This is a genomic window from Leyella stercorea (assembly GCF_019052365.1).
Classification (GTDB): Bacteria; Bacteroidota; Bacteroidia; order Bacteroidales; family Bacteroidaceae; genus Prevotella.
On the sequence record NZ_JAHQUY010000001.1, the window covers coordinates 1 to 57,671 of the forward strand.

General features: G+C 52.4%; 41 protein-coding genes and 2 tRNA genes (1 of these 43 running past the window's edge). 17 read left to right on the top strand and 26 right to left on the bottom strand.

Annotated elements, in window-relative coordinates; genetic code table 11:
• Positions 1 to 187 precede the first annotated feature (187 nt).
• Positions 188 to 1,591, bottom strand: a complete 1,404-nt coding sequence (locus KTQ90_RS00005; RefSeq protein ID WP_217316718.1) for an undecaprenyl-phosphate glucose phosphotransferase — start codon at positions 1,589 to 1,591, stop codon at positions 188 to 190.
• Positions 1,592 to 1,878: 287 nt separating this feature from the next.
• Between KTQ90_RS00005 and KTQ90_RS00010 the strand changes: the two genes are divergently transcribed.
• Positions 1,879 to 3,969 carry a DNA topoisomerase 3 gene (locus KTQ90_RS00010; protein ID WP_217316719.1) on the top strand — a complete coding sequence of 697 codons (2,091 nt, stop codon included), beginning with the start codon at positions 1,879 to 1,881 and terminating at the stop codon, positions 3,967 to 3,969.
• A gap of 1 nt (position 3,970) precedes the next feature.
• On the opposite strand, the gene tsaE is transcribed toward KTQ90_RS00010, so the two are convergent.
• From tsaE to KTQ90_RS00040, 6 genes are all read right to left on the bottom strand, one after another.
• A complete protein-coding gene (gene tsaE / locus KTQ90_RS00015; protein ID WP_217316720.1) occupies positions 3,971 to 4,384 on the bottom strand; it encodes a tRNA (adenosine(37)-N6)-threonylcarbamoyltransferase complex ATPase subunit type 1 TsaE in 414 nt (137 codons plus the stop codon).
• A 41-nt stretch (positions 4,385 to 4,425) separates the two neighbouring features.
• The gene (porX, locus tag KTQ90_RS00020; RefSeq protein WP_217316721.1) at positions 4,426 to 5,976 is read right to left on the bottom strand and encodes a T9SS response regulator signal transducer PorX; all 1,551 of its coding nucleotides are present in this window, start codon (positions 5,974 to 5,976) and stop codon (positions 4,426 to 4,428) included.
• A 19-nt stretch (positions 5,977 to 5,995) separates the two neighbouring features.
• Positions 5,996 to 9,310 (bottom strand): type IX secretion system periplasmic lipoprotein PorW/SprE, encoded by a 3,315-nt coding sequence (gene porW / locus KTQ90_RS00025; RefSeq protein ID WP_217316722.1) that lies wholly within the window; start codon positions 9,308 to 9,310, stop codon positions 5,996 to 5,998.
• Positions 9,311 to 9,344: 34 nt separating this feature from the next.
• Positions 9,345 to 9,725, bottom strand: coding sequence for a hypothetical protein (locus tag KTQ90_RS00030; RefSeq protein WP_217316723.1), 381 nt, complete (start codon positions 9,723 to 9,725; stop codon positions 9,345 to 9,347).
• A gap of 209 nt (positions 9,726 to 9,934) precedes the next feature.
• Positions 9,935 to 10,516 carry a hypothetical protein gene (locus KTQ90_RS00035; RefSeq protein ID WP_217316724.1) on the bottom strand — a complete coding sequence of 194 codons (582 nt, stop codon included), beginning with the start codon at positions 10,514 to 10,516 and terminating at the stop codon, positions 9,935 to 9,937.
• 47 nt (positions 10,517 to 10,563) lie between these two features.
• Positions 10,564 to 11,811 carry a 3-phosphoshikimate 1-carboxyvinyltransferase gene (locus tag KTQ90_RS00040; RefSeq protein WP_217316725.1) on the bottom strand — a complete coding sequence of 416 codons (1,248 nt, stop codon included), beginning with the start codon at positions 11,809 to 11,811 and terminating at the stop codon, positions 10,564 to 10,566.
• A 1,441-nt stretch (positions 11,812 to 13,252) separates the two neighbouring features.
• Here KTQ90_RS00040 and KTQ90_RS00045 point away from each other — a divergent pair.
• Genes KTQ90_RS00045 through KTQ90_RS00060 form a run of 4 tightly spaced genes read left to right on the top strand, consistent with a single transcriptional unit; the run spans position 13,253 to position 19,534 of the window.
• Positions 13,253 to 14,467, top strand: coding sequence for a hypothetical protein (locus tag KTQ90_RS00045; RefSeq protein WP_217316726.1), 1,215 nt, complete (start codon positions 13,253 to 13,255; stop codon positions 14,465 to 14,467).
• A 5-nt stretch (positions 14,468 to 14,472) separates the two neighbouring features.
• Positions 14,473 to 15,018 carry a condensin complex protein MksE gene (locus KTQ90_RS00050; protein ID WP_217316727.1) on the top strand — a complete coding sequence of 182 codons (546 nt, stop codon included), beginning with the start codon at positions 14,473 to 14,475 and terminating at the stop codon, positions 15,016 to 15,018.
• Complete coding sequence (locus tag KTQ90_RS00055; protein WP_217316728.1) at positions 15,015 to 18,662, top strand: ATP-binding protein; 3,648 nt, start codon at positions 15,015 to 15,017, stop codon at positions 18,660 to 18,662. The genes KTQ90_RS00050 and KTQ90_RS00055 overlap by 4 nt, the downstream gene beginning before the upstream one ends.
• 11 nt (positions 18,663 to 18,673) lie before the next feature.
• Positions 18,674 to 19,534 carry a DUF7281 domain-containing protein gene (locus KTQ90_RS00060; protein WP_217316729.1) on the top strand — a complete coding sequence of 287 codons (861 nt, stop codon included), beginning with the start codon at positions 18,674 to 18,676 and terminating at the stop codon, positions 19,532 to 19,534.
• A gap of 398 nt (positions 19,535 to 19,932) precedes the next feature.
• Here the strand turns inward: KTQ90_RS00060 and KTQ90_RS00065 are convergent, their stop codons facing one another.
• From KTQ90_RS00065 to KTQ90_RS00130, 14 genes are all read right to left on the bottom strand, one after another.
• A complete protein-coding gene (locus tag KTQ90_RS00065) occupies positions 19,933 to 20,271 on the bottom strand; it encodes a DUF4834 family protein (protein ID WP_217316730.1) in 339 nt (112 codons plus the stop codon).
• Positions 20,272 to 20,320: 49 nt separating this feature from the next.
• The gene (pssA, locus tag KTQ90_RS00070; RefSeq protein ID WP_217316731.1) at positions 20,321 to 21,061 is read right to left on the bottom strand and encodes a CDP-diacylglycerol--serine O-phosphatidyltransferase; all 741 of its coding nucleotides are present in this window, start codon (positions 21,059 to 21,061) and stop codon (positions 20,321 to 20,323) included.
• Positions 21,062 to 21,069: 8 nt separating this feature from the next.
• The gene (locus KTQ90_RS00075) at positions 21,070 to 21,762 is read right to left on the bottom strand and encodes a phosphatidylserine decarboxylase family protein (RefSeq protein ID WP_022159217.1); all 693 of its coding nucleotides are present in this window, start codon (positions 21,760 to 21,762) and stop codon (positions 21,070 to 21,072) included.
• A 332-nt stretch (positions 21,763 to 22,094) separates the two neighbouring features.
• Positions 22,095 to 22,409, bottom strand: coding sequence for a thioredoxin (gene trxA / locus KTQ90_RS00080; protein ID WP_217316732.1), 315 nt, complete (start codon positions 22,407 to 22,409; stop codon positions 22,095 to 22,097).
• Between the two features lie 178 nt (positions 22,410 to 22,587).
• Positions 22,588 to 26,316, bottom strand: coding sequence for a DNA polymerase III subunit alpha (gene dnaE, locus KTQ90_RS00085; protein ID WP_217316733.1), 3,729 nt, complete (start codon positions 26,314 to 26,316; stop codon positions 22,588 to 22,590).
• Between the two features lie 75 nt (positions 26,317 to 26,391).
• A complete protein-coding gene (hutI, locus tag KTQ90_RS00090; RefSeq protein ID WP_217316734.1) occupies positions 26,392 to 27,624 on the bottom strand; it encodes an imidazolonepropionase in 1,233 nt (410 codons plus the stop codon).
• Positions 27,621 to 29,099, bottom strand: coding sequence for a histidine ammonia-lyase (gene hutH / locus KTQ90_RS00095; protein WP_217316735.1), 1,479 nt, complete (start codon positions 29,097 to 29,099; stop codon positions 27,621 to 27,623). Before hutH ends, hutI begins: the two co-directional genes overlap by 4 nt.
• Before the next feature lie 165 nt (positions 29,100 to 29,264).
• Complete coding sequence (locus KTQ90_RS00100; protein ID WP_217316736.1) at positions 29,265 to 31,268, bottom strand: urocanate hydratase; 2,004 nt, start codon at positions 31,266 to 31,268, stop codon at positions 29,265 to 29,267.
• A 177-nt stretch (positions 31,269 to 31,445) separates the two neighbouring features.
• Positions 31,446 to 33,152, bottom strand: a complete 1,707-nt coding sequence (gene ftcD, locus KTQ90_RS00105; protein WP_217316737.1) for a glutamate formimidoyltransferase — start codon at positions 33,150 to 33,152, stop codon at positions 31,446 to 31,448.
• A gap of 328 nt (positions 33,153 to 33,480) precedes the next feature.
• Positions 33,481 to 34,932 carry a TrkH family potassium uptake protein gene (locus KTQ90_RS00110; protein WP_217316738.1) on the bottom strand — a complete coding sequence of 484 codons (1,452 nt, stop codon included), beginning with the start codon at positions 34,930 to 34,932 and terminating at the stop codon, positions 33,481 to 33,483.
• On the bottom strand, positions 34,932 to 36,275 hold the full coding sequence (trkA, locus tag KTQ90_RS00115) for a Trk system potassium transporter TrkA (RefSeq protein ID WP_217316739.1): 1,344 nt from the start codon (positions 36,273 to 36,275) through the stop codon (positions 34,932 to 34,934). The genes KTQ90_RS00110 and trkA overlap by 1 nt, the downstream gene beginning before the upstream one ends.
• 189 nt (positions 36,276 to 36,464) lie before the next feature.
• Positions 36,465 to 38,372, bottom strand: coding sequence for a 1-deoxy-D-xylulose-5-phosphate synthase (gene dxs, locus KTQ90_RS00120; protein WP_217316740.1), 1,908 nt, complete (start codon positions 38,370 to 38,372; stop codon positions 36,465 to 36,467).
• 164 nt (positions 38,373 to 38,536) lie between these two features.
• Positions 38,537 to 38,607, bottom strand: a tRNA-Gln gene (locus tag KTQ90_RS00125).
• 69 nt (positions 38,608 to 38,676) lie between these two features.
• A tRNA-Gln gene (locus KTQ90_RS00130) sits at positions 38,677 to 38,747 on the bottom strand.
• A 267-nt stretch (positions 38,748 to 39,014) separates the two neighbouring features.
• Here KTQ90_RS00130 and rsfS point away from each other — a divergent pair.
• The 6 genes from rsfS (at position 39,015) to KTQ90_RS00160 (ending at position 45,742) form a co-directional block, all read left to right on the top strand.
• The gene (rsfS, locus tag KTQ90_RS00135; protein ID WP_022159228.1) at positions 39,015 to 39,374 is read left to right on the top strand and encodes a ribosome silencing factor; all 360 of its coding nucleotides are present in this window, start codon (positions 39,015 to 39,017) and stop codon (positions 39,372 to 39,374) included.
• Between the two features lie 13 nt (positions 39,375 to 39,387).
• Positions 39,388 to 41,511, top strand: coding sequence for an ATP-dependent zinc metalloprotease FtsH (ftsH, locus tag KTQ90_RS00140; RefSeq protein ID WP_217316741.1), 2,124 nt, complete (start codon positions 39,388 to 39,390; stop codon positions 41,509 to 41,511).
• Between the two features lie 11 nt (positions 41,512 to 41,522).
• Positions 41,523 to 42,392: a phosphatidate cytidylyltransferase gene (locus tag KTQ90_RS00145; RefSeq protein WP_217316742.1), complete on the top strand. Its 870-nt coding sequence runs from the start codon at positions 41,523 to 41,525 to the stop codon at positions 42,390 to 42,392.
• A 171-nt stretch (positions 42,393 to 42,563) separates the two neighbouring features.
• Positions 42,564 to 42,965, top strand: coding sequence for a PH domain-containing protein (locus tag KTQ90_RS00150; protein ID WP_217316743.1), 402 nt, complete (start codon positions 42,564 to 42,566; stop codon positions 42,963 to 42,965).
• A gap of 64 nt (positions 42,966 to 43,029) precedes the next feature.
• Positions 43,030 to 44,295 (top strand): D-alanyl-D-alanine carboxypeptidase/D-alanyl-D-alanine endopeptidase, encoded by a 1,266-nt coding sequence (gene dacB, locus KTQ90_RS00155; RefSeq protein WP_022159232.1) that lies wholly within the window; start codon positions 43,030 to 43,032, stop codon positions 44,293 to 44,295.
• 19 nt (positions 44,296 to 44,314) lie between these two features.
• A complete protein-coding gene (locus KTQ90_RS00160; RefSeq protein ID WP_217316744.1) occupies positions 44,315 to 45,742 on the top strand; it encodes an ATP-dependent DNA helicase in 1,428 nt (475 codons plus the stop codon).
• Positions 45,743 to 46,088: 346 nt separating this feature from the next.
• Here the strand turns inward: KTQ90_RS00160 and KTQ90_RS00165 are convergent, their stop codons facing one another.
• On the bottom strand, positions 46,089 to 46,436 hold the full coding sequence (locus KTQ90_RS00165; protein ID WP_217316745.1) for a hypothetical protein: 348 nt from the start codon (positions 46,434 to 46,436) through the stop codon (positions 46,089 to 46,091).
• Positions 46,437 to 46,588: 152 nt separating this feature from the next.
• On the opposite strand from KTQ90_RS00165, the gene KTQ90_RS00170 reads away from it, so the two are divergent.
• Positions 46,589 to 47,155 carry a peroxiredoxin family protein gene (locus tag KTQ90_RS00170; protein ID WP_217316746.1) on the top strand — a complete coding sequence of 189 codons (567 nt, stop codon included), beginning with the start codon at positions 46,589 to 46,591 and terminating at the stop codon, positions 47,153 to 47,155.
• Between the two features lies 1 nt (position 47,156).
• Entirely contained in the window at positions 47,157 to 47,822 is a 666-nt protein-coding gene (locus KTQ90_RS00175) for a SprT-like domain-containing protein (protein WP_217316747.1), read from the top strand.
• A gap of 238 nt (positions 47,823 to 48,060) precedes the next feature.
• Here KTQ90_RS00175 and KTQ90_RS00180 read toward each other — a convergent pair whose 3' ends face one another.
• The 4 genes from KTQ90_RS00180 to KTQ90_RS00195 all read right to left on the bottom strand — a co-directional run bounded on the left by KTQ90_RS00180 (position 48,061) and on the right by KTQ90_RS00195 (position 53,135).
• Entirely contained in the window at positions 48,061 to 49,518 is a 1,458-nt protein-coding gene (locus KTQ90_RS00180; protein ID WP_217316748.1) for an aminoacyl-histidine dipeptidase, read from the bottom strand.
• 285 nt (positions 49,519 to 49,803) lie between these two features.
• Positions 49,804 to 50,811 (bottom strand): lysylphosphatidylglycerol synthase transmembrane domain-containing protein, encoded by a 1,008-nt coding sequence (locus tag KTQ90_RS00185; RefSeq protein ID WP_217316749.1) that lies wholly within the window; start codon positions 50,809 to 50,811, stop codon positions 49,804 to 49,806.
• Between the two features lie 42 nt (positions 50,812 to 50,853).
• Positions 50,854 to 52,215, bottom strand: a complete 1,362-nt coding sequence (nhaD, locus tag KTQ90_RS00190) for a sodium:proton antiporter NhaD (protein WP_217316750.1) — start codon at positions 52,213 to 52,215, stop codon at positions 50,854 to 50,856.
• 41 nt (positions 52,216 to 52,256) lie between these two features.
• Positions 52,257 to 53,135 carry an AraC family transcriptional regulator gene (locus tag KTQ90_RS00195; RefSeq protein ID WP_217316751.1) on the bottom strand — a complete coding sequence of 293 codons (879 nt, stop codon included), beginning with the start codon at positions 53,133 to 53,135 and terminating at the stop codon, positions 52,257 to 52,259.
• Between the two features lie 268 nt (positions 53,136 to 53,403).
• Here KTQ90_RS00195 and KTQ90_RS00200 point away from each other — a divergent pair, with 268 nt between their 5' ends.
• The 4 genes in view from KTQ90_RS00200 to KTQ90_RS00215 are tightly spaced (at most 41 nt apart) and all read left to right on the top strand, a layout consistent with a single transcriptional unit that may run on beyond the window.
• Positions 53,404 to 54,225 carry an AAA family ATPase gene (locus KTQ90_RS00200; RefSeq protein WP_022159242.1) on the top strand — a complete coding sequence of 274 codons (822 nt, stop codon included), beginning with the start codon at positions 53,404 to 53,406 and terminating at the stop codon, positions 54,223 to 54,225.
• A gap of 2 nt (positions 54,226 to 54,227) precedes the next feature.
• Complete coding sequence (locus KTQ90_RS00205; RefSeq protein WP_254359249.1) at positions 54,228 to 55,361, top strand: DUF4435 domain-containing protein; 1,134 nt, start codon at positions 54,228 to 54,230, stop codon at positions 55,359 to 55,361.
• A gap of 1 nt (position 55,362) precedes the next feature.
• Positions 55,363 to 56,766: a C1 family peptidase gene (locus KTQ90_RS00210; protein WP_022159244.1), complete on the top strand. Its 1,404-nt coding sequence runs from the start codon at positions 55,363 to 55,365 to the stop codon at positions 56,764 to 56,766.
• 41 nt (positions 56,767 to 56,807) lie between these two features.
• Positions 56,808 to 57,671, top strand: partial view of a type I phosphomannose isomerase catalytic subunit gene (locus KTQ90_RS00215; protein WP_022159245.1) — the 5' portion only. 99 nt of this gene lie beyond the right edge of the window; the window shows 864 of its 963 coding nt (coding positions 1-864); its start codon is at positions 56,808 to 56,810; its stop codon lies off the right edge, out of view.

Genomic DNA, 57,671 nt, shown 5'->3' on the forward strand with positions numbered 1-57,671 from the left:
GTGCAACTTTTTACTCATATTTATCAACTTAAATTAATTCCGCCAACGGGTTAACTGCTATATCTTTGTTCTGGTTGCAAAGTTATATATAATTGTATTCACACATACTACTAACGTGTTACAATTTCGTTACGCTGCATAAAAAAAGGCGCACCCTCAATGGGTACGCCTTCTGTATGTCTATGTGTTAAAAAGCCTGCTTGTCGCCTACTATCACGTTTGCCACGGTCTTATACATTATATATATGTCGAGCCAGATGCTCCAGTGCTCCAGATACCAGATGTCGCCCTCTACGCGTCCTTCCATCTGCGAGAGTTGCTTCGTCTCGCCGCGGAATCCCGTCACCTGACTCCATCCCGTGATGCCGGGCTTTATGTAGTGGCGCACCATGTAGTTGTCTATCAGCTTCGAGTAGTCGTCGGTGTGCTTCACCATGTGCGGCCTCGGACCTACGATGCTCATCTGTCCTAACAGCACGTTGATGAACTGTGGCAGCTCGTCGATGTTCGTCTTGCGCATTATGTTGCCCCACTTCGTCTTTCGCGGGTCGTTCTTCGTAGCCTGCAGCGTGTCGGCGTCCTTGTTCACCTTCATGCTGCGGAACTTCAGACAGTAGAACTCGTTGCCGTTGAGTCCGGTGCGCTTCTGTCTGAAGAAGATCGGACCTGGCATGGTTATCTTCGTGATTGCCGTCACTATAACTAATATGATGGGGAAGAGCGTGCAGAGGAACGTCAGTGAGACGAGGATGTCGAACAGTCGCTTAACCAGTCGGTTCTCCATTTGGCTCAGCGGCTCGTTGTAGAGGCTGAGGTAGGGCACGTCACCCATCAGGTTCAGGTGCATGCGGTGGTGCAGGTAGTTGCTCACGTTCGGCATCGAGTAGAAGTGAATCATGTTATGCTCGCAGTAGCGTATCACTTCCAGAATCTCGTCGCTGAATCTTGACGACAGACAGCAGTATAGCTCGTGTATGTCATGATGTCCATCCAGCACTTTCGGCAAGTCTTGTGGCGTGCCCAGATAAAGACATTTGTCTTTGAACATCTCGTTGGGCTGATGGTCGAAGTAGCCCAGCACGTTGTAGCCTAAGGCGTCGTTCTCTGTCATCTCCCCGTACATCACTCGTGCGTTGTTGTTGCTGCCCACGAACACTATGTTGCGCTTGTTAGCCGGCTTGCGGCGCCATGCCACCAGCATCTTTCTTATGATGATGCGGTAGATAGATATGCACACGAACGAGGCAATCCAGTAGGTGCCCATTCGCAGCAGCGACAGATGCGGGAATTTGCCCAGCGAGAACAGCAGGAAGCAGCAGAGCGAGTAGACGAACACGTTGCGCATTACGCGCATTACTATTTGGTGGTTGTTTACTTTGCGGTGGTGCAGTATGACACCGTTGTTCATGGTGCAAGCGAAGTATATGATGCTGCCAGCCACCATTGTGTGGCGCATTATCTGTATGAAATATTCTAATGGTATGAAACTGCAGAACAACCAGTAAAGCAGGTTGAGGATGACGATGTCACCCAGCAGTACCGATACTTTCAAGAGATTGTTTTCATGCGGACGATGAATACTATTGCTCATGTTTATATTCTGTTTTTGGGGGTTATACTAATGTTGTTCTTTACTTATTTATTTACTTATTTCTCGAATACTCTCTATGTATTCTACGTTCAGTCGTAGTTCGCTTTTTTTGTGGTTTGTGCTTTCGCTTTAACACATAGTGCAAAGTTAAGCCAAATAATTCAGATAAAGGGTGTAAAACCGAAATAAAAAGTTAATTTCTCTAAAAGAAAAGCATAAAACACCTATCTCAATATTTTTAAGTACCTTTGCACTCCGAATTTAAATTTTTAAACTTAGAAGAACAAATGATAGTCTGCATAGCCGAGAAACCAAGCGTAGCCAAGGATATAGCCCGCATATTGGGTGCCACCACCTCTCACAACGGATACATGGAGGGTAATGGCTTTCAAGTGACGTGGACCTTCGGACATCTCTGCACGCTGAAAGAGCCCAACGACTACACCGAGAACTGGAAGCACTGGAGTCTCTCGGCGTTGCCGATGATTCCGCCGCGCTTCGGCATCAAGCTCATCGACGACGACGGCATCAAGCGCCAGTTCAGCGTCATTGAGCGTCTCATGCAGGCTGCCGACTGCATCGTCAACTGCGGTGACGCCGGCCAGGAGGGTGAGCTGATACAGCGTTGGGTGATGCAGAAGGCTCAGGCTAAGTGCCCCGTCAAGCGTCTTTGGATATCGTCGATGACCGACGAGGCTATCCGTGAGGGCTTCAACTCGCTGAAAGACCAGAGCGAGTATCAGCCGCTGTACGTTGCCGGACTGAGCCGTGCCATCGGCGACTGGCTCCTTGGCATGAACGCTACGCGTCTTTACACTCTCAAGTACGGACAGAACCGACAGGTGCTCAGCATCGGTCGTGTGCAGACGCCTACACTCGCACTTATCGTCAACCGCCAGAAGGAAATCGACTCGTTTGAGCCTGAACCATATTGGGTGCTCTCCACTATCTACCGCGACACGCTCTTCACAGCCACAAAGGGCAAGTTCACCACGAAGGAGGAAGGCGAGCAGGCATTCGCCACCATCGCCGACAAGCCGTTCGAGGTGACGAACGTCTCGAAGAAGAACGGCAACGAGGCGCCTCCGCGTCTCTTCGACCTCACATCGCTGCAGGTGGAGTGCAACCGCAAGTTCTCTTACAGCGCCGAGACGACGCTCAACCTCATACAGTCGCTCTACGAACGCAAGCTCACTACCTATCCGCGTGTCGACACGCAGTTTCTTAGCGACGACATCTACCCGAAGTGTGCCGGCATACTCACCGGTATGCGCGGTTACGAGCAGTACATACAGCCGCTTGCCGGCAAGAAGCTGCCCAAGTCGAAGCGTGTTTTCGACACGTCGAAGGTCACCGACCACCACGCCATCATTCCTACCGGTGTGCCTGCGTCGGCGCTCAGCGACATGGAGCGCAACGTCTACGACCTCATTGCGCGCCGCTTCATCGCCGTGTTCTATCCCGACTGCAAGTTCTCTACCACTACCGTGCTCGGAAAGGTGGAGGATGTGGAGTTTAAGGTGAGCGGAAAGGAGATTCTGGAGCCTGGATGGCGCACCATCTACGCTCAACAGCAAACCTCAACACCTCAACCCATCAACCCTCAACCGTCCTCTGACGACGACGACAAACGCGACGAGGAGCGCACTCTACCAACATTCGTAAAGGGCGAGAGCGGACCGCACACGCCTACGCTCACCGAGAAGTGGACTACGCCGCCTAAGTATTACACCGAGGCTACGCTGCTGCGTGCCATGGAGACCGCCGGCAAGTTTGTCGACGACGAGACGCTGCGTGCTGCGCTGAAGGAGAACGGCATCGGTCGTCCGTCTTCGCGTGCCGGCATCATAGAGACGCTCTTCAAGCGCCACTACATACGCCGCGAGCGCAAGAACCTCATCGCTACGGCTACGGGCATAGAGCTTATCGACATCATTCACGAAGAACTGCTAAAGAGTTGCGAGCTTACCGGCATTTGGGAGAAGAAACTGCGCGACATAGAACACAAGAAGTACGAGGCTGCCGACTTCATCAACGAGCTGAAGCAGCAGGTTACGGAGATTGTCTACGACGTGCTGCGCGACAACAGCAACCGCCGTGTCACCATCACTACCGACGAGGATCTGAAGAAGGCGAAAAAGAAAAAGACTGCTGCGCCGAAGAAAGCCGCAGCAAAGTCTGCTGCAACGTCGTCGACTGCATCAACAAAAAATGCTGCCGCCTCACCGCAGCCCGCAACAAGCGAGCCGTCGGCAGACGACAGCATTATCGGCACTACTTGCCCCGTTTGCGGCAAGGGTACTATCATTAAAGGTAAGACGGCTTACGGATGCAGCAACTGGAAGAACGGCTGCACCTATCGCGTCGCATTCAAGTAGTTTAGAACTTCACTACGCGAGCGCCGTCCTCGGTCTCTTCGATAGTAACCTTCGTTGCGTCCTCCGGCAACAGGTCCTCTATCAGCTCGGGCCACTCCAGAAAGCACAGCGAGCCGCTGTAGAAGTAGTCCTCGTAGCCCATGTCGTATACCTCTTCGAGCTTCTTTATGCGGTAGAAGTCGAAGTGGTATATCGCGTCGCCGGTTGTGGCGGAAGTATACTCGTTCACGATGGCGAACGTCGGAGATGTGATTACATCCTCCACGCCCAGACACTCGCAGACAGCCTTCACGAACGTAGTCTTGCCTGCACCCATCTTGCCGTAGAAAGCGAACACCTTGCCGTCGCCCATGTTCTCGACAAATGTCTTGGCAGCCTCGTTGATGTCTGCCAGAGAGTTGATTCTTATTTCCATAGTTTTTCTTTTTATGTAATCGGCTGTTGGCAGCCGGTTTTCTATTTTCTTCCTTTTAATGTTATCAGCGGTATGAGCATCTCTTCGAGCGAAATGCCGCCGTGCTGGAACGTGTCCTTGTAGTACGACACGTAGTAGTTGTAGTTGTTGGGGTAGGCGAAGAACGTGCTGCCGGTGGCGAACATGTACGACGTACTGATGTTCGGCGCTGGCAACTGCGCCTCGTGTGGGTTCTTTATCACGAACACTTCCTTCGACTGGCAGCTGAGGTTCTTGCCCAGCTTGTAGCGCAGATTAGTGTTGGTGTTGCGGTCGCCTACTATCTTCACCGGCTTCGACGCACGTATACTGCCGTGGTCGGTGGTGATGATAATCTTGCAGTCGATCTGCGAGAGTGCGTTGAGCAAGTCTGCCATAACCGAATGGCGGAACCACGAGAGCGTTATCGAACGGTATGCCGACTCGTTGTTGGCAAGCTCGCGCACCATCTTCGACTCGGTTCTTGCGTGCGACAGCATGTCGATGAAGTTCACGACAATCACGTTCAGGTCGTTCTTCGTCAGTTCGTTGAGGCGCGCCAGCAGCTTGTCGGCGCCCGTCGAGTCGTTTATCTTATGGTAAGAGAACGAGTCGTGGCGTCGGTAGCGCTCTATCTGCGTGCGTATGAGCGGCTCCTCGTTGAGGTTCTTGCCTTCGTCCTCGTCTTCGTCCACCCACAGTTCGGGGAACATTTTCTCAATCTGCTCGGGCATCAGACCCGAGAAGATAGCGTTGCGGGCGTACTGCGTAGCCGTCGGCAGAATGCTGGTGTACATATCCTCCTCAATGTCGAACATGTTGCCTATCTCCTTCGAGAGCACGCGCCACTGGTCGTAGCGGAAGTTGTCTATCACGATGAGGAACACCTTCTCGCCCTCGCTTATTGCGGGGAACACCTTGCGCTTTATTATGTCGGGGCTCATCAGCGGACGCTCCGTAACGCCAGGCGCCACCCACGACATGTAGTTTTTCTTTATGAACTTGGCGAAACCGTTGTTCGCCTCCTCCTTCTGCATCTGCAGCATCTCGGTCATGTTGCTGTCCGTAGAGCTCAGCTCCAGCTCCCAATGCACCAACCTTCGATACACATCCTTCCAGTCGTCTATCGTCTCGCAGTTCATTATCTGCATCGAGATGTCCTGGAAGTTCTGCTGATAGCCCGTCTGCGTCACTTCAGACACAATCTGCTTGCGGTGAATGTTCTTCTTCAGCGTCAGCAGAATCTGGTTCGGGTTCACGGGCTTTATCAGGTAGTCGGCAATCTTCGAGCCGATAGCTTGGTCCATGATGTTCTCCTCCTCGCTTTTCGTCACCATCACGATAGGCGTGGCAGGCGAGAGTTCCTTTATCTGCTGTAGCGTTTCGAGTCCGCTTATACCGGGCATCATCTCGTCGAGCAGCACCAGGTCGAACTTATGCTGCTTACATTCTTCGATGGCGTCGGTGCCGTTGCTAACGGTCACCACCTCGTATCCTTTGTTCTGCAGGAAGATGATATGGGCGCGCAAGAGTTCTATCTCGTCGTCAACCCATAGTAAATATCCGTTGCTCATAATGCTCTTTCTTTTTTAGTTAAAAACCATCGAGGTCGTAATACTCGTCGTCGTCGAAGTTGTCTTTCTGGGTCTTGCTGCCCTGCTTCTTCGATGTGCTCTGCTGAGGCTGCGGGTCCTCGCCGAAGTAGAACTCGTCCTCCAGCTGCTTCGGCTCTTCTTTAACCACGGGCTTCGGTTGCTCCTTCACCACGGGCTTCGGCTCTTCTTTAACCACAGGCTTTGGCTCTTCTTTAACCACTGGCTTCGGCTCCTCAATAACCGTTGTTGCAGGTTCCTCCTCAACAACAGTCGTTGTGGGTTCTTCCTTAATAACAGTCGTTGTGGGTTCTTCCTCAATTACGGTTTCGGTAGTCGACTCCGTAGACTTTTCGTCCTCTATGTTCACTACGCCGCTCTCCGTAGTCTGCTTCTCTGCCGGCTGCGGTTCTTCCTCGAAGACGGTGTTCGTAGAGTTCTGGTTGCTGTTCTGCTCCTCGTCGAAGTCGTCCTGCGGCTTCTTCGTTTCGCTTTCGTCAGGCTCGGTTACGGTCATCTCTGGTATCTCCAGCAGATCCTCCGAAGCTATCTTCAGCGGAGCGAAGTTCTTCTCGTAGAACTTGGCGTAGTCGGCGTAGCTGAACTGCTTGCCGAGCATAGGCAGATTGACGTCGCTGATAACGATCTGTCGGCTCTTGCCCACGAGTTTCATCAGCTGCTTCTGCTTCTGCAACTGGCGGGCGTACTGCAGCGCCTCGTCGTAGTTGCGGAATCCCTTCACGAGCATACGGTTCAGACCGTCTACCTGCTCAATCTCTATGTCGAAGTTGCGCACCATGTACGACGTGAAGTTGTAGCGTGCCAGTTCGAACAACATTCGGTTGGCGTCTATCGAGTCGGGCTTGTAAGCTATCATATATATGAACGCGGCGTTGCGGTCGTTAGAGAACTCGCGTACAGCTGTCGAGTCGTCCTCGTTGAGCACCTGCGAACGGCGTTCCCAAACGTTCTCGAGGTCGAACTTGCCGCCTTGCAGACGTCTGCCCTCGTTCACGCCCTTCACAATCATGCCTGCCATCTCTGCCACGGGGCTTTGCGGATACTTCTTCACCACCGTGTTCAGGTCTTCGATGCAGCCCTCATAGTCGCCGTCGTTCAGCTTGCCCAGTCCGCCGATGAAGAGGAATTTGTCGCGGTTGGCTCCCAACGGGAATCGATGTTCGGAGACGGCGACATTGGCGCTCACCTCTTTGTAGCGAGCCGCCTTGAACGCGTCGTAGGTAGAAGCGTATAGCGAGTCTTCGAGATGCACGCCGAGGCGCGCGTTCTCCACGAAGTAGGGGTCGGTGAGCAGCGTTGTCCACTCGCTCTCGGGGTACTCCTGCTTCAGTCGTGCCACGTACGAGTCGGCGGTCAGCTTCTCGCCCTTGCGCATATATAGCAGGTAGAGGTGATAGTAAGCCTCTGCCATCTTTTCAAAGTTCGGATAGCCGCCGATGAGTCGCATCAACTGCTTCTCGCTAAGCGGCAGGTTGTCGAGCTTGTCCTTGAAGATCACGCCCGAGTTGTATAGTCCGTCGGCGATGACGGCGTTGCTCTCAGCCATCTGCTCCTCCGTGAACGGAATTTGCGCCAGATAATACTCGCGCTTGTGCGGATCGTTCTGCGCACTATCTGCCACGAGCGCCAGCGAGTCGGCTACGGCTTCAGCCTGCGCTATCGAGTCCTGCTGCTCTTCGGTCAGTTCGGGCTCGTCGCTCTGGAACGCCACCACCGTCTTGTTCACACGCTGCCAGTTGTCTACGTTCTCGCGCTTGCCCCATTGCTTCTGGAACGCCGCCTTACCCTGGCTCACCGTCATCTGGTTGTAGAAGTACCACTGTGCATTGCGCTGGTTCTGCTGGTTCTGCATCGCCGTGTTGTTGCCGAACTGGTTGTTCTGCGCCATATCGTTGCCGCCGTTCTGCTGGTTTTGTGCGTTCTGCTCAGCCAGCAGTCGGCGTTCCTCCTTCTCCTTCTTCTTCAGCGCCTCGATGGTGCGGTCGATGGCTGCGTTGCGCTCGCTCTCGCTCATCTTGGCGAGCGACTGCAGCGAGTCCTGCAGGTGTATGGCGTCGGTGTACGGCACGAGGTCGTCCAGAATCTTCGAGCGCTCCGCAAGCTCCTCGTAGTCCTTGCGCTCCTTGTCGAGCATACCGATAGCCTGACCGTAGCAGCGCTGCGCATCGTTGTAGCGCTCCTTGTCCCAGTAGATGTCGCCCAACTTCAGCAGCAGCACGCCCTTCTCTATGCCCGAGCGTGTAGCCTTAGCCGCTCCGCGCTCGTAGGCGATGATAGCCTGCGTGGAGTCGTTCTGCGCCAGATAGATGTTGCCGATGGCGTAGTATACCTGGTCGAGATAGTCCTTATTCTTGTCCGAGCGTGCCATGCGCTTCAGTCTGCCAATCATCTTCTTCGACTGACCGGCAGACATCACCTCCGTCATGGCGATGCGCGCGTTGAACTCCAGTTCGTACGGCGGGTTGAGCTTCACCACGTGCTTGAACGCCTTCGTAGCCTCCACGTTGTTGCCCAGTGCCGCCTGCATCTGTCCCATGAGAAACCACTCGCGGGCGCGCTGCTTGCGGCGCATCTCGTGTTTGATGACGTTACGCAGGTGGGGAATAGCTTTCTCGTATTCGCCCGTGTGCACGTAGTAGTCGGCGTAGGTGTAGTCCCACTCCTTGCGCGCCGACCAGTGAATGGAGTCGCGCTGCATGTTGCGTATCACGTCCTCGGCGTCGTAGAGCCATCCCTCCTCTATGTAGCACTTGGCGAGCCATGCTCTCGACTTGGCGTAGATGGCGGGCTGCGTCTGGTAGAGACGTCCCATGTAGTTGAACGTAGCCGCCGCCTCGTCGAACGCGCCCTTGTAGAACTGCGAACGGCCCATGAGCATCCATGCCTTCCAGAGGAACGGGTTGTACTCGCGGCGCGAGAGCCACTCCAGGTCCTTCGCCGTCTTCTTGCGCTGCTTCGTCCACTGCGGTCGGCGCTTAATGCTGTGCAGCTTGATGGTCTTCTGACACTTCTCGATGGCGCGGTCGTAGTTCGACTTGCCTATCTCTCGGCTGCTCTTGTTGCTCACGGTGTAGAGCGGAATGATCTCGGTGAAGTTGTCTTTGTTGCCCTCCTCTTTCTCCAGAGAGGCGTCAATATACGCTAATGAGCCGTTATAATAGGTGTTATAACGAGCCTTGAACGAATGCCACCAGCGTGTGCGCGCGGTGTTTTTCTGCGTAGAACATCCTGTCGCAACCACCAATACAGCTGCGAGAAGGATGGGGATAATATGTCTTGTCTTAAATAGTTTCACGTATAAATAACTCTGTTTGTGGCGTTTTATTGCCTTAGCCCTCCATAAGCATGAATGTTTCGTCCTTTATCTGGTCGGGCAGGCTGATTCCGCGCAGGGTCAGACTGCGGCACCAGTCGGCTATCTCCTCGTGTCGCATGGTGTAGAGCACCTCGCTGAACTGCTCCACCTCCTCGTCGGTGTAGCTGTCTGACGGGCGTCCTTTGAACACGTCGAGCTCCTCGTCGTCGTAGTAGACGATGTCCTTCGTGGCAGCTTCCATCATGCAGTCCTGCTCGCACTTGTCGTTCGTGCCGTTGCATGTGGCGCAGGTCTCCACCACGGTTATCTTCTCTTCGCCGTCGTGCTTGCTCAGCTTGGCGATCAGCGCTGCGATTATGCCAAGCGCAATTATCGAAATCACTAATATTATCATATTCTTTTCAATGTTTTTTGTGTCCTCCCACGGATTGTTTGCTAAGTCTTTGTCTCCCACGGATTTCACAGATCTGCACAGATGTGAGGGTGCTTTCAAGGGGGTGCACTTGTCTCAAGTGCACCAACCGAGCAAAATCGATATTCTCCCACAGATTTCACTCTGCACAGATGTGAGGGTGCGCAGAATTTAACCACGGATTAAATCGATTAAACGGATGAGCCTTCCAGGGGGTGCACTTGTCTCAAGTGCACCAACCGAGCAATAAGTGCACCAACCGAGCAATAGGTGCCTTTTGTTTTGTTGGTGCAGTTCTTGCTCTGGCAAGCGGCAAAGCCGAGCGGAGACAGCTGCACCCCCTGGGTTGGCAGCGTGGGTATGGCAGGAATGCCATACCCTCCTACATCTGTGAACATCCGTGTCATCTGTGGAAGGCTCTTCTCTGCAAGAGGTTCTGTGTGTTCGGTGCATTCCGTGGGAGCTTCTTCACCGCTTGTTCGGTTGGTGCAGTTCTTGCTCTGGCAAGCGGCAAAGCCGAGCGGAGACAGCTGCACCCCCTGGGTTGGCAGCGTGGGTATGGCAGGAATGCCATACCCTCCTACATCTGTGAACATCCGTGTCATCTGTGGAAGGCTCTTCTCTGCAAGAGGTTCTGTGTGTTCGGTGCATTCCGTGGGAGCTTCTTCACCGCTTGTTCGGTTGGTGCAGTTCTTGCTCTGGCAAGCGGCAAAGCCGAGCGGAGACAGCTGCACCCCCTGGCGGAATCCACAGAAGTAGTGTGCAAATCTCACTACATCACCATCTCACCACCACAACATCCTTTCACCATCTCACCATCTCAACACCCTTTCACTTCGAACCCAGCCACCTGCATGTCCTCCCAATACTGTGGGTACGACTTCGTCACCACCTGCGGCTCGTTGATGCGCAGCCCCGGGAACATAATAGCAGCCGGCGCGAACGCCATCGCCATGCGGTGGTCGTCGTACGTGTCGATAGGCTCCAGTGTCGGCTCGCAGCGCGTGCCGTCCCAGATGAGCGTGTCGCCGTTCTCGTCGCGCAGCACGAAGCCCAGCTTGCGTAACTCGCGCTTCAGCGCCTCGATGCGGTCGGTCTCCTTGATGCGCAGCGTAGCCAAGCCCGTGAAGCGGAACGGTATGCCGCGCAGTGCGCACGTCACCACCACCGGCTGCGCCAGGTCGGGCACACTGCTGAAGTCGTAGTCGAGACGCGGCAGCATACACTGGTGACTCTTTATGCTCACCGTCGGGAAGCGCTCGCCCTCTACCGTGCTGTACTTCGTCTTCACGCCCAGCAGCGAGAAGATATATTTCACGATGGAGTCGCCCTGACGCGACGCGTCCATGAGGCCCTTGAAGCGCACCTCCGACTCGTCGTTCCCTCGCAGCGCCAGCATCTCGTACCAGTAAGCCGCCGCGCTCCAGTCGCTCTCTATCGTGTACTCGTGTCGCTCGTACGGCTTCGCGTTCACCGTGATGGTGTCCGCGTCGCTCCAGTCGGCGTCCGCCCCGTACTCGCGCATCATCCACAGCGTGAGGTCGATATACGGGCGCGAGATGGCACCGTCGGTGATGCGCAGCTGCAGTCCGTTCTTCAGCGTCGGCGCAATCATCAGCAGCGCCGAGATATACTGCGAACTGATGTTGCCCGCCACCTCTATGTATCCGCCCTCGAGCGTGCGCCCCTTGATGCGCAGCGGCGGATAGCCCTCCTCGCCCAAGTATTCGATGTCAGCGCCCAGATAGCGCAGCGCGTTCACCAGGATGCCAATCGGACGCTGCTTCATGCGGTCGGTGCCCGTGATGACATGCTCGCCCGGCTGCGTGGCGAGGAACGCCGTGAGGAATCGCATCGCCGTGCCCGCCCCCTTGATGTCAATCTCGTACGGGCGTCGCTGCATCGCGTCGATGATTACCTCCGTGTCGTCGCACACCGAGAGGTTCTGCGGCAGTATGTCGCCGCACGACAGCGCATGAATGATAAGCGCGCGGTTGCTGATGCTTTTTGACGCCGGCAGCGCGATAGTAGCGTTAATAGTCTGGGGTGCTGTTATTGTATATTGCATGATGCTGTTTGTTTTTCTTTCAATGTTCAGAGTTCGTTTCTCCCAATGTTCAGAGTTCGTTTCTCTATATGCAAAGTTACGAAAACTATTCCAAACTATCGCTCAAAGCATTGAAAACAAAAACTATATTGTGTTATTTTTTTACAACGCGGATTCATCTGATTCATCTGATTTACAGCGCACCCTAACAATATATTTTTTTACAACGGATTTATCTGATTAATCGGATTTTCTGAGCACCCATCCGTAGCGGAGGTATCCTGCCTCCGCAGCACGTAGCAACACATATTCAATCGTAATCTATTGAACACGAATCTCCCGAATCCGTTCAATCAGCTTAATCCGCGTTAAGTTCCTTCGCACACTAACATCTGTGCAGAGTGAAATCTGTGTGAGGAAAGAGATTCCCACAGAACGCACGGAACTCACAGAACCTCTTGCAGAGAAAAGCCTCCCACAGATGGCACAGATGTTCACAGATGTAGGGAGGCACACGAAATTCGTGTTATTCGCGTAATTCGTGTTCGTCCATCTCTCAGCAATCGTCTTCCGTGTATTCAGCGTGTTCTGTGGGCGACCTCTCACATCCAATATGTTTCTACCACGAATAGCACGAATAGCACGAATGTAGGAGGGCCGCGGCGGAGGCAGGATACCTCCGCTACTATAAAATCCGTTCAATCGGTTCAATCCGTTGTTGAAAATCCCAAGCAGCAGGAACCCGTTCAATCGGTTTAATCCGTTGTTCAATCCCTGCGCACCCTAACATCTGTGTCCATCCGTGCCATCTGTGGGAGAACATCCTCCTAAGAGTAATTCGTGGTCGCTCATCCCATCGAAATTCGCAGTAAAATTCTTTCCGCCAACCACGTAACTTGCTCACGCCATATTGACCACCCGACTTCCGCGCGAATCCCCATTCTAGAGATTACCGCTGCGCTTTCCGAGTCTTTTCGCCGCCTCGAACCAACCCCTTCCAAGCCGATTTTGTCCAAAATTTAGGTTTTTCCTCACTTTTCCCATGTTTTTCAGTAGTTTTTCGCTGTTTTTTGCCAACTTATCGTGGGCTTTTACCATGTAAAAGCATAGGTTTTACCCAGTAAAAGCATAGCTCTTACCATGTAAAGTCTCACGATAAGTTTGCGAAGCGTGAAAAACGCCCCTTTTAAAACCCCTCAAAAATCCGTCCGCCCCCTTTCTTTCTTCATTTTCCTCGCACTCCTGAGCGGTAAAATAGACTATTTTCGGGCTGTAGCAAATAGTATGCCACACACGCGAGTGAAATTAAACGAGCAGAGCACGCCGCATGCTGTAGCGGAGGTCTTGGAACAACCTCGGCACCAAGCCGAACATTAACAGAAGATTTGTGCGTTCGTTCGCAAAATTTTCGTAATTTTGTAATCAGACAAAAGAAAATAAAAAACGAGACAAATAAAACAAAATGGACACATCATCTCATTTTCATTCTCTCGAAGAGCTTATACGCGCTTTAGATAGAGAACGTAAGTTGCTGGATGGGTTGTTTCAAGACCGCAAACGACTTTCGTTCCGTTACGACTTGGCACGTGATCTTGCCGCAAAGAAGGATGAGAGTTTGGAGTTTCTACGGAGGTTTGGAGTTATCAGGGACAATGGCGACTTCATCGAGTTGGAGGATGTATATCTGAAATTCTTCGAAGATGTGCTCGAAGTGAACGAAGAAATAAACGTAGCAAGTGTGAAGGAGAGCATAGGCAGCCTGAATGCAGCTATCGACTATTATCAAAACGAGTCCGACCCAAAACGTAAATATGGATATCTGAATGATGTGAAACGCATTCTGAAAAACATTTCGCTAACCACCTTGCGAAACGTAATAGACTTGAAACGCAATATCGACAACACATACAAGAACGAGCCAAACTTCGCCATCAAGAAAATGAAGTTGGTGCATTTGGACAAGAAACGCAAGGATATTGCAGCTCTTATAAACGAATGCGAAAAGGTGATAAACGAGAAGCAGTACACTTTCTTTATAGAGGCTATGGATGTGCAACTTAAAGAAATTGTGATTGACGTAAAGCTGCAGCTAAAGGAAGTGTATCACAATCTTTTGGAACTCGACCGACAGATTATCCTCTATCTTAGTCTGATAAAGTATCAGAGCCAACTTTTTGAGAAGGTACAGAAGCTGAAATATCTGCGCGACCAAATGCTGCTCGACACTAACACGGACATAAAGGCAAAGATGGCTGCAAGAAATCCTGTATGGATGGAGCCCCGACCGAGATATACGCTGAAAGTTTCGCTATCCATGCTACGTACGTCTGACGTCGGATTAAAGATATTGCAGGACGTAGCCAAAGGCAAAGGTAACGACCGATTGCGTAAAGGCAATCTTGCCGACCCGTTTACGGAAGACGAATTGAAGGAACAGCAGCATGTGCTGCAAATGGTAGATGTACACGAGGTGAAGAACGCATTCATGGCATCTGGTGACAACCTGTTCCACTTCGTAATGAACTACTCGGGATACCGCAAACAGATGACAGAGGAGGAGAAACTTGTGTTGTTCTGTCAGATAGCTGCACAATATCTCGACAACCTATCTATTAGTGAAGAATACCGTTGCCACAATGGTATTGAATACCCATTGATCTATCCAAAAATTGCTTAACAAACATGCGCTATACAAAAGAAATATTTGAAATACTTAGCAGAGGTGGATTCATATCGCAAAACTCCATCTCTCCACAACGTACGCACCTTTATGATGCTATAGAGGACGATTTCCAACAATATCAGGAATACTTTGAGGGCATAGGCTTCTTGCTCGAAGGTGGAAATGGTTACTACTATTTCTCTCGTTCTGAGAGCAAAGTGGAACTGGCAGACAAGGTGCAACGTATGGCCGATTGGATTGACCGTATAGATTTCCTCAAGACGTTCAATACTGCCTTTGGGTCAGGATTCTCCTTCCGTAAATCGAATATTCTTGAAAAATTCTCGAGTGACATAGAGTTGAAAGAAAAGGCACGACATCTTTATACTGAATTAAAGACTAACGACGATAAAATAGATAAACTAATTGGCGACTTGGATCGACAAGGCTTTGTGGAACTTGAAAATGAGCTCGACAGCACATACAAGGTGACCGCAGCTTTTCATTATATAGAAGAACTTATAGATTGTCTCACCATAATAGACACCGAAACAGAACAAGCATGAGAGCATTACGCAAGATAGTATTTATTAACAGCGCACACATTCGCTATGCCGAAGTGCGTGTGGACGGAAATGTGCATTTTATTGGCACTCAAGGTGTGGGCAAGAGCACTTTGCTACGCGCAATCCTCTTCTTTTATAATGCCGACAAACTGCATCTTGGTATACCTAAGGAGATGAAATCGTTCGACGAGTTCTATCTGCCTCATGCCAACTCGTATATAGTGTACGAAGTGGAACATGAGCACGGACCTTTCTGTATATTGACATTCCGTTCGTCGGGACGTGCCTGCTACCGCTTCATTGACAGCGAATACAAGAAAGAATGGCTTGTAGACAATAATGGTGAGGTAACCGCTGAAAGTAAGGTGATTCGCGAGCGCTTAGGCAACTGCTATATGAGTAAAATTATTGACCGATATGAGCAATATCGCGACATACTCTATGGCAACAAGCAGGCTGTAGGTAAGGAGTTCGCACGATTCCAATTGATGGAGACAAACCGTTATCAGAATATTCCGCGAAGTATTCAAAACGTATTTCTTAACTCGCGACTGGATGCCAACTTTATAAAGGATATCATTATACGCTCTATGAGCGAAGAAGAGGCTAATATAGATCTTGGATATTTCCGTCGTCAGGTGGCTGACTTCGAGCAAGAGTATAAAGACATATCATGCTGGTATAAGCTAAACCCAAAAGGCGAATCGGCTGTACGCAAACAGGCTGATAATGTGCTGAATGCTTATCACGAACTGCTGTATATGAAACAGCAGATAAGCGAGTTGTGTGGCGAACTGAACTATGCAGTACGCACATCTCATGAGCGTCTGCCTTTGGTAGAAAACAAAATATTGGAACTCGAAGAGTCACAGAACAAGACCAAACAATTGCTTGCTGAAATACAGCAAGATTTCGACCGTGAGAAGTCGCGTCTAAACCAAGAACAAGGTGTTGTAAACAACAATATCAAACGACTGAAGGATAGCAAAAAGTTTTATGCCGACCAACATATAGAGGATGTTCTGAAAAGACATAGCCAAGAGCAAATGTTGAAGGTAAAGCTCGAAGGAGACAAGGCCAAATTAGCAGAGCTTACAGCACGCTTTAATGATGTCACGGCTAAATATAAAATCTTGCGTCAGAATGTTGAAAACCAGTTCAAGAACTATGAACTGTCGCAGAACGAAAAAATAAATAAACTTATTCAGGGTAAATTGCAAGCAGATGAACGTTTGTTGGTAGAACACAATAATCACCGGAAAGAGATTGATGCTGCTTTTACAGACAAGTTAACTCTTGCAAACAACAAAATCGCAGAACTCAAAGATGAGAAAGTCGAAGTTGAAAAAGAAATTCTCAAACTGAAATACTTGCAACCTTACAAGGCAGAACAGGATGCGTTGAGAAAAAAACAGAATGATCTGACTATACGCAAGAATGAACTCGGTGGTCTGATATCCACAGCAGAAGCTAATATCGGCAAGCTGCAGACTGAATACGAAAAGCAAGAGTCTGGCATTTTGGCTGAAAGCAAACGAAAGAAAGAGGCAAAGCAGCAGGAAATTAATTTGGTTTCAGAAAAGTTGGCTGATATAGAACGACTGTTGGCTCGTACCAAAGGTTCGTTATACGAATGGTTGGAGGAGAACAAAACGGACTGGGAACATAATATCGGCAAAGTTATAAATGAGGATAGTGTGCTTTATCGAACAGGATTGCATCCGCAAAAGGATGATGGAATTTCAATGTTCGGAGTTAAACTTGATCTTACAGACTTGCCACTTTCAGTGCGTAAGCCATCACAGTTGAAGGAAGAAAAAAATGTATTGGAAGGCACTCTTAAAACACTGAAGACTGAATACGCTTCGTTACATGAGTATGAGGAAAAGCAGATCGAGGAACTGAAACATGTATTCGTTCCAAAGATAAAAGAATTGCGTCAGCAGAAATCTTTATATGAAACAGAACTGCGTTCAATTCCACAGAAACAAAAAGGCATACAGGTGGAGATTGAAGAATATGCAGATAAGGCAAAACAAGAATTAGATGAAAAGAACAAACAACAGGAGATTTATCTGCAAGATATTGCTCACCGTCTGCTGAATGCAGAATCAGAACATGCCAAAATTACTGCAGAAAAGGAAAAGCAATTTGATTCTGAAGAAAATAGATACCAGAAAGCAAGTAGAGAGGCTCTGCAAAAGCACGAGCAGAAGGTGGCAGAAATACATGCAGATATCAAGCAGGAAAAACTGAAATCAGAAAATGAACTGGAACTGCTCAAGGTTCAAGAACTTAACGAACTGCATGGACGTGGTGCTGATACACGCTTGGTTGAGGAGTGTAAAAACTCTATACAAACAATAGAAAGCGAGCTGAAATATATAGAAGATAATAAGCGACTCGTGTTTGCTTACCAACGTGACAAAGAGGAACTGTTCGACCGTGAGGATGAATTCAACGCTCAAAAGAAACGTCTTGCAGATAAATTACAGCAACTAAGCGATAAGTACAATCAGCGCAAGCAGAAACATAACGACACGCTGCATTCTTTAGAAAAAGAACTTGCAGACCGACGTAAGGAAAAAAGTCATATTGATGAAAACTTGGAGAAAGCAAGAGATTTCATCAATAACGAGAGTTTGTGTCCTCCAATTTTGGTAGATACGCCTGAACGTGAGACTCTGCTTGCTCCAAGCCAAGCTGTTGATGAGTTGACAAGCATTATTGTATCACGTCAGAAAAACTTCGACAAATTCAAAGGATGCGTTAATATCTTCAAAGCTAACTTCTCTGTTAAGAATACATTCCATTTCCGTATGGAACTTTCTGTCGACGAAGATTACCTCGACTTTGCAAACAATCTTGACGACTTCATTGCCAATAGCAAGATTGAGGAATACCGCCGTCGAACCAGTGAGCGTTACTTAGACATATTGAATCGTGTATCAAAGGAAATGGGCGAATTGACAAAGCACGAATCTGATGTTGAAAAGATAATACGTGATATCAATAGCGACTTCAAGGAACGCAACTTTGCAGGAGTCATCAAGCTTATTGCCCTTCGGTCTGTACCTTCGGCTGACAAGATGGTGCAACTGATGAAGCGTATAAAGGATTTCAATGACGAAAATCAATTTGCAATGGGCGAACTCAATCTCTTCTCGTCGGCAAATCGTGAAGATACGAATCAAAAGGCTGTAGCACATCTGCTCGACTTTATGAAATCGCTCGTTGATAACCCACAACGACAATACCTCACGCTCTCCGATCTCTTCCAGTTGCAGTTCCGCATAGGTGAGAATGACAACGATACGGGATGGGTAGACAAACTGTCGCATGTAGGCAGCGAAGGAACAGATACGCTGGTTAAAGCTATGATAAACATCATGCTTATAAATGTATTCAAAGGAAAAGTGAGCCGTAAATTCGACGATTTCCGCATACATTGTATGATGGATGAGATTGGTAAACTACATCCGCAGAACGTGAAAGGCATACTTGACTTTGGTAATGCTCGAAATATTCTGCTAATTAATTCCTCGCCAACTACATACAATGTCTCTGACTATCGCTATACTTACTTGTTGAGCAAGGATGGCAAATCGCAAACGATTGTACGTCCGTTAATTTCGCAACAATAAATAAAATAGAAATGAAGATAACTTCTTCACTTGTAGACAAACTTATCCGCCTACGTTCAGGCGAATCTCTTCCATCCAGCGCCCTTCGTGGCGATTGGGTGGAAGACCTCCTTCGTGAAGGTGTGCTTATCAGTCGTTCTCATGGTAGCAGAAGCTGTATCAAGGCATCATCTCCGCAAACTCTTGAGCAAAGTTTAAAACATATTGATGAGCGATTCGGAGATTTAGATAGTATGAAAAGCGTTATTGCTAATGATGTCTCAAGGTCGGAACAAGCAGCCGCAACCGGGAATTCCAAACTTGTTATGGTACGGTCGTGTCCTGGTTTTCCCGTAAATTCATACGATTCGATACCATGTAGTCTCAATGGTCGTGATATCATGATTAATCCCGAGGAAGGAACATTCGTGTTTGTATCTGATTGGCAATCATTTGAAATACCTGAGGATGTGTTGATAATGAACATTGAGAACATGGAAAACTTCCGTATGATTCGTCAGCAACGTACCTTGTTCACTGCCATGTTCCCGAACAAGCGTTTGCTTTTTGTGTCACGCTATCCGCAGTCTTCTGATTTACGCACATGGTTGGAGCGTATACCAAACTTGTACGTACACTTTGGCGACTTCGATCTTGCTGGTATCCATATATTCCTTTCAGAATTTCACAAATATCTTGGCGAACGTGCTTCTTTTCTAATACCTCATGACATAGAAGAACGGTTACAACATGGGTCGATGGAAAGATATAATGCGCAATATAATAAATTTAAAAACGTATCTTCCGATGTGCCTTCGCTGCAATTATTAATTAACATGATTAATAAGTATCATCGCTGTTATGATCAAGAGGGTTATATTCAAAATAGGTAGCATAAACGAAACACTATTTGTTAACCAGGTTCATCTCTATCTCCAACCCCCTTGCCTCAATCTCCGCCGTCAGAAACAAAGTGGAGGACATAGTTCGGCAGAAACCTTGCTTTTGGGAGGAAAATTTATTAACTTTGCATACGTATCATTAATAATGAGTGCTTGCTTGAATAAGGTGGGTACTGTAAACAAACGATGTTATGGCATACTCCAAAATCCTGGCAGATACCCCTCTCCGGCTGGTAGATAAAAGCAAAGGCTGGAAGATAGAAAACGTATCTTCCAGCCCTCGCTGTATTTGAGTTTCAATAAGTTGCGGTGGAAAAAGACGGGAAAATGGTAGATGGGAGATAAAAACACAAAAGTGTATTATATAACCCTTTTTACCTTTTACTCTTTTACTTTTCCTTTTCCTCTTCAAACTCCACGTATTCGCCCTCGTTTTTGGCGAAAATCTTGCGGTTAGCCTGACGTGGTGAGCGCTCGTCGTAGAGTTCTTCTTCTACTACCACGCCGTCGTCGTATTCGGCGCTGCGGCGCTTCGTGCTACCCGATGTGGTGCTTTGCTGCTGGCGTCGGCTGTTGTTGCGGTTGGCGTTGGCGTTGGTGCCGTTGCGGAACTGCTTCGTCATGCGCTTCACGCGCAGATAGAGAAAACTGATGATGCCGATAAGGAAGACGGCAATCATCAGCACCATGATGAATATGCTTTTCAGAAATAGTCCGATGAATGACATAGGAATGGGTTTTAGGTACTACAATCCGTTTTCACTCTCTTGATGCTTTCTACTTCTCGATGTCGACCGTTGCGTGTGTGCGGCTCACGATGTCAGCCACTACGGAGGTGAGGAAGTAGAGGGTGATGACAATCCACATGCCGCCGATTACGCCGAAGAGGGCGATGACTACACAGGAGAGGGCGATGAACGAATAGCGAAGCTCGTTGCCGCGCCATCCCCACTGCTTGAATTTCAAGGCGAACATGGGCAGCTCGCTGACCAAAAGGAGGCTTGTGAGCACTACGAGCAGCAGTATTGCGGGTATCATCCATGCCGACGACTCGATGAGTGTGGGCTGTGAGACGAGCAGCGAACTCCAGAAGAGGGCGTTGGCAGGGGTGGGCATGCCGATGAACGAGGTGGTCTGGCGTGTGTCGAGGTTGAACTTCGCGAGGCGAAGGGCTGAGAAGGCTGCGATAAGGAATGCGCAGTAGGGGATGTACGGCTCTACGCTGGCAAGCACCGTGGGGTATTCCATCACGCTCAACTGGGCGAAGACTATTGCTGAGGGCGCTACGCCGAACGTCACGTCGTCGGCAAGCGAGTCGAGCTCTTTGCCGATGGGCGACGAGACGCCGAACAAGCGGGCGCTCATGCCATCGAAGAAGTCGAACACGGCGCCGATGATAATCCATATCAGCGCATAGCGTGCGTCGCCTCCGAGTGCCATTACGGTTGCGATGCAACCCGAAACGAGGTTGCCGCATGTAAGGGTGTTGGGTATGTTGCGTGTTATAAAGTTAGCCATTCTTTATCTTATTTGAGTTTGGCGATAATAGTTCCGTTGCCGGTGGTCAGCTGTCCCATCTTGACGCAGATTTCTGTGCCGAGCGGCAGGTAGACGTCGACGCGTGAACCGAACTTGATAAAGCCCAGGTGCTCGTCGATGTAGCAGTCTTCGCCTGCCTTGGCGTAGGTGACGATGCGGCGGGCCACTGCGCCTGCTATCTGGCGGCAGAGGATGTCGGTGCCTTCGGGGGTGGTGATGACTACGTCGGCGTGCTCGTTTTCCTCGCTCGCCTTGGGGAGCCATGCCTTGTGGTAGTTGCCGTTGTGGTGGGCTACGGTCTTCACCTTGCCGTCAACGGGGAACCAGTTGGCGTGTACGTTGAAGAGGCTCATGAAGATGCTCACCATGATGCGGCGCTCGTGGAAGTAGACGTCCTCGTCGACTTCCTCGATCACTACTATGCGTCCGTCTGCCGGCGCTACTACGAGTCCCGTTGTGTCTTCTTCGGGGAAGAAGCGGATAGGGCAGCGGAAGAAGTTGATGACGATGCAGTAAACGGTGCCCATGACTGCGGTGAAGCACCAGAACGGCACCTTGCTGTCTATGAAGCGCCAGAGCAGCAATGCGATTGCCGCAATAACGATGAAGCCATAAACGAGTGTGTCGGTTCCTTCGCGGTGAAGGCGTATTTTCTTCAGTTTCTTTATCTTCTTAATCATTGTTTGGTTGGGGTATGTGTAAATTAGTTGTTGATAATCGGTTGTCGTAAAGACGGATGCACCGCATGAGCCATTGCACGGGTACATATATTCTGTGCAAAGTTACCGCTTTTTTATGGAAGTGACAAACTTTTTGTTGGTTTTGATGTCGTTTTGTAGCAATTTATAGGCTGGGAGTGGAGAATTGGAACATTAATAATGGCAAAAGAAAAACGCCGAAACAACCTGTCGGCTGCTTCGGCGTTGTATAAAGGGGGTGCAGTTGTCTCAGGGGGTGCAGTTGGATTCATTCTGCTTGGTTGGTGCACTTGAGACAAGTGCACCCCCTGATATTATACGAGTTCGTCGAACTTCTTGCGAAGGTCGCCCTCTGTGATGGCACCTACGTGCTTGCCTACGAGTTCGCCGCCCTTGAAGAAGAGCAGTGTCGGGATGTTGCGTACGCGGTACTCAGCTGCTACGTCGTCGTTCTCCTCTACGTCGCACTTGCCTACAACGATCTTGCCGTCGTACTCCTCTGCGAGCTTAGAAACGATAGGAGCGATCATGCGGCAAGGACCGCACCATGTAGCCCAAAGGTCTACTACCAATGGCAGATCGCCAGTTCTGTACTGTTCGATGTTCTCTGTTGTGATTGTTACTTCCATAGTTGTATTCGTTTTTTTGTTAGTGATTATTCTTTATTTAATGACAATGCGATGCAAAGATAATGCAAATCGAAGACAATACAAAATAAGGTCACTTATTTTTATTGTTGAGATGCAGCTTATCTTATTTACAGATAATGATTATATATCAAAGTCTGTGCCAATCTGTTGATAATTGTTAGTTGATGCCATAGCGCACGCCCAATTCTGCCATTTCGTCGAGCGAGGTGAGCAGTTTCTTGTTCACGTCGACCGTTATGTTGCGGCTGTAGAGCTGTATGTTGGTGTTGTTCTTGGCGTCGTGGATGTTGATGTAGAGCGGCACCTTGCCGTCGGAGCTCTTGAGCGTTGTCTCCAGGTCTGTGAGCTGTGCGTCGTTGAACATCGTGGCTTCCATGTATACCGTGAACTTCTCTATCGACTTCTCCTTCACGTCGCTGAGGAATTCAATCTTCTTTATCACCATGTCGTAGGCATCGGGGTTGTTGCGGAAGCGCTGCACGCACTGCGCTGTGATGTAGACGTGATACTCCTCCTGCAGCATGCTCTGCCATTTTGTCCATTCCTCGCCGAAGAGTGCCAGCTCGCCCTGGCCTTCGAAGTCTTCGATGGTGACGATGCCGAACGGTTTGTTGGTCTTGGTCCAGCGCTGAGAGACGGAGGTGACGATGCCGCCGAAGGTGAGTTCCTCGATTGAGGCGAACGCCTTCTTGTCCATCTCGCGACCAATCTGCGTGCAATTGAGGTTGCACATGTGCTTGAGCACGACGGCGTAGTCGTCGAGCGGATGTGCGGAGAGGTAGATGCCCACCAACTCGCGTTCGCGCTTCAGCAGTTCCATGGTGCTCCACTGCTCGCACTCGGGCACCGGCGGCGTCTGTATCTCCACGCCGCCCATGTCGCCGAACAGCGAGTTCTGCATCGACGACTGTTCCGACTGGTATACCTGACCGTAGCGCAGCAGTGTCTCGACAAAGGTGTCGCCCTTGGCGTTCTGGGCGAAGTATTGTTCGCGGCGGATGCCGAACGAGTCGAAGCCGCCGCTCAGAGCGAGCGATTCCATCGCCTTGCGGTTGACGGCGGAGAGGTTGACACGCTGCACGAAGTCGAAGATGTCCTTGTACTGTCCGTTCTTATGTCGTTCGGCGATGATGTTGGTGGCAGCAGCCTCGCCCATGCCCTTGATGGCGGAGAGTCCGAAGCGCACTTCGCCCTTCTTGTTGGCAGAGAACTTCTGCTCCGACTCGTTGACGTCAGGACCGAGGCAGGGTATGCCCATAGCCTGACATTCGGACATGAGCTTCGTAATCTTTGTGATGTCGTTGAGGCATCGGCTCATATTGCCAGCCATGAACTCGGCAGGGTAGTGCGCCTTGAGGTATGCCGTCTGATAAGCCACCCACGAGTAGCATGTGGCGTGCGACTTGTTGAAGGCGTAGGAAGCGAACTTCTCCCAGTCGCCCCAGATCTTCTCGAGCACTTTCGGGTCGTGTCCGTTCTTCTTGCCGCCCTCGATGAACTTCGGCTTCATGGCGTCTACGATGGCTTTCTTCTTCTTACCCATCGCCTTACGCAGAGCGTCCGACTCGCCACGAGTGAAGTCGGCAAGCTGGCGCGAGAGGAGCATCACCTGCTCCTGGTAGACCGTGATGCCGTAGGTGTCTTTCAGATACTTCTCCATGCAGGGGATGTCGTATGTGATAGGCTCCTTGCCGTTCTTGCGGGCGATGAATGACGGGATGTAGTCCATAGGCCCCGGTCGGTAGAGGGCGTTCATGGCGATGAGATCCTCGAACACCGTAGGACGCAACTCGCGCAGATACTTCTGCATACCAGCCGACTCGAACTGGAACGTGCCGATGGTGCGTCCCTCCTGATAGAGCTTATATGTGAGTTCGTCGTCGATAGGTATTGTGTCGAGGTTGAGCGTGAAGCCGTCGTGGGTGAGGCGTATGTTCTCGACGGTCTCCTTCATGATAGACAGGGTAGAGAGTCCGAGGAAGTCCATCTTGATGAGTCCGGTCTCCTCGATGACGTGTCCGTCGTACTGCGTGGCGAGCAACTTATGTCCAGGGTCGCTCTTGTCTTCAGCCGTAGACACAGGCACCCAGTCGCTGATGGCGTCGCGGCAGATGATGGTGCCGCAGGCGTGGATGCCCGTTCCGCGAACGGTGCCCTCGAGCATCTTTGCGTACTTTATGGTGTTTGCCATCTGCGGATTGGCGCTGGCTTCGGCTTCGCGAAGCTCGGGCACGCACTTGATGGCGTTGGTGAGGTTCATCTTCATTCCGTCGGGCAACTTGTCGGGGATAGCCTTGCAGAGACGGTTGGATATGTCGAGCGGCAGCTTCTCCACACGAGCCACGTCCTTGATAGAGTTCTTCGTAGCCATCGTGCCGTAGGTGATGATGTGCGCCACCTTATCGTGTCCGTACTTGTCCTCCACCCACTCGAGCACCTTGCCGCGTCCGTCGTCGTCGAAGTCGGTATCGATATCGGGGAGAGAGATACGGTCGGGGTTGAGGAAACGTTCGAACAGCAAGTCGTACTTGATAGGGTCGATCTTGGTGATGCCCAAGCAGTAGGCGACAACAGAACCGGCTGCCGAGCCACGGCCCGGACCTACCATGACGCCCAGCTCGTCCTGAGCCGAGTTGATGAAGTCCTGCACGATGAGGAAGTAGCCCGGGAAACCCATCGTCTTCATGATGTGCAGCTCGAACTTCACTCGCTCGTACACCTCGTCGGAGAGCGGTTCGCCGTAGAGACGTTTCGCTCCGTCGTAGGCGAGCTTCGCAAGATAGTCGGCTTCGAACTTGATGCGGTAGAGCTTGTCGATGCCGCCGAGCTTCTTTATCTTCTTCTCGGCTTCCTCGTGAGACATTATCTCTTTGCCGTTCTCGTCGGTGGTGAACTCGCGGAAGAGTTCTTCGGGCGAGATGCGCTTGCGGGTATCCTCCTCCGTTCCGAATTCAGCCGGGATGGGGAAGAACGGCATGATAGGCGAGTGGTCGATGGAGTAGGTCTCCACCTTATCCAATATCTCGAGCGTGTTGGAAAGCGCTTCGGGCACGTCGGAGAATATCTCGTTCATCTCCTCGCGCGTCTTGAACCACTCCTGCTTAGAGTAGAGCATACGCGTAGGGTCGTTAAGTTCCTTTCCGGTAGAGAGGCAGAGCAGGTGGTCGTGAGCCTCGGCGTTCTCCTGGTCGACGAAGTGGCAGTCGTTGGTGCAGACTACTTTTATGCCGTACTCCTTTGCGAGTTTCAGAATCTCCTTGTTGGCACGCTGCTGCAGCGGAAATGTCTCGCGGTTGGCGCGCTGGTTGGGATCTTTCACCTCGTGGCGCTGAAGCTCCAGATAGTAGTCGTCTCCGAACACACGCTTATGCCATTCGATGGCCTCGCGAGCACCGGGTATGTCGCCCTTCAGTATCTTCGCCGGCACCTCGCCAGCGATACATGCCGAGCAGACGATGAGGTCCTCGTGATACTTCTCGAGGTCGGCTCTATCGGTACGCGGTTTAGAGTAGAAACCGTCTACCCAGGCACGCGACACGAGCTTGATGAGATTCTTGTATCCGTGGTAGTTCTTCGCAAGCACGATGAGGTGATAGCCGCCCGCGTCGCCCTTCTCCTTGACACGGTCGGCTTTGGTGCGGCGCGCAACGTACATCTCGCAACCGAATATTGGCTTGAAAGGCTCCTTGCCCTGGTCTTTCAGCTTGCCGTTTATCTTGTTGCAGTAGTTGAACAGCTCTTTCACGCCGAACATATTGCCATGGTCGGTGATAGCCATGCCGCGCATGCCGTTAGCCACGGCTTTGTCGACAAGCTTTTCCACAGGCGACTGTCCGTCGAGAATGGAGTAGTAGGTGTGTACGTGCAGGTGTATGAAGTCTTCCATCGTGCTGTTGCGGTTTTTTATTATTGAATGCTTTATAGTATAATGACTACAAAGTTACGCAAAAAAACTCACAATTCAAAATTCCTTTCCTCCGAGCACCACCTTTTTCACAATCGGCGTGGTGTAGGCATATGGAATGAAGTCGACTGACGGCAGTGGGGTGGTGATGAAGAAGTTGGCAACCTTGCCCTTCGCGATGCTTCCGTAGTTGTGGCTTTCGCCCATAGCGTAGGCGCCGTTGAGTGTTGCGGCGTTGAGTGCTTCGTTGGGTTGCAGGCGCATCTTGATGCAAGCAAGCGAGACCACAAACTTCATGTCGCCCGACGGCGTTGAACCAGGATTGTAGTCGCTCGCTACGGCTATGCCCAAGCCAGCGTCAATCATCTTGCGGCCCTTGCCGTAAGGCATGTTGAGGAAGAACGACGTGCCAGGCAGGACAGTTGGCGTCGTCTCGCTGCCAAGCAGAATGTTGATTTCCTCTTCGGTCATACTCTCAAGATGGTCTACCGACAATGCACAATGCTTTACGCCAATCTCCACACCGCCCGACGAAGCCAGCTCGTCGGCGTGAATCTTCGGTCGCATGCCCCATCGGGCAGCCGCTTCGAGCATACGTCCCGTCTCTTCAGGCGTGAAGAAGCCGCGATCGCAGAACACGTCGATGAAGTCGGCGAGATGCTGGCGACCCACTTCGGGTATCATCTCGTCGATGATGAGCTTCACGTAGTCGCTTTGCGTCATGCCGCGAGCCACGGCGTGCGCTCCGAGGAACGTAGACACAATCTTTGCAGGCGACGCCTCCTTCATCCGTTGTATGACGCGCAGCATCTTCAGTTCGTCCTCGAGGTTCAGTCCGTAGCCGCTCTTTATCTCTATGCAGCCCGTTCCCTTGCGTATCACCTCGTCGAGTCGCTGCATAGCCTGACGGAACAACTCGTCCTCAGAAGTGTTGTGCAGCAAGTCGGCGGAGTTGAGTATGCCTCCTCCGCGACGCGCTATCTCCTCGTAGCTCAGTCCGTTTATCTTGTCGACGAACTCGCGCTCTCTGCTTCCTGCGAAGACGATGTGCGTATGCGAGTCGCACCATGACGGCAGAACCATTCCGCCTTCAGCGTCGATGGTCTTGTCGATATTGTCTGTCGGCATACCGTCGGCAACACTACCGAACGCAGCGAAGCGACCGTCTTCTACGAGCAGCCACGCGTCGTCGATAGTGTTGAACGCAGACATCTCCTTGCCCTGCAAGCGCAGCTTTGGCGCATGCTCGATGCCAGCGAGAGTTTTTATATTCTTAACTAATAATCTCATTTGCGTAAGAATTCGATTGAGTTAGCAATGTGCGGATACATTACTTCGTCGCGCACGATGAACGGCACCACCTTGCGGTATTCCTTGAAAATAGCTTCTACAGCCGGCGACGACTTCAGCGGACGGCGGAACTCGAGAGCCTGAGCCGCGTTGAAGAGTTCGATGGCAAGCACGCGCTCCGTATTGAGCACCACCTTATATAGCTTGATGGCTGCATTGGCACCCATGCTCACATGATCTTCCTGACCCTGGCTCGACGGGATGCTGTCTACAGACGACGGCGTAGCGAGCGACTTGTTGAGGCTCACCACCGATGCGGCTGTGTACTGCGGAATCATGAAACCGCTGTTCAGACCCGGACTTGCTACGAGGAAGCTCGGCAGACCGCGTGTGCCGCTGATGAGCTTGTAGATGCGACGCTCGGAGATGTTCGAGAGTTCGCACATGGCTATCGAGAGGAAGTCCATCGGCATGGCAATCGGTTCGCCGTGGAAGTTGCCGGCAGAGATGATGAGGTCTTCGTCAGGACAAACGGTAGGGTTGTCGGTTGCTGAGTTCACCTCGACGTCAATCACGGAGTCGACGTATGCAATGGTATCCTTCACCGTACCGTGAACCTGCGGAATGCATCTGAACGAATACGGGTCCTGCACGTACGATTTCGGCTTCTCCACAATCTCACTGCCCTTGAGCAGCTCTCTCATGCGAGCCGCAGTGACGATCTGTCCCTTGTGCGGACGTACCTGATGCACAGCGTCGGTGAAAGGCGCCGTGAGTCCGTAGTAGGCGTCGAGCGACATAGCCGCAATCTTGTCTGCCCAATCGCTCAGACGATGCGACTGCAGCAGCGCCCATACAGCGAACGCACCCATGTTCTGCGTGCCGTTGAGCAGCGCCAGACCCTCTTTCGATGCGAGCTGGATAGGCTGCCAGTTGAACTTCTGCAGCATCTCTTCGCCGCTAATCACCTTGCCGTCTACCTCCACTTCGCCGAGACCGACGAGCGGGAGCGTAAGGTGAGCCAGCGGAACGAGGTCGCCCGATGCGCCGAGCGAGCCCTGCATGTATACCACAGGATATATGTCGTTGTTGAAGAAGTCGATGAGTCGGTTTACGGTTACGAGCTGGCAACCCGAGAAGCCGTAGCTGAGCGACTGTATCTTCAAGAGCAGCATAATCTTCACGATGTCGTTAGGCACACGGTCGCCCGTGCCGCAAGCATGCGACATCATAAGGTTTATCTGCAGCTGCGCTAAGTCGTCGGCGCCGATGCTCACGTTGCAGAGCGAGCCGAAGCCTGTTGTAACGCCGTAGATAGGAGCGGTGGTCTCCGCAATCTTTCGGTCGAGATATTCTCTACACTTCACGATGCGCTTCTGCGCGTCGTCACTCAGTTCTATCTTGTAGCCGCCATAAACCACCTCGCCAATACGCTCGATTGAGAGATGCTCGGCTGAAATCTGATGTTTTTTCATTGTCGTTGTTTCTTATTTGGTTGTTGAGGAAGGGGTGCCAATTCAGGGGGTGCACTTGTCTCCGCTCGGCTTTGCCGCTTGCCAGAGCAAGAAGTGCACCAATCTATCTGTTAGCACTATTCTTCTTGGTTGGTGCACTTGAGACAAGTGCACCCCCTGATATTACTATATTAGATTGATGATGTCGTCGTCGACGATGCTCGGCATCGTGACCTGCAGTCCGTGCGAACGCTGCATCTCGCGCTCTATGCTGTGGATAGAGCCTTCGTTGCGTGCCCATGCACGGCGTGCGATGCCGTTGTTCACGTCCCAGAACAACATCTCGCTGATGTGTCGGTCGCTGTCTGCGCTACCGTCTATCACCATGCCGAAGCCGCCGTTTATCACTTCGCCCCAGCCTACGCCGCCACCGTTGTGCAGCGACACCCATGTAGCGCCGCGGAACGAGTCGCCGATGACGTTCTGCACAGCCATGTCGGCGCAGAACTGCGAACCGTCGTAGATGTTGCTTGTCTCGCGGAACGGTGAGTCGGTGCCCGACACGTCGTGATGGTCGCGTCCGAGCACGATGGGTCGGGTTATCTCGCCCTTGCGTATAGCCTCGTTGAACGCTAATGCAATCTTCGCACGACCTTCAGCGTCGGCGTAGAGGATGCGAGCCTGCGAACCCACCACAAGCTGGTTTCTGCCTGCCTCCACAATCCAGTGGATGTTGTCAGCCATCTGTCCCTTTATCTCGTCGGGCGAGTTCTTCATTATCTCCTCAAGCACACGTGCCGCAATCTCGTCGGTCTTGGCAAGGTCGGCAGGGTCGCCCGATGTGCATACCCAGCGGAACGGACCGAATCCGTAGTCGAAGAACATCGGTCCCATGATGTCCTGCACGTACGACGGATAGCGGAATTTGCCGTCCTCTGTGCAGATGTCGGCACCTGCGCGCTTCGACTGCAGGAGGAATGCGTTGCCGTAGTCGAAGAAGTACATGCCGTTGGCGGCGAGGCGGTTGATGGCAGCCACCTGGCGGCACAGCGACGCCTGCACATGCTTGCGGAACTCGTCGGGGTTCTCAGCCATCATCGTCTTCGACTCCTCGAGCGTGAGGTCGGCAGGATAGTAGCCGCCTGCCCACGGGTTGTGGAGCGAGGTCTGGTCGCTGCCTATGTCCACGTGTACGCCTTCGTCGGCAAGACGCTCCCAGAGGTCTACCACGTTGCCCACGTAAGCCATCGACACCGTGCGTTTCTCTTCCACGCTGCGCTTTATGGCAGGTATGAGTTCGTCGAGATTGTCGTGCAGTTCGTCCACCCATCCCTGGTCGTAGCGCTTCTTCGCCGCCAGTGGGTTAATCTCTGCCACCACGCTCACCACGCCGGCGATGTTGCCAGCCTTAGGCTGAGCGCCCGACATGCCGCCCAGGCCCGACGACACGAAAAGCATGCCGCGAATGTCCTGCGGTCCGCCCTTCTCGCTGCGCTGCTTGCGCGCCGCGTTGAGCACGGTGATGGTTGTGCCGTGCACGATGCCCTGCGGACCGATGTACATGTACGATCCGGCAGTCATCTGTCCGTACTGGCTCACGCCGAGAGCGTTCAGGCGCTCCCAGTCGTCGGGCTTCGAGTAGTTGGGTATCACCATTCCGTTCGTCACCACTACGCGCGGAGCGTTCGGATGCGACGGGAAGAGTCCGAGCGGATGACCCGAGTACATCACGAGCGTCTGCTCGTCGGTCATCTCGCTGAGATATTTCATCGTGAGTCGGTACTGCGCCCAGTTCTGGAAGATGGCGCCGTTGCCTCCGTAGACGATAAGCTCATGCGGATGTTGAGCCACTTCGGGGTTAAGGTTGTTCTGAATCATGAGCATGATGGCGGCAGCCTGCTCGGAGCGGTGCGGATACTCGTCGATGGGGCGTGCGTACATATCGTATGTAGGGCGATAGCGGTACATATAGATGCGTCCGTACGTGTCGAGTTCGGCGATGAACTCCGGCGCCAGTTGTGCGTGCAACTGTTTCGGGAAGTAGCGCAGTGCGTTGCGTAGCGCCAGCTTCCTCTCTTCGTGGTTGAGTATCTCCTTGCGCTTCGGCGCATGATTTATATTCGGGTCGTAGGGCATCGGTTCGGGAAGGAAGTCGGGTATGCCCAAGCGTATCTCTTCTGCAAATGTCATAGGATAATGTTTTAGAAGCCCCTCCCCATCCCTCCCCATCGGGGAGGGGGTGAGTTGGGCTATGATTAATTGTTTCGCTGCCAGCTCTCCCTCCCCGTCAGGGAGGGGGCTGAGTTGGGTTATGGTTAATAGTTTCGCTGCCAGCTCTCCCTCCCCGATGGGGAGGGCGGGGAGGGGCTATAGTTTCTCTTCAACGAGTTTTGTAATCTCAGCCTCTTCGCTGTTTGCCTTGGCTATAAGCTCGTTAGCCTCGGCGATGAGCGCTTCAGCCTTTTTGCGGTCTTTCAGCGAGCCGGCGTTAATCTTCACGTTCATTCCAGCACCGAGCACAGCTGCGCGCGCTGCCAATGCGCCCACGCCAGCATCCGACACGCTGTTCGGGTTGCCCTTTTCTACCATCTTGCGGCAAACGTCGAACACCTCGAACGAAGCCTTCATCGTCTCCAGCGGCACCTCCGTAGCGAAGAGCGTAGCGGTCTGTATAGCCTCCGAGCGTGCAGCCTTCTCCTCAGGCGTGTTCTTCGGCATTCCGAAGGCAGCCATGATGCGGTTGAACGCCTCTGTATCCTCGTCTACGAGGTGGAGCAGACGCTCCTGCAGAGCTATGCCTTCCTCGGCAACGGCAGCGAACTCGTCCCATTGATCGTCCCATCCCGGCTTGTGGCTCGACAGGTTAGCCACCATCGTAGCTAACGATGCGCCCAGTGCGCCCATGTATGCCGAAACCGATCCGCCTCCAGGAGCCGGACTCTCGCGCGATGTCTCCTCGGCAAAGCCCTTCACGGTGAGGTCTACGAGCAGGTTCTGCTTCTCTGCGCCTGCTGCCATTACGTATTCTATAATCTTCTCCTCGGGCTTGAACTCCTTGAGGTCGGAGAGTCCGAGCGACTTGATGGCGATGTTGAGAATGTCCTTCTTCGGTATGCCAGCCGAGCGCTGCTGCTTAGCGAGGAAGTAGCGACCGGCTTCGAGCAGGGTGCGCTCCGGCACGAGCCCCACAATCTCTGTGCCCGTAACGCGCACGCCGCGGTTCTGAGCGCAGCGGCACACCTCGTCGAACGCCTTGTGCAGCGGCGTTACATTGATATTGGTGATGTTCATCGACACCTGAGCGATGCCGTATTCGTCGATATACCATCCGATAGCCTTCGTACACTTCAGCGTGCCGGGCTTCATGATAGGCGTGCCGTCGGCGTAGCAGAGCTTCTTGCCGGTGATGGGGTTGCCTTCGCGCATGGGGCGACCCTTCTCGCGCACGTCGAACGCGATGGCGTTGGCGCGGCGTGTAGAAGTAGTGTTGAGATTGAAGTTGACGGCGATGAGAAAGTCGCGTGCTCCTACGACGGTGCAGCCAGTGCGAGCCACCTGCTCGTCGAACGGACGTCTGCCGAAGTCGGGCGCCTCAGCGTCGTCGTCGATACGCTCGGCGATGCCCTCGTATTCGCCCTTGCGGCACACGGCGAGGTTCTTGCGCTCCGGCTTGAACGCCGCTGCCTCGTAGCAATAGCACGGAATGTTGAGTTCGTCGGCGATGCGCTTGGCGAGCTGGCGCGAAATCTCTGCGCACTCCTCAAGCGTGATGCCGCTCACCGGAACAATCGGCAGTACGTCGGTGGCGCCGATACGCGGATGCGCACCGTGATGCTGACGCATATCTATAAGTTGAGCGGCTTTGCCCACTGCTCTGAAAGCAGCCTCCACGACGTCGTCGGGTTCGCCAACGAAGGTTACGACTGTGCGGTTGGTTGCTTCGCCCGGGTCTACGTCGAGCAACTTAACACCCTTAACGCTCTCCACTGCGTCAGTGATCTGACGAATAACGTTCAAGTCGCGGCCTTCGCTGAAGTTAGGCACACACTCTACAATCTGCTTTGTTTTTGCCATAGTGTAAGATATTATGTTAGTAGTAAATTTGTTTTAATGCAAAAGTATCAAAGATACGGTTGCAAATATAGCAAAAATGGCAGTTTGGAGCAAGTAAAAAGGCACGAAAAAACTAAACAAACCCTAATAAAAGCACAAAAGAAGGGGCTTGCAGATATAGCATGAGTCATCGTTCTCCGTACGGTGTCAGATCGGATTGCGTCCGCCGTCCGATTGGATTGCGTTCGCCGTCCGATTGGATTGCGTTCGGAGAACGATGACTCATTATAGGAATATAGGTTTCAGATTGACAGATATTACGGCTTGATTCTTCTTCAGAACTTCTTTTTTAGTTCTCCTTCCAGAACTGCGGCGTGAATATCACAAGAACCGTGAATATCTCAAGACGTCCGATGAGCATCAGTATGGAGCATATCCACTTCGCCGTGTCGGGCAGAATGCTCCACGACATGGTCGGTCCGATCTCAAGACCGAGCGTCGGTCCGACGTTGCCGAGCGTACTCAGCGTGATGGTGATGGCGTTGGTGTTGTCGATGCCCATCGCAATCATCGAGAACGAGCATATGAGACACAGGATGAGGTAGCTCGTGAGGAAAGCCAGCAGCGTTACGCGCTTGCTTTGCGGCACGTTCACACCGTCTATCTTTACCGGCAGAACGGCGTTGGGGTGGAGCATCTGGCGGAACTCGTTCTTTATCACCTTCAGAAGCATGACGCCGCGGATGCACTTGAAGCCACCGCCCGTAGAGCCCGAGCATGGACCGAGGAACATACACACGGCGAGCACCACCCACGTCACGTGCGCCCACTTGGCAGGGTCGTCTGCCAACAGACCCGTACTGGTGATGAACGACACCACATGGAACAGACTGCTGCGCACGGCTGGCTCCAGAGCGTAGTCGTTCTTCCACATCAGTTCGAAGGCTATGAACGCAGCGCAGCCTAAAACCATGGAGAGATATAGACGGCACTCGGCACTCTTGAGCAGCGTGGACAGCTTGCGCTTAGAGACGGATATATATAATAAGGTGAAATTGACGCCCGATACGAAGCAGAAGAACGTGAGGATGTACTGCACGGCGGGCGTGAACACCGAGTAGTCGCTGTCTACCGCGAAGCCACCCGTTGCCGCCGTCGCCATACTGTAGTTGATGCTGCGGAACGGCGTCATGCCGGCAAGCATCAGCGAACCGATGCAGAGCAGCGTGATGCAGAGGTAAACCACCCATATCCACTTGGCGTTGGTGCTGAGGCGCGGGTGCAGCTTGGTCTTGATAGGGCCCGTGGCTTCGGCGGCGAACACCTTCACGCTTCCGCCTACAAACGAGGGCAGAAGGGCGATGGTGAAGAACACTATACCCAAACCGCCTATCCACTGCATGAACGAACGCCAGAACAATATGCCGTGGGGCAGCGTGGAGACGTCGTCGATGATGGTGGCTCCGGTGGTGGTGAAGCCCGACATGGTTTCAAAGAATGCGTCTGTGAACGACTGTAGGTAGCCGCCAATGAGGAAGGGTAGGGTGCCGAAGAGTGAGAACACTACCCAGGTGAGCGTCACTACGAGATAGGCGTCGCGACGCGATAGTGAGTTTTCGCACTTGCGTCCAAGCAGACGCATCGTGAGGCCGACGCTTGCAGAGATAATGACTGAGCAAGCGAACGGGAAAATATCTTCCTCCTCGTAGCCTATGGCGACGCCAAGGCACACGAGGAACATCGTTGTCTCGATGAAGAGCAGCGAACCGATGATTTTATATAAAAGTTTCAGGTTTATCATTACAGAAAGAACTTCTCTATTTTCTTCATGTTGACGTTGTGGCAGAATACCATTACCGAGTCGCCGGGCTGAATCATGGTGTTACCCGACACGAGCAGACCTACGCCGTCACGCACCAGTCCGCCGATGGTCATGCCTACCGGCAGACCGAGGTCCTTCACGGGCTTCTGCGTCACCTTCGAACCTTCCGACGGTATGAACTCGGCAACGTCGGCGTTGGCAGTCATCAGGAAGCGCACGTTGTGAACGTTGGCGTCGAGCATCATCTGATAGATGTGGCTCGCCGCAATCGACTTCTTGTTGATGATTGTGCCGATATCCAGACTCTCAGCCATGCTCACGTAGTCGATGTTCTCTACCATAGCCACCGTCTTGCGCACACCCATGCGCTTCGCCGTAAGGCAGGCGAGGATATTAGTCTCGGCGTTGCCCGTGAGAGCCACGAACGCCTGCGTGTTCTTGATGCCTTCCTCGATGAGCAGTGTGAGGTCGCGTCCGTCGCCGTTGATGATGAGCGCCTTCTCGTCCTCGAGAAGGGCGTTGAGGCGCTCGCAGCGCTGCTCGTCGGTTTCTATAATCTTCACGTCCATGTACGAAGGCATGGTCTTCACGGTACGCACAGCTGTCGCTCCGCCGCCCATAATCATCACGTTCTTCACGTCTACGTAGTGCTCCTTGCCCACAATCTTGCGGATGTAGGGTATGTACTGCTTGGTAGTCATGAAGTAGGCGAGGTCGTACATCTGCAAGCAGTCGTTACCGCCAGGGATGATGGTCTCGCCGGCGCGCTTGATAGCCACGATGTGGTACGGATCATCTGGTCCGCAGATCTCGCGCATCGGTCGGTCGAGGATGGTACATGTCTCGCGCAGCTTCACGCCGAGCATAACCAATGCTCCGCCGTGCACGTCCCAGCGCTGGCGCACCCACGACATCTTCAGTCCGTTGTTGATGTCGGTGGCTGCAAGCATCTCCGGGTAGATGAGTTTGCTGACGCCGAGCTGCGAGAAAAACTCCTGCAGGTCGGGCGCGATATACTCCGCGTTGTCTATCTTTGCCACGGTCTTCTTGGTGCCCAGCGCCTTCGCCAACACGCACGAGTTCATGTTCTTGCTCTCGTCGGGTGTCACGGCAATGAACAAGTCGGCTTTCTCCGCACCGGCGTTCTTCAGCGCCTCGATGCTCGTTGACGATGCCTCCATCGTGAGGATGTCTACATCGGAACCGATATGTGAGAAGCGCTCCTCGTCGGTGTCCATAACCACGATGTCCTCGTGTTCGCGCGAGAGCAGTCGTGCGAGGTGGCAGCCGATGGCGTATGCGCCAGATATAATGATTTTCATGTTCTTTTGTTTTGATGGTGTGATGTTGGTGAGGTGTTGAGGTGTTGAGATGGTGGGGTGTTGAGATTTGCGTAGGAGTTTTGATTTTTGAATTTTGATTTTTGAATTGTCGGTTTCGCTGATTTTGAATTCATAACTCTCAACTCATAAATTCAAAATGCGCGCAGCGCATAATTCAAAATTCAAAACTCAAAACTCAAAATTCTTTATTCGTGCTTTAATCGCTTCTACGTCAATGCCCGCAATGTGCTGAAGCTGAGCCACGGTGCCGTGCTCGATGAAACGGTCGGGTATGCCCATGCGCACCACCTTCACCTGCTTGTCGTTGTCGCTCATCCACTCGAGCACAGCCGAACCGAAGCCGCCCGTGCGCTGCGCATCCTCGATGGTGATGATGCGCTTGAACTTCGCTGCGATGTCCTGCAGGAGCGCCTCGTCGAGCGGTTTGCAGAAGCGCATGTCGTAGTGGGCTACGCTGAGTGTGCAGCCCTCAGCGGCAAGCTCGTTGATAGCTTTCTCCACATCGTTGCCGATAGGTCCGTAGCTGAGCACCGCTACATCGCTGCCTTCGCGTATGCAGCGGCCCTTGCCGACGGGTATCTCTTCAAGCGCACAATGCCAGTCGTCGCGACGCACACCTCTGCCGCGCGGGTAGCGTATCACTACCGTGCCCTTGTCGGGCAGTTGAGCTGTGTACATCATGCGGCGCAGCTCGCACTCGTCCATAGGCGAGCAGAGCGTGAGGTTGGGCACGGGGCGCAATGCGGCGATGTCGAGCACGCCGTGGTGCGTAGCGCCGTCCTCGCCAACCAGTCCGGCGCGGTCTAAGCACAGTACGAGCGGCAGATTGAGTATCGCCGCGTCGTGCACTATGTTGTCGTATGCGCGCTGCGAGAAGGCGCTATATATATTGCAGAACGGCATCAGTCCGTCTTTAGCCATTCCGGCTGAGAACGTAACGGCATGTCCTTCGGCGATGCCCACGTCGAAGACGCGGTCGGGCATCTCGTGCATCATCAGGTCGAGAGAGCAACCCGTAGGCATAGCCGGCGTTACGCCCACTATCTTCGGGTTCTGCTTCGCAAGTTCGATGATAGTGCGTCCGAACACGTCCTGGTAGCGCAGCGGCTGCGACGAAGTGTCGCCGGTGAGTCGTTCGCCCGTATCGGGGTCGAACTTGCCAGGTGCGTGCCATATCGTAGCCGCTTCCTCGGCAGGTTTGTATCCCTTGCCCTTCACCGTGTGCAGGTGCAGGAGCTTCGGACCGCGCATGTCCTTCAGCTGGTTGAGTATGCGCACTAGTTCCACCACGTTGTTGCCGTCGAACGGACCGAAGTAGCGTATGTTCATGCCCTCGAAGATGTTCTGCTGGTGGGCAAGCGCCGACTTGATGGCGTTGTTGAGGCGTATGAGTCCCTTGCGACGGTCGTCGTTGAGATAGCCCTTCGAGTGGAGCCACTTCGAAGCGCGGTCGCGCAAGCGGTTGTATGTGGCGTTGGTGTCGAGGTTGAGCAGGTATTTCTCCATGCCGCCCACAGCGTGGTCGATGCTCATGTCGTTGTCGTTGAGGATGATGAGCAGGTCGTTGGGCGACGACGATACGTTGTTGAGACCCTCAAATGCCAGTCCGCCAGACATCGCGCCGTCGCCTATTACGGCTACGACGTGTCGGTCTGTGTCGTTGTTCTTATGCGCAGCCACAGCCATGCCCAACGCCACGGAGATGGAGTTGGAGGCGTGTCCGCACGTGAATGTGTCGTACTCGCTTTCTTTCGGGGACGGGAACGGGCGTATGCCGCCCAGTTTGCGGTTAGTGTAGAACTGGTCCTTGCGTCCGGTGAGTATCTTGTGGCCGTACGCCTGATGTCCTACGTCCCACACGATGCGGTCGTAGGGCGTGTTCAGCACGTAGTGCAACGCCACCGTCAGCTCCACCACGCCAAGCGACGACGCAAGGTGTCCGGGGTTGACGGACAATTCCTTCACAATGTCCTGACGCAGTTCGGCGCAGAGCTCCGGCAGTTGCTCAATGGGCAACTTGCGGAGGTCGTCGGGATACTGTATCTTGTCTAATAATTCCAAGTTGTCGGTGCTCATATATTGTTGAAATATACTGATGTCTTTTTGAAATCTTCTGAATCCTTTTTTGCGATAGAAGGCAGCAGACCTCCTATTCCATGCAAAGTTACGTAAAAAAAGTAATATAGGGTATTTATTGTATACAAAAAAAGCATCCATCTTTGAAAGATGAATGCTTTGAGTTGGGATACCCGGACTCGAACCAGGAAAGGCAGGACCAGAATCTGCAGTGTTACCATTACACCATATCCCAATGTTTGCAAAATCGGAACTCTATCGCAATAAAAAACATCCCTCTTAATAAGAAGAATGTCGCTCAAAGTTGGGATACCCGGACTCGAACCAGGAAAGGCAGGACCAGAATCTGCAGTGTTACCATTACACCATATCCCAATATGTTATTGCAACTTGTTCCCTTATTGCGAGTGCAAAGTTACGAATAATTTTTAGAACGGCAATATTTTTCGCTGATTTTTTTTAATAAAATCTAATAAAAAGCCATTTTCCGTGGTTTTAAGTCGTTTTTCGGATAAATCGCTGTATCTTTGTACGGCTTAAAAAGCAGGTATATAAATGTAGTCACATTAAATAATATATACATTATATAATATACACCGAAAATATACATCAGAATATATCATTAAACAAGGACAATAGTAAATGGAAATTAAAGACAAGTTGGTTGAAGCCATCGTAAAAGGTATTCAAGAGAAGAAAGGACAGGACATCACAATCGCCGACCTCCGTGGTATCGACGGCAATATAGCAAGCTACTTCGTAATCTGTCAGGGCAACTCGCCCTCGCAGGTGGAGGCTATCGCCGACTCTGTATGTGAGACGGCACGCATTGAGGCTGGCGAAAAGCCGGTACATACAGTCGGTCTGCCGCAGGCTTACTGGGTGGCAATGGACTACGTGGAGGTTATCGTGCACATCTTCATACCGGAAGCACGCGACTTCTACAACCTTGAGAACCTCTGGGAGGACGCTAAGGTTACGAACATTCCGAATCTCGATTAATAGTTAGGTTAATATGAACACAAACAATAATCCATCTGGCGATAACAATCAGCCGAAGATGCCTAAGTTCAACATGAACTGGATCTACACGATTATCATCGTGATGCTGGCTTTGCTGTTCTTTACAGATGGCGGCAAGGGCTTCTTCGACGGCGGTGCTGCTGGTCAGGAAGCTACGTACACCAAGTTTCAGGTGTATGTCGACAAGGGCTATGCACGCAGTGTGGTTGTGAACAAGGACAACGGAACGCTGCGTATGTACGTGCGTCCGGACAAAATCCGCGACGTGTTCGGCAAGTCAGCGCAGCAGGTTGGTCAGAAACCGTATGTAGAAGTTACATACGGCTCGGTTGACGGCGTAGACAACTATCTCTCTTCTGCAATGAAGAGTGGCAAGATACTCGATTTCAGCTACGAGAAGGACTCCAACTCCGGACTCATGACGCTGTTCTACACCTTCGGTCCGATTATCTTCTTCGTATTCTTGTGGCTCTTCATGATGCGCCGCATGGGCGGCGGCGGAGCTGGCGGCGGAGTTTTCAACGTCGGCAAGTCGAAGGCGCAGATGTATGAGAAGGGCAACGACCTCGGCATCACGTTCAAGGACGTAGCGGGTCAGGTTGGCGCAAAGCAGGAGGTGCAGGAGATTGTCGACTTCCTCAAGCAACCGCAGAAGTATACCGAACTTGGTGGTAAGATTCCTAAGGGAGCACTCCTTGTAGGCCCTCCGGGCACCGGTAAGACATTGCTCGCAAAGGCTGTGGCAGGCGAAGCAGGCGTTCCGTTCTTCTCTATGAGCGGTTCCGACTTCGTGGAGATGTTCGTCGGCGTGGGTGCAAGTCGTGTCCGCGACCTCTTCCGTCAGGCAAAGGAGAAGGCTCCGTGCATTATCTTCATCGACGAGATCGACGCCGTAGGTCGTGCACGTAGCAAGAATCCGGCAATGGGCGGCAACGATGAGCGCGAGAATACGCTTAACGCTTTGCTTACAGAGATGGACGGTTTCGGCACAAACAGCGGTGTTATCATCCTCGCTGCCACCAACCGTGCTGATATGCTCGACAAGGCATTGCTTCGTGCCGGACGTTTCGACCGTCAGATTACGGTCGATCTGCCCGACCTTACAGAGCGTAAGGAGATATTCCAGGTGCATCTGAGAAAGGTGAAGATAGACGAGACGGTGGACATCGACTTCCTCTCGCGTCAGACGCCGGGCTTCTCGGGTGCAGATATCGCCAATGTGTGCAACGAGGCGGCGCTTATCGCCGCACGCCATAATAGCAACAAGGTAGGCAAGCAGGACTTCCTCGACGCAGTAGACCGCATCATCGGCGGTCTGGAGAAGAAGACAAAGGTAATGACTGAGTCAGAGAAGCGCACAATAGCGCTGCATGAGGCTGGTCACGCTACCGTTTCTTGGTTCTGCGAGCACGCCAATCCGCTCGTTAAGGTGAGCATCGTGCCGCGTGGCAGAGCGCTCGGAGCAGCTTGGTATCTGCCCGAAGAACGTCAGATCACAACAAAGGAGCAGATGCTCGACGAGATGTGCGCACTGCTTGGCGGTCGTGCAGCCGAAGAACTCTTCACCGGACACATTTCTACCGGCGCTATGAACGACCTCGAACGCGCTACAAAGTCGGCTTTCGGCATGGTTGCCTACGCCGGCATGAGCGATCGTCTGCCGAATATCTGCTACTACAACAACCAGGAGTATCAGTTCCAGCGTCCTTACTCGGAGACAACGGCTAAGATCATCGACGACGAGGTGCTGAAGATGGTGAACGACGAGTATGCACGTGCCAAGGCTTTGCTTAAGGAGCACGCTGCGGGTCACAACGAACTCGCCGAACTCCTCATGACTCGTGAGGTAATCTTTGCAGAGGACGTGGAGCGCATCTTCGGAAAGCGTCCGTGGGTGAGTCGTTCTGAGGAAATCATCGACGACAACACACCGAAACTTGAAGATATGCCGGAGGCTGTGCGCCAGGCGCAGAAAGAACACGAGGAATCATTGGCGAAGCAGGCTGCACTTCCTACAGACAAGTCTGAAAATACTGATGCTGAATCTGTAGAAAAGCCGGTTGATGCAGCGGAAAATGCAGCTGACGACGCGGCTGAACAGACAGAAAACAAATAAACGTAAGCATTATGAGCGATAAAATGAAAAACTTCATTGTACGTGCCATCACCGGTGTGCTCTTCGTAGCAGCCATTGTCACGTGTTTCTTGCGTCCGGAGGCGATGATACTTCTGTTCGCATTGGTCACCGGACTCACCATCTGGGAGTTTACGGGCATTGTGAACGACATAGAAGGCGTCACAACGAACCGTCTCATCACCACCGTTGCCGGCGTGTACTTGTTCTTCAGTATCGCTGGCTATTGCTCGGGCATCGTTCCGTCGGCAGTGTTCATCCCTTACTTGCTTACTATCGTCTATCTGTTCATCGCCGAACTCTACACAAAGGCGCCGAATCCGATAAACAACTGGGCGTATACAATGCTTGCTCAGATGTATATCGCATTGCCGTTGTCTACAATCAACGTACTCGCATTCCGTGCGGGTGCAGACGGCGTGGTTTACAACTATCTGTTGCCGCTTAGCGTGTTTGTTTTCCTTTGGACAAACGACACTGGCGCTTACCTCAGCGGTTCGCTCTTCGGCAAGCACAAACTCTTCCCGCGTGTTAGTCCGGGCAAGAGTTGGGAAGGAAGCATCGGAGGCGGCATCCTTGTACTCGCTGTTGCAGCAGGCGTTGGTCTCTACGAGACATCTTCTCTGCACAACGGCGCTGCGGAACTGGCCCTCAGCATACCGCAGTGGATGGGCTTGGGCCTCGTGGTTGTGTTCTTCGGCACATGGGGCGACCTTGTTGAGTCGCTCTTCAAGCGCACCATCGGCATCAAGGATTCTGGCAACATCCTGCCCGGTCACGGCGGAATGCTCGACCGTTTCGACTCTTCGCTGATGGCGTTCCCCGCAGCGGTAGTCTATCTTTACACACTCACGATTTTCTAATTCAGCATTTGCGAGTAATAAAACCAACATTTGCGAGTAGTCTGAAATTAGAATATACGATTTAATAGAAATGTAAATTAAATCGCCCGATCATCATTCGTCGCAATGATGGTCGGGCTGTTTTGTTGTGTATCGCTTGTCTGTATCACAAAAAAATAGTAGATTTGCATTATGAACCGAACATTCCATCATAACGTCAGCCTGCAGGGCATAGCCACGATAGTATTGTTGGCAGTTGTAGCTCTGTGGTGTTTCCTTGTGCGCAGCGGCATAACCCCTGCGTTAGGCTTCGTGTGTCTGTTGCTTGGCGCGGCAGGTGTCGACCGCTTGGTACACACCACATACACATTCACCGCAGACGGCAACCTCGTGATAGTACGTGGCAGACTTGGCAAGAGCACAACTATTGCCGTCAACGAGATAATAGCGGCACGTGCGGTGCGAGGCACATTGTTCACGGCGCGCCACATCGTGATAGAATACGGTTGCGGAAAGATAACTTATGCACAGCCGCAGCAGACAAAAGAATTCATCGAAGAAATACGTCGCAGACAAAAAATAACAAGCATTTAAGGCTATATAAACAGACATTTAAGGCTATATAAACAGACAGTTAAGGCTATATGTATAAACAAGCATGAAAGACTATATATATAAATATGTATTGACCCTCGTGGCGTTCCTCTTCGCATCAGGAGCAACGGCACAGACAGATATTGAGTTTGACGAAGACGACAGTTCGGCGGTAGCCGACACGCTGATGCCCGACACGTTCAAGGTGACGGAGCAGGCTTTGCCGTGGAATATTGCTGTGGCAAAACACTTGGACAATTTGCTTCAGCACGATATGTTCGAGACAAGTACAGTCGGAATGATGGTTTACGACCTCGATGCCGACTCGGTGCTCTACAGTCACAACGCGCGTCTGCTTCTGCGCCCGGCGTCTACGATGAAACTCGTCACGGCGATAGCAGCTATCGACCGCTTGGGCGGCAGCTATCAGTTCAAGACCGAGCTGTGCTATACCGGTGAAGTGAGCGACCGCACGCTTACGGGCGACATCTACTGTGTGGGCGGCTTCGACCCGCGCTTCAACTCCGACGACATGCGTGCCTTTGTCGAAGCAATCCACAAGATGGGCGTCGACACCATTCGCGGCAATATCTATGCCGACAAGTCGATGAAAGACGCCGACCAGTTCGGCGCCGGATGGTGCTGGGACGACGACAGCCCCGTGCTCTCGCCGCTGCTCATCAGTAGGAAAGACGCGTTCGTAGAGCGCTTTGTGAGCAACCTGCTTGCCGACAACATCGTTTTTGAAGGCAAGGCAGGCGAGGCGCAGCGCCCCGGCGACGCTTTTTGCATCTGTCGCCGCTTCCACACCATCGACCAGATACTGATGCGCATGATGAAGAAGAGCGACAACCTCTACGCCGAGTCGATGTTCTACCAGTTGGCAGCGTCTACCGGCACAAAGCATGCGTCGGCAAAGCAAGCTCGCGGCATAATAAACAAGCTGATATCGAAGGTGGGGCTTAACCCGAAACGCTACGAGATAGCCGACGGCAGCGGACTCTCGCTCTACAACTATCTCTCGGCTGAACTCGAAGTGCAACTTCTGCGCTATGCGTTCCGCAACAACAATATCTACATGCACCTGCGCCCGTCTCTGCCCATCGCCGGCGAAGACGGAACGCTGCGCAAGCGCATGAAGGGTGTGTTCACCGCCGGCAACGTACACGCCAAGACCGGCACCGTGCAGGGCGTATCGTCGCTTGCCGGCTATTGCACGGCAGCCAACGGACACCATCTCGCATTCTCCATCATCAACCAGGGCATACAGCACCACAGCAACGGTCGCGCTTTCCAGGACCGTGTCTGCACCGTGCTGTGCCAGCCGTAGCTTTATTAAAAAAAACGAAGTGTACGCTATAAACTATAAGACACTCATTGTGCAGGCGCTCGGCTTTGAGCCTACCGCCGACCAGCAGCACGCCATCGACACCTTCGCCGAGTTCCTCGCCGACCGTGACGACCATGTGGCAATGCTGTTGCGCGGTTCGGCAGGTACGGGTAAGACGACGCTCTCCGGCGCCATAGTGCGCACGATGCTCGCGTTGAAGCAGCGCGTTGTTCTGCTTGCGCCGACGGGTCGTGCTGCGAAAGTGTTCGCCTTGAACTCAGGCGTGCAGGCTTCCACCATCCACCGCCGCATCTACCGCCAGCAGTCGCTCGGCGGTTCGTTCTCGCTTGCCCCGAACATGATGACCGACACGCTGTTTCTCGTCGACGAGTCGTCGATGATAGCCAACGAAGGCTTGCGCGAGTCGGTGTTCGGCACGGGCTGTCTGCTCGACGACCTTGTGCAGTTCGTCTATTCGGGTCGCAACTGCCGCTTGGTGCTCATCGGCGACAAGGCTCAGCTGCCGCCGGTAGGCGAGGAGGAGTCGCCGGCTCTCTCCTCAGCGTTCATCTCCGGCTACGGACTCACCGTCTACGAGAGCGACCTGCGCGAGGTGCTGCGCCAGAGCCAGCAGTCGGGCATACTCTACAACGCCACGGTGATACGCCAGATGATTACGCACGACGAGGCGACAGCCCTGCCCAAGATTCGCTTCAGCGGCTTCCCCGACATCGTCTGCGTGCCGGGCGACGAACTCATCGAGACGCTCGCCACGAGCTATTCTCAGGTGGGCATGGACGAGACGATGGTTGTTACGCGCTCCAACAAGCGCGCCAATATATACAATCAGGGCATACGCAACCAAGTGCTTTGGCGTGAGGAGGAACTCACGTCGGGCGACTGGCTCATGGTTGTGAAGAACAGCTACTACTGGACCGAGCAGAAGAAGGCTGAGGACACGTCGACACCGGCGTTCATAGCCAACGGCGACCGTGCCGTGATACAGCGCGTGCGCAACCGCCGCGACCTCTACGGCTTCCACTTCGTCGACCTCTGGCTGCAGTTCCCCGACTACGACAACTACGAGTTGCAGGTGACGGCGCTCACCGACACGCTCGCCACCGAGGCGCCAGCGCTCACACGCGAACAGAGTCAGCAGCTCTTCGACGAGGTGATGGCAGACTACGCCGATGTGCGCACCAAGCCCGAGCGCTACAAGCGTCTGAAAGCCGATCCCTTCTACAATGCGTTGCAGATAAAGTACGCCTATGCCGTCACGTGCCATAAGGCGCAGGGCGGACAGTGGGCGCACGTCTACGTAGACCAAGGCTATATGACCGACGAAATGCTCACGCCCGACTATATCCATTGGCTCTACACGGCTTTCACGCGCGCCACGGAGAAACTCTTCCTCGTCAATTGGCCTAAGACGCAGACGGAAGAGTAGCGGTTGTAGCCATTCTTTTTTTATATACCTCGAAAAAACACAACTTTTTTCTGTAGCAAACTCCACCTTCTGTGCGTCTAAAGAGCAGAAAAAGTAATAAACAACAAGCAAATGAACACAACAGAGCAACAATTCTCGCAGCTTGTGAGAGACAACCGTAGCACGATATACGCCGTGTTGGCGGTGTCATCGGTGGCGTCTGCGGTTTGATCTTCGCCTTCCGCATCTTCCTCAAGATGCAGCGCACGAACGACGAAGTGATAAGTCAGATTAACGAACTTAACGCATAAATTTCTCTCTCTCTTCTGCCCAGTACGTTGTGAAGTGTACTGGGCTTTTTTGTTTCTTAAGCCTTCTTGAATAGCCGCGCCACGAAGCTGGAGCCTTCGAGCACCACCATGAAATTCCAGAAATAGAACATCTGCTCATCGTAGACATAGCTGAGCGCTGCGCCGAGGAGGCAGAAGACGAAGCAGGCGGGCGAATGTTTTTTAATTGCATCCATGCAGTCGTCCGTAGACACCTTGCGTCTGAAGATGCACACGATGCCCACAACGAGCACTACGCCTAACACCACAGCCAAGCCGCACAAGGCGTACCAGTAAGCGTCCCACTTGCCCAGCAGCGGCTCCAGTGCGAAGAACAAAAGAAAAAGCGCGTAGCCCGCGTTTGCCAATGATACCTTGTTTTTCATATTCTTATTACGGTTTGTTTAATTCTGCAAATTTAAGTAAAAGAGTTGTTACCTGCAAGCGCTGCACCGCATTTTTATCCGCGCCACCTTTGCCGAATGAAATTTTATTCATACATTTGCAACAAACATATAGATAATAAACCTCAAAGAATATGAATACACTCAAGACTATGCTTATGGCTTTGGCGCTCATCGCAGCTCCTGCAGCCATCCATGCGCAGGCGCCGACAGAAGTTCCTGCGGCTAAGGCGACAGACCTCGACCAGAAGTATGCCACCGACCTGCTGAAGGCAGGCGCAGACGCGCCCGACATCACGCTGAACACCATCGACGGCAAGCCTTTCGAGCTGAAAGACCTGCGCGGACGCTACGTAGTGCTCGACTTCTGGGCTTCGTGGTGCCCCGACTGTCGCAAGGACTCACCGTTCATCATGCAGCTCTACAAGAAGTTCGGCGCCAAGGGCGTGGCTTTCGTGGGCGTGTCGTTCGACAAGAATATGGAGTCGTGGAAGAACGGCGTGGCTAAGCTCGGCATCGAATACACGCAGGTGAGCGACTTGAAACAGATGCGTGAGTCGCCCGTGGCTAAGGCTTACCACATCGGCTGGATTCCTACCATCTACGTCATCGACCCGCAGGGCAAGGTGGCGCTCGCCACCGTCGTGTCCGACAAGGTGAGCGCTTATCTCCACTCCGTTTATCCTGACTGCGCCGAGTAGGATGGCGCTTACTATAGACATATTGCACGCATGGTTCAGGCAGTTCAACGCCGATTATTTCGGCGATGAGCTGCCTGTGCCTCGTATTGCACTTTCGAAGGCACGCACCCGACTGGGTACCATGTCGTGCCGCCGCGTGCGCAAGCTGCTGCGTTGGACGTACACCGACTTCACCATACGCATCAGCACCTACTACGAGTGCTCGGAGCGCGAGTTTCAGGAGACGCTGCTGCACGAAATGATTCATTATTATATCGCGTATAAAAACATCTCCGACACATCGTCGCACGGCAAAGTGTTTCGCCAGATTATGCAGCAGCTAAACAACGAGCACGGCTGGAACATAACCATCACGTCGTCGATGCGCAACCATAAGTTAACACCGGTTCAGCGCAAGATTACGGTTGCAAATTATTTTCTCGTGCTTGCCATCGAGCTCGACGATGGCGGGCGTATGCTCACGGTTGTCAACAAGAAGGCGATACGCAAGGTGTACGATGCGTTACGCAACTGTCGTAATATTGTCAACCATCGTTGGTATGTCAGCTTAGACCCTTACTTCCTCGACTTCCCCTGCGTGCGTTCTCTGCGTGCACGCCGCGTTTCTATAGACGTATATAACGAAAAAACGGCTGCAATGCAGCCGTTAGCGTTGAAGGAGCCGTAGAAATGTAGTGTGATTTGTTTGATTTTATCATCGGACGGCGAACGGAATCTGATTGGACGGCGTACGGAATCTGATCGGGCGGCGAACGGAATCTGATCGGGCGGCGAACGGAATCCGATCGGGCGGCGAACGCGATACGATGATAAAACAGTAGCGGAGGCCAGAGACCTCCGCTACTGTTTATAATTCTTATTCGTTTTGGTGCTGCGGAGGCCAGAGACCTCCGCTACTAAACTGTTTACTTTGCAGGCACCTCTGCAAGAGTCTTCTTCACAAGTTCCCAGAACGGAGCGATAGTCTTGATGAGGCAACGCTCAGATGTGGTATGCGGCGAGCGCATTGTCGGGCCGAACGATACTACGTCGAGGTGCGGATACTTGCCGAGGATGACAGAGCACTCCAGACCGGCGTGGTCTACCTGCTCGATAGCCTCCTCGCCGAAGAGTTCGCGGTAGTGCTGCTCCATGAGGTGAAGAATCTCGCTGTCTGTGTTCGGGTCCCAGCCGCCGTAGCTGCCGCTCATCTCCACCTTCATGCCTGCCATCGAGAATGTAGACTCGAGCGTGGTGGCGATGTACTCCTTCATGCTCTCGTTAGCCGAGCGTGCGAGCAACTTGAAGTAAGCGTGACCGCCCTCGATGTCGATGATGGCGAGGTTAGAAGAAGTTTCAACGACAGACGGGAATACAGGAATCATGCGCAGCACGCCGTTGTGGCAGCCGTAGATAGCGTCGAGCAGGTTGTCCTGAATCTCCTCGGGTGTCTCGAAAGCCGGAGTCTCTACGTCCTCTGTGAAGAACTGGATGTTCTCCTCTATAGTGCGGAACTCGTGGTTGAACAGCTTGCGCCATTCCTCTACGTTCTCCTTCAGCGCCTCTACGTTCTCCTTCGGCAGTGTGAGCACCACCTCGCACTCGAACGGGATAGCGTTGCGCATTGTGCCGCCGTGCCATGTAGCCAGACGTGCGCCGAACTCGGCGATTGCCTCATGCACGAAGCGAGCCATGAGCTTGTTGGCGTTGCCGCGGCCCTCGTTGATCTCCAGACCAGAGTGTCCGCCCTTCAAGCCCTTCAGCAGAACCTTAACGGCAGCGTCCTCCTTGTCGGTCTCCACTTCCTTGTAGTCGAGTGTGGCTGTGATGTCGATGCCGCCAGCCGAACCGATTACGAACTTGCCCCATGTCTCAGAGTCGAGGTTGAGCAGGATGTCGCCCTGCAGCTCGTCGCATGGCAGGTCGTTAGCGCCGAACATGCCAGTCTCCTCGTCGGCTGTGATAAGACCCTCAACCGGTCCGTGAACCAGTGTCTTGTCCTCCATAACAGCCATGATGGCAGCCACGCCGATGCCGTTGTCGGCACCGAGAGTAGTGCCCTTAGCACGTACCCATTCGCCGTCTACGTATGTCTCGATAGGGTCGGTCTCGAAGTTGTGTGTCGACTCCTTGCTCTTCTGCGGCACCATGTCCATGTGCGCCTGAAGGATAACACCCTTCTTGTTCTCCATACCTACAGATGCGGGCTTGCGCATCACGATGTTTCCGGCAGCGTCCTTGAAGCCTTCCACGCCTACGCGTGCTGCGAAGTCGAGCAAGAACTGCTGTACTTTTTCAAGATGACCTGATGGGCGCGGCACCTGTGTCAGTGCGTCAAAGTTGCGCCAGATACATTCGGGGTTAAGGTTTCTGATTTCACTCATAATGTTAAGGTTTTAAGTATTATAATATGTTGAGGTGTTGAGGTGTTGAGGTGTTGAGGTGTTGAGGTGTTGAGATATGTTGTTGTGATGTTGAGATGAGATGTTGTGATGTTGTTATGTTGAGGTGTTGAGATGAGATGTTGTTATGTTGAGGTGTTGAGATGAGATGTTGTTATGTTGAGGTGTTGAGGTGTGATGTTGTTATGTTGAGGTGTTGAGATGGTGACAAATGCATATGTCAACTCATCAACATCTCACCACATCAACTCAACAAATCTCACCACATCAACATCTCACCATCTCACCACTTTTTGTCCTGGTAAAGGACAAAACAGTCCATGCGTATACGCCGAGCACCACGACGAGCAGCGTCTGCACCGAGTGGACGATGAGCACAAAGTTGAGCGCATCGACATCGCCTACGCCGTAGAGGATGAGCATTGTCTTAACGGCAAAGTGCCACGGACCGGCACCGTTAGGCGTCGGAACGATGACAGCGATGCTGCCCACGATGAACGTTACGAGAGCGCACGCCATACCAAGGTGCGACGTAGCCTCGAAACAGAAGAACGTGAGATAGTAGTGGAGAAAGTAACTCGCCCAAATGCCCAGCGTGAACGCCACGAACAGCCACGGGTGCTTCACGTCGCGCACAGCCATGATGCCCTGCCAGATGCCACGCACCATAGTGCGCACCTTATTATATATGGCAAAGCGCTGCAGCAGATACCACGCGAGTATGAGCACAGCGACGCCGCAAACGGCAGTCACGGCGTAACCCGCAGCAGAGAATTTGGAGAATATCGACTCGAGGTTGGTGCCCGTCTCTGCAAAGAACGTGTTGAAGACGCGCAGCTGGAAAGCGAATGTAAGGAGAGCGATTAGCATAACAAGAGCCGAATCGATGGCTCGCTCCATGACCACCGTGCCCAATGCTTTCGGAAACGACACTCCGTCGTAGCGTCGCAGTATGCCGCAGCGAGCAAATTCGCCGATGCGCGGCACTATAAGACTGACGGCATACGAGAGGAATATCGAGTTGATGCTCGTAGACGTGCGCGGCTTCTCGCCGATAGGCTCCAGAGTGAGGTGCCAGCGCCAGCCGCGGAACATCTGTGCCAGTATGCCGAACGGAAACGACAGCAACATCCAAGTCCAGTTCATGCCGTGCATGAGGGTGTCAGCCACGGTCTTGAAGTCGAAGTCGCGGTACATCCAGTAAAGGATAAGTCCGCCGAGCATTATCGACAGACCTACCTTTAACGAGTTGTTTATAAGTTTCTTTATTTCCAATGAACCCTTATTTATAAATTGATTCTATAAAGACGGGGGCGTTTAGAATACGAATGTGCGGATGAAATAGTAGCTTACGATACCTGCGATGTAGCCCACGAACGCAATCCATGTGATGCGCTTCATGTACCATCCGAAGGTGATCTTCTCCAAGCCCATTACCACAACGCCAGCAGCCGAACCGATGATGAGCATCGAACCGCCAACGCCGGCACAGTAGGCAAGCAGTTGCCAGAAGATGCCGTCGACAGCCATGTCGCCCGCAGCCGCAACCGAATACATACCCATGCAGCCTGCAACGAGAGGCACGTTGTCGACGATGCTCGAGAGCACGCCGATGATGCCGGTCACGAGATAGTGGTTGCCGTCGAAGATGGTGTTCAGACCGTCGCCCATAGCTGTGAGCACGCCTACCTCAGCGAGGCAAGAGACAGCCATGAGGATGCCGAGGAAGAACAGAATTGTAGACATATCCACGCGAGAAAGCAGATTGGTTACGCGCTTCTGTGTGCCCTCCGTGTCGTGTCCGTGCTGCAAGTGGCTGTAGAACAACTCGGTTGTTGTCCACAGAACGCCAAGCACGAGCAGGATGCCTACGAACGGAGGCAGATGAGTAATGCTCTTGAATACCGGCACGAACATCAAGCCGCCTACACCAATCCAGAACACAGCCTTGCGCTGACGCTCGGTGAGGGCGCCCGCAGTGGTCTCTGCGCTCTCTTTCACCTCAGGCATGTGCAGCTCGCCCTTCAGATGATACTGCAGGATGAACGCCGGAATAACCATCGAAACGAGCGACGGCACGAGAATCTCGCTGATAACGCCCACCGCTGTGATTAGACCCTTGTTCCAAAGCATGATGGTCGTTACGTCGCCGATTGGTGAGAATGCGCCGCCAGAATTGGCTGCTATGATGACGAGCGAAGCATATATGAGACGGTCGTTGCGCTCGGTTACGAGCTTGCGCAGAATCATGATCATCACGATACTCGTTGTCAAGTTGTCGAGGATAGCTGAGAGGATGAAGGTAAGGAACGCGATGCGCCACAGGAGCGCGCGCTTAGATTTGGTCTTCATCACCTTGCGTACCCAGTTGAAACCGCCGTTCTGGTCTACGACTTCCACAATAGTCATGGCTCCCATGAGGAAGAACAGAGTAGTAGAAGTGTCGCCAAGGTGTTCCTGGATGATAGAAGTCACCGCTGCCGCCATGCCGCTGAAATCGCCGGTGTAACCGTGAATAGCGGTAAGATACTGCATTGGATCGAACATGTAGAGTGTCCAGCACGCAACAAACATAAGCAACGCTATGGCTGCTTTGTTCACTTTCAACAGGCTTTCGGTTGCTATGCATGCATAGCCCAGCACGAATGCCACAACAATCAGAATGGTTAGAGTAGTCATGAGTTTTTTTAATTGTTAGCTTTATTTTGTTGTTTATTTGATTAATCCTGTTTATTCTGATCCTTCTGCGTGTCTTTCTTTCTCGGCTTGATTACCTGGCGCTGTGTTATAACGCCGTCGGCATAGTCCTTCGGCGACATGCCTCGGTTGTTTTTGAAGCAGCGGTTGAAGTAGGGTACGTCGTTGAAGCCCACCATGTAGCACACCTCGGTGATGCTGAACTTGCCTTCGCGCAGCAGGTAGCAGGCGCGGTCTACGCGCAGCTTGTTGAGGTATGTGATGTAGGTCTGACCCGTAGCCTTCTTGAAGAATGTGCAGAACGACGAGCGGTTCATGCCTACGTGGTTGGCTATCATGTCGATGGTGATGGCGCGAGCGTAGTTGCTCTGCGAGAACTCCTTCACCTTATTAATACGGTCGTATGTGCGGTCGGTCTCAGAGAAGCTGCCGATTACGATGCCCTCGCTCTCGTGCTTTGAGAGCAGCAGGATGATGCGGAAGACGTATGGCAACAGCTCAGACATCTTCTCGGTACGCATACGAAGCATCATCTCTGTCAACTCCTCCAGCGTCTTGTTGTTGAAGGTGATCACAGACGATACCGACTTCAATTCTTCCAAACGTTCTGTTATCTCGGGGAAAGCGCTCGAACAGCGGTCGATGAATTCAGTCCTGAACGACAGCGTAGCATATTCTACTCTGCCGCGATCATCGGTGTAGTTGTTGTCATACTTCCAGCAATGGGGTATGTGGGGCGGAATGAAAGCGAGGTCACCGTCGCTAAATTCACTTGTTACGTCACCAAGAGTGCGAGTTCCTCTACCATGTACAACATAGGTCAGTTCCCAAGTGTCTTGCTTGTGAAGAGAGATGATATCGCTCGGACTGATTACGACACTATCAAATTTGTATAAATTCATAATATTAATTACTAAATACCTTATTGTTGTTATTATTAGTCTGCAAATATACGGCAAAAAATTCATATTGTTGCAAGTTTTGAGTGTTATAATCGCATTATTAACAATAATAAACACGCAAATATTGTCAAACAAATACAAGACGTTATTGTTTTGTAATAACTTGTTGTGTTAATTGTTGAATAATTGTTAGTAATGTAGATTTTTTTTTATATCTTTGTCTGTAGAATACATTAGTGTATATAAATGCAGACAAAAGACTAACTCTATGAAATATTCGGAATATATAAAGCAAATAGAGATAGACTCGCTGTGGAGCGGCAAGCGACACATCGTGTGGAACCTCGACCGCAAGGTGAACATACTTAGCGGCATCAACGGTGTCGGCAAGAGCACTATATTAAATAAGGTGGTGAGAGGTTTGGCTGCAGGCGGAGAGTTCCCGAGTCACATGCTTAAAGGCGTGAGACTCACCGTTGAGCCTGAAGACGCTCGCTGGATACGCTACGATGTGATACGGTCGTTCGACCGCCCGCTGCTCAATCTCGACGCGGTGGGCAAGCTCAACACGGCGCTTAGCGACCTTACGACAGAACTCGACCTGCAACTCTTCTTCCTGCAGCGCAAGTATCTCGACTATCAGGTGAACATCGGCAACCGTATCATAGCTTGCTTGCAGAGCGGAGAAACAGATGCTGCGGCTCAGGCGCAGAGAATCTCGGCGCCGAAGACCACGTTCCAGAACCTTATAGACGACCTCTTCTCGCAGACCGGCAAGAAGATTGTGCGCACGGAGAACGAGATACGCTTCTCGCAGATAGGCGAGACGCTCACACCATATCAGCTCTCAAGCGGAGAGAAACAGATGCTTGTGATTCTTCTCACGGTGCTCGTCGAAGACCAGCTGCCCTACGTGCTGTTCATGGACGAGCCGGAGGTGAGCCTGCACATCGACTGGCAGCAACGGCTCATCGACCTCATACTCACGCTCAACCCTAACGTGCAGATAATTCTCACCACGCACTCGCCTGCGGTGATAATGAACGGATGGGTAGACCATGTGACGGAAGTTTCGGATATAACGGATTAGAAATGGGCAAGCGTCTTACTGATTGCATAACATCGCAATACATTGGAGCGGCTAACCGACTCGGATCGAAGTCGGCGCGCCGACGCATCGTGGCTTACGTTGAAAGCTACGATGATATATTCTTCTGGCGTTCCATTCTCACACGCTTCGAGAACGAGGAACGCTACTTCGAAGTGTTGCTACCCTCGCGTCTCGAGCACTTGGAGCGAGGCAAGAAGGCGGCGATAATGAGCATGATTGCCGCAGGCGGAGTGGGGCGCAACATGATTGCCTGCGTAGATGCCGACTACGACTATGTGGCGCAGGGCGCTACGTACTCGTCGAAGACCATACTCGACAACCCCTACATCTTCCACTCCTATGCCTATGCAATAGAGAATATGCAGTGTTACGCCCCGTCGCTACACAACGTGTGTGTGGCTGTGACGCTCAACGATGCGCAGAAATTCGACTTCGAGGCGTTTCTCGCCGACTTCTCCACGGCCATCTTCCCGCTCTTCGTGTGGAACGTCTGGTCGTACCGCAATGCTGCGGAGCGCCGATTCACAATCTCCGACTTCATACGCTCCATAGAGATGGGAACTCTATCGCCTGAGAATGCTTCGGCAGCCATAGCCCAACTGCGTAGACGCGTGGCGCATAAGGTGAAGGTGCTGCAGAGTCAGCATCCAGGGGCGAAGGAGAGCTATCTTAGCGTGAAGAACTCTTTGCGCGAACTCGGCATACTGCCCTCTGAAACCTATATGTATATACAAGGTCATCACCTCTTCGACAAGGTTGTCGTGCCGCTGGTGAAGAAGGTCTGCAATACGCTCGTGAGAGAACGCGAACGCGACATCAGCCGACAGAGTGTACACGCTACGCAGCAGCGCAACGAACTCTCGTGCTACTCGTCGAGCGTTGGCAGCGTGGAGTATAGTCTGCGCCGCAACGTTGGATATGTGGCTTCTGAACAGTACAGACGCATAGTAAGCGACCTCGAAAGGTTCTTCAACGATACGTCTGACACCACAACATCACCCCAACATCACAACACCTCACCAACAAATCACACCACCTCACCAACAAATCTCACCACCTCACCATCTCAACATAACACCACCTTTAACGAATACTCACTAACAACAAATACATAAAATGAAGAAAACGACATTAGCTTTAGGCTTATGCCTCGCGCTCGCTACCACAGCAAGCGCACAGAAGCAGGGCGGCATCTCTGCCACAGTGCTTCAGCAGATTGAGAAATCGCAGGGTTCAACCGCAAAGGACAAGGCGTTGTTCAACGCAATGGCTTCAAACAAGATTGACAACCTCGCAAAGAACTTCTCAAACCGCAACACGTTCGACACACACTTCAGCGTAGAAACCGCAAAGCAGTCTATCCACGACCAGAAGAGTTCTGGACGCTGCTGGATGTTCTCAAGCTTCAACGTGTTCCGTTCTGACTTCGCACGCCAGCATGCCGACTCTCTTACGGTAGAGTTCTCTCACGACTATCTCTTCTTCTACGACCAGTTGGAGAAAGCCAACCTTATGCTGCAGGGCGTTATCGACAATGCAAAGAAGCCTATGGACGATGTACGTGTGCAGTTCTTCTTCAAGAGTCCGCTTAACGACGGCGGAACCTTCTGTGGCGCTGCCGACCTCGCACCTAAGTACGGTCTCGTTCCGAAGTCGGTGCAGCCAGAGACATTCTCTGCAGAGAACACTTCAAAGATATCTTCGCTCATCTCTTCAAAGCTTCGCGAGTACGGCTTGGAGCTGCGCAAGATGGTAGCCGACGGCAAGAAGGCACAGGCCATCAGCGCACGCAAGACAGAGATGCTCTCAACCGTTTACCGCATGCTTGCCATGACAATGGGCGAGCCGGTGAAGGAGTTCACATACCAGTTCCGCAACAGCAAGGGTGAGCCCGTAGGCGAACCGCGCCGCTACACACCGGTTGAGTTCTACAACGAGACCGTAGGTCGCCAGCTTGCAGGCACATTCATCATGGTGATGAACGACCCGCGCCGTCCTTATCACAAGACATACGAAGTGGAGTACGACCGCCACGTGTATGACGGCACCAACTGGAAGTATCTCAACCTGCCGATGGAGGACATTGCAAAGCTCGCCATCGCTTCGCTTAAGGACGGCAAGAAGATGTACTCGTCTTACGACGTAGGCAAGCAGTACGACCGCGAACTCGGCTATCTCGACACTGAGAACTACGACTACGCTTCGCTCTTCTCTACAACATTCCCGATGGACAAGGCCGACCGCATCGCTACATACGACAGCGGTTCGACACACGCCATGACACTTTCTGCCGTAGACCTTGACAAGAACGGCAACCCAATCAAGTGGAAGGTGGAGAACAGCTGGGGACCAAACAACGGCGTGCAAGGCTGTCTGGTTATGTCTAACCGCTGGTTCAACGAGTACATGTTCCGTCTTGTTGTAGACAAGAAGTACGTGCCCGAGAACTTGCAGAAGGAGTTCGACCAGAAGCCGGTTATGGTTATGCCTGAAGACCCATTGTTCGGCTTGGACGACTAATACGATTATACTCTAACAAACATTAATATAACACATACACTATGGAACCATTAAAGTTCAACGCACTCCTTAAGTCAACAATTTGGGGTGGCGAGAAGATTATTCCGTTCAAGCACCTTGACGTGCAGCAGGAAAACGTAGGCGAAAGCTGGGAAATCTCAGGCGTGCCAGGCAACGAGACAGTAGTTGCCAACGGCGAGTACGCAGGCAAGAAGCTCAACGATCTCGTACACGAACTTAAGGGCAAGCTCGTAGGCGAGGCGAACTATCAGCGTTTCGGCGACGAGTTCCCGTTGCTTATCAAGTTCATCGACGCACGTCAGGACCTCTCTATTCAGGTTCATCCCACCGACGAGATTGCAAAGCGTCAGGGCAAGGAGCGTGGCAAGACAGAGATGTGGTATCTGCTCCCGTCAGACGCAGACGCTACTCTGCTTTGCGGTCTGAAGCAGCAGATCACTCCGACCCAGTACGCAGAGATGGTTGAGAACGACACTATCTGCGACGCCATCTCACGCTACGACGTGAAGGAAGGCGACTGCTTCTTCCTCCCCGCAGGTCGCATCCACGCTATCGGCACCGGCTGCTTCCTCGCAGAGATACAGCAGACATCCGACGTGACATACCGCATCTACGACTTCAAGCGCAAGGACAAAAACGGCAACTATCGCGAGCTGCACACAAAGCAGGCTGCAGAGTGCATCAACTACAACGTTGAGAGCAACTACCGCACCGAGTACACACCGCAGAAGAACCAGGGCGTATCGCTCGTGCAGTGTCCTTACTTCAACACAGCCGTATACGATCTCGACGAGCCGATGACAATCGACTACTCAGAGCTCGACAGCTTCGTTATCCTCATCGGCTTGAAGGGCGAAGGCACAATCACCGACAACGAGGGCAAC

Bases quoted from the DNA above. Each gene is read 5' to 3' on its own strand.
- KTQ90_RS00005 (WP_217316718.1), bottom strand. From the start codon at position 1,591: ATGAGCAATAGTATTCATCGTCCGCATGAAAACAATCTCTTGAAAGTA.
- KTQ90_RS00010 (WP_217316719.1), top strand. From the start codon at position 1,879: ATGATAGTCTGCATAGCCGAGAAACCAAGCGTAGCCAAGGATATAGCC.
- tsaE (WP_217316720.1), bottom strand. From the start codon at position 4,384: ATGGAAATAAGAATCAACTCTCTGGCAGACATCAACGAGGCTGCCAAG.
- porX (WP_217316721.1), bottom strand. From the start codon at position 5,976: ATGAGCAACGGATATTTACTATGGGTTGACGACGAGATAGAACTCTTG.
- KTQ90_RS00030 (WP_217316723.1), bottom strand. From the start codon at position 9,725: ATGATAATATTAGTGATTTCGATAATTGCGCTTGGCATAATCGCAGCG.
- KTQ90_RS00040 (WP_217316725.1), bottom strand. From the start codon at position 11,811: ATGCAATATACAATAACAGCACCCCAGACTATTAACGCTACTATCGCG.
- KTQ90_RS00045 (WP_217316726.1), top strand. From the start codon at position 13,253: ATGGACACATCATCTCATTTTCATTCTCTCGAAGAGCTTATACGCGCT.
- KTQ90_RS00050 (WP_217316727.1), top strand. From the start codon at position 14,473: ATGCGCTATACAAAAGAAATATTTGAAATACTTAGCAGAGGTGGATTC.
- KTQ90_RS00055 (WP_217316728.1), top strand. From the start codon at position 15,015: ATGAGAGCATTACGCAAGATAGTATTTATTAACAGCGCACACATTCGC.
- KTQ90_RS00060 (WP_217316729.1), top strand. From the start codon at position 18,674: ATGAAGATAACTTCTTCACTTGTAGACAAACTTATCCGCCTACGTTCA.
- KTQ90_RS00065 (WP_217316730.1), bottom strand. From the start codon at position 20,271: ATGTCATTCATCGGACTATTTCTGAAAAGCATATTCATCATGGTGCTG.
- pssA (WP_217316731.1), bottom strand. From the start codon at position 21,061: ATGGCTAACTTTATAACACGCAACATACCCAACACCCTTACATGCGGC.
- KTQ90_RS00075 (WP_022159217.1), bottom strand. From the start codon at position 21,762: ATGATTAAGAAGATAAAGAAACTGAAGAAAATACGCCTTCACCGCGAA.
- trxA (WP_217316732.1), bottom strand. From the start codon at position 22,409: ATGGAAGTAACAATCACAACAGAGAACATCGAACAGTACAGAACTGGC.
- dnaE (WP_217316733.1), bottom strand. From the start codon at position 26,316: ATGGAAGACTTCATACACCTGCACGTACACACCTACTACTCCATTCTC.
- hutI (WP_217316734.1), bottom strand. From the start codon at position 27,624: ATGAGATTATTAGTTAAGAATATAAAAACTCTCGCTGGCATCGAGCAT.
- hutH (WP_217316735.1), bottom strand. From the start codon at position 29,099: ATGAAAAAACATCAGATTTCAGCCGAGCATCTCTCAATCGAGCGTATT.
- KTQ90_RS00100 (WP_217316736.1), bottom strand. From the start codon at position 31,268: ATGACATTTGCAGAAGAGATACGCTTGGGCATACCCGACTTCCTTCCC.
- ftcD (WP_217316737.1), bottom strand. From the start codon at position 33,152: ATGGCAAAAACAAAGCAGATTGTAGAGTGTGTGCCTAACTTCAGCGAA.
- KTQ90_RS00110 (WP_217316738.1), bottom strand. From the start codon at position 34,932: ATGATAAACCTGAAACTTTTATATAAAATCATCGGTTCGCTGCTCTTC.
- trkA (WP_217316739.1), bottom strand. From the start codon at position 36,275: ATGAAAATCATTATATCTGGCGCATACGCCATCGGCTGCCACCTCGCA.
- dxs (WP_217316740.1), bottom strand. From the start codon at position 38,372: ATGAGCACCGACAACTTGGAATTATTAGACAAGATACAGTATCCCGAC.
- rsfS (WP_022159228.1), top strand. From the start codon at position 39,015: ATGGAAATTAAAGACAAGTTGGTTGAAGCCATCGTAAAAGGTATTCAA.
- ftsH (WP_217316741.1), top strand. From the start codon at position 39,388: ATGAACACAAACAATAATCCATCTGGCGATAACAATCAGCCGAAGATG.
- KTQ90_RS00145 (WP_217316742.1), top strand. From the start codon at position 41,523: ATGAGCGATAAAATGAAAAACTTCATTGTACGTGCCATCACCGGTGTG.
- KTQ90_RS00150 (WP_217316743.1), top strand. From the start codon at position 42,564: ATGAACCGAACATTCCATCATAACGTCAGCCTGCAGGGCATAGCCACG.
- dacB (WP_022159232.1), top strand. From the start codon at position 43,030: ATGAAAGACTATATATATAAATATGTATTGACCCTCGTGGCGTTCCTC.
- KTQ90_RS00165 (WP_217316745.1), bottom strand. From the start codon at position 46,436: ATGAAAAACAAGGTATCATTGGCAAACGCGGGCTACGCGCTTTTTCTT.
- KTQ90_RS00170 (WP_217316746.1), top strand. From the start codon at position 46,589: ATGAATACACTCAAGACTATGCTTATGGCTTTGGCGCTCATCGCAGCT.
- KTQ90_RS00175 (WP_217316747.1), top strand. From the start codon at position 47,157: ATGGCGCTTACTATAGACATATTGCACGCATGGTTCAGGCAGTTCAAC.
- KTQ90_RS00180 (WP_217316748.1), bottom strand. From the start codon at position 49,518: ATGAGTGAAATCAGAAACCTTAACCCCGAATGTATCTGGCGCAACTTT.
- nhaD (WP_217316750.1), bottom strand. From the start codon at position 52,215: ATGACTACTCTAACCATTCTGATTGTTGTGGCATTCGTGCTGGGCTAT.
- KTQ90_RS00195 (WP_217316751.1), bottom strand. From the start codon at position 53,135: ATGAATTTATACAAATTTGATAGTGTCGTAATCAGTCCGAGCGATATC.
- KTQ90_RS00200 (WP_022159242.1), top strand. From the start codon at position 53,404: ATGAAATATTCGGAATATATAAAGCAAATAGAGATAGACTCGCTGTGG.
- KTQ90_RS00205 (WP_254359249.1), top strand. From the start codon at position 54,228: ATGGGCAAGCGTCTTACTGATTGCATAACATCGCAATACATTGGAGCG.
- KTQ90_RS00210 (WP_022159244.1), top strand. From the start codon at position 55,363: ATGAAGAAAACGACATTAGCTTTAGGCTTATGCCTCGCGCTCGCTACC.